Raw genomic sequence first — 56848 nt, forward strand, 5'->3', positions numbered from 1 at the left:
CTCTGTACTCCCGTGTTCCCCCCCCGCCCTCCGGCCCGGCGGGCTTGCGCCCGCGGGGGGCCGCCGCCCCGGCCCCCGCGCCTCCACCCGGCCCCCGGGGGGGGGGGGGGGCCCCTTCTCGCTGTTCGGCGGGCGGCGCGGTCTAGCCGTGCCAGCTGTGCGGGGCGCGGAAGCCGCCCTCGCGCTCCAGGCGGCGCCAGCCGGCCTTGGCACGGCCCCGGTGGGTCAGCGGCACGGGCGCGGGCCGGGCGGCCGCACGGGCCAGGAGGACGGCCGTGATGGCGGCGACTTCCTCGGGCTCGGCGTGGCCCTTCTCGACGCGGATGTCAGGAGTGCTCATGGGTGTCAGTCTCCGTGGATGAGGGGTCCGCGGGATTGCCGCGGCGGGTCCGCTCGGTTACTGCGGGGGGTTGCCGTGCTTGCGGGAGGGCAGGTCGGCGTGCTTGGAGTGGAGCATGGCCAGCGACTTGACCAGGACCTCGCGGGTCTCGGCGGGGTCGATGACGTCGTCCACCAGGCCGCGCTCGGCCGCGTAGTAGGGGTGCATCAACTCGGCCTTGTACTCCTTGACCATCTTCTGACGCATGGCCTCGGGGTCCTCGGCGTCGGCGATCTGCCGACGGAAGATGACGTTCGCGGCGCCTTCCGCGCCCATGACGGCGATCTCGTTCGTCGGCCAGGCGTAGGTGAGGTCGGCGCCGATCGACTGGGAGTCCATGACGATGTAGGCACCTCCGTACGCCTTGCGCAGGATCAGCGAGATCCTCGGCACGGTCGCGTTGCAGTAGGCGTACAGCAGCTTCGCGCCGTGACGGATGATTCCGCCGTGCTCCTGGTCGACACCGGGGAGGAACCCCGGCACGTCCAGGAGGGTGACGATCGGGATATTGAAAGCGTCACACATCTGGACAAAGCGCGCAGCTTTTTCGCTCGCCTCGATGTCCAGGACGCCCGCGAGGACCTGTGGCTGGTTGGCGATGATGCCCACGACCTGGCCGTCCAGGCGGCCGAGGGCGCAGATGATGTTGCGCGCCCAGCGCTCGTGGACCTCCAGGTAGTCGCCGTCGTCGACGATCTCCTCGATGACCTTGGTCATGTCGTACGGCCGGTTGCCGTCGGCCGGGACCAGGTCCAGCAGGACGTCGGAGCGGCGCTCCACCGGGTCCGTCGACTCCGCCCGGGGCGGGTTCTCGCGGTTGTTCTGCGGGAGCATCGACAGGAGGTAGCGCACCTCGGCGATGCACGTCTCCTCGTCGTCGTAGGCGAAGTGGCACACGCCGGAGGTCTCCGCGTGGACGTCGGCGCCGCCGAGGCCGTTCTGGGTGATCTCCTCGCCGGTCACCGCCTTGACCACGTCGGGTCCGGTGATGAACATCTGCGAGGTCTCGCGGACCATGAAGACGAAGTCGGTCAGGGCGGGGCTGTAGGCCGCGCCGCCCGCGCACGGGCCGAGCATCACCGAGATCTGCGGGATGACGCCCGAGGCCTTGGTGTTGCGCTGGAAGATGCCGCCGTAACCGGCGAGCGCCGAGACGCCCTCCTGGATGCGGGCGCCCGCGCCGTCGTTGAGGGAGACCAGCGGGGCACCGGCCGCGATGGCCATGTCCATGATCTTGTGGATCTTGGTGGCGTGGGCCTCGCCGAGCGCGCCGCCGAAGATCCGGAAGTCGTGGGCGTAGACGAAGACCGTACGGCCCTCCACCGTGCCCCAGCCGGTGATGACACCGTCGGTGTACGGCTTCTTCGCCTCCAGGCCGAACCCGGTCGCCCGGTGCCGGCGCAGCTGCTCGACCTCCTGGAAGGAACCGGGGTCCAGGAGCAGCTCGATCCGCTCCCGCGCCGTCAGCTTGCCCTTGGCGTGCTGCGCCTCGGTCGCCTTCTCGCTGGGGCCTGCCACGGCCCGGGCACGAATCTCGTGCAGCTCGGCGACCCGTCCGCGCGCGTCCGTCGGCTCACCGGTCGGCTCACCCGTCGTCTCTTCCAAAACGGTCATGTAGCGACCTTACGAAGGACACCAAGGAAAGCGAGCCGTCGACTCCGTACAGTCTCCGGCCCGTTTTCCTGGTGCCAGTGAACAGAACCGGAGCGGTGTGCAGCCGTTCCGACTGCTCAGAAGGCCCCGGCGTTGTAGATGTGCCACAAAGTCATCACCTGAGAGCCACCTCACATTCGTGGGTGGCACATGCCATCCCCGGAGTGACACGGACCCTCAGACGGCGGCCGGAGGACAGGATCTGCACGCTGTCGTCGGCCCGGTTCACCGCGCGCACGGGGTGGTCCCAGACGATCTCCAGCGGTTCCCCCGTTCGGGGTGGTTCGCTGACGTGGAGGGTGGCCGTCGGGCCCCGGCGTACGACGAGGACGGCGGCCCCCGCGGAGACGGTCAGCTCCCCCACCGTACCGGCCCGCCAGAAGGTGGCCGCGATCAGGTCCGGGCGCGCCACGGCGACGGCCTGGCAGGCGCTGTCGTTGGCCAGGACGGTCAGCCGGCGGCGGTCCGCGGCCAGGGCGGCGGTCTCGGCCCGGGAGGCGCCGGGCAGCAGGACGTAGGCGTAGCGCGCGGCCACCGGGTCGATGCCGTGGTCGAGCCACAGGGTCTGCCGGCGCCGGGTGCGCCGCTGCGCCGTGCCGCCGGTGTTGATGTCGCTCCAGGCACCGGTGCGGTCCTCGCGCAGGGTGCGCAGGGCGCCGCCGTGGGGCAGCACCCAGCCGCCGTGACCCTCCAGATGCGCCCAGCGTCCGGCGTGGACGAACGCCTGTGTGCCGCCCTCGCCGAGGTTGCGGCTGTCCACGATCGTCTCGACCGGGACGCCGTCGGCGCAGCTGATGCCGGCGCCGAGGCAGATCACGGCGTCCGGCAGGAAGACCCAGGACTTGCGGGCCTCCAGCGTGGAGCCGAGGCCCTTGAGGTGCTGGCCGACGACCGCGCTGGTGCCGTCTGTCGTGCCGCCGACCCAGCGGACGTCCGGGCGGGGCGCGCCCCACTCCCCGCCGGCCCGGTCCGCCAGGCGCCGGGTGGACACCGTGGTGCCGGGCAGCCGGTACCAGTCGACGGTCGGCCAGTACCAGTCGGTGTACTGCTCGCCCTGCCCGCTCGGCCACCAGGAGAGCATGCCGGAGCCGGTGTGCCAGCCGCGCGGGTTCTCGCCGTTGCCGCACTCGTAGTGGGCGATGCGGTCGCTGGCCATGGAGAGGGCGGCCGTGAAGCGGGGCCCGCGGTGCACGGCCCGGTCCATGGCGGCGATGAGGGCGTGTCCGTGGAAGTGGTCGCCGCGCATCACCCGCTCGTCGTCTCCGCGCAGCCAACCACGGCTGATGGCACGGCCGTTGACGCAGTCCATCACCAGCCCGTCGTGGATCAGCGGGGCCCAGGCGTGCTCGACGGCGTCCAGGACGTGCTGCCGGGCCGGGTCGGTGACCTCCCACGGCGACCCGGCGAGCAGGGTGGTCAGCCGCCCGAGGCCGTCGAGCAGGACCTGGCCGTACGTCCCCGAGTAGGCGACCCGGGTGTGCTGGACGAAGGAGCCGTCGGCGTAGAGCCCGTCCCCCTCGGTGGCGTACGTGAAGACCGGTGAGAGCGCGTCCCGGGCGAGGGAGAGCCGGCCGGGGTCCCGCCCGAGGACGCCGCGCAGGGCGACGCAGCGGCACAGGTCGACGCGGTTGGCGCCGGTGGAGACGCCGGAGTAGTCGGTGAGCAGCGGGTCCGGGACGAAGTGGTCCACGGCGGCGCAGGCGGCGGCGATCCGGTCGTCGCCGATCCGCTCGTACAGGGCGGCCGTGATGTCCATGAGGAGCCGGGGGCTGCCGATCCGCCATTCCCACCAATTGCCGTAGGGAGTGGTGGCGGGGTGGTAGACGGTGGCGGAGAGGTGGTCCAGGCCGCGCAGGACGTCCGCGAGGAGCGCGGGGTCGCCGGTGGATCCGGTGCCGGGCTGGACGTAGGCCTGGGCCATGGTCCACAGCCGGTCGTAGCCGAAGGTGATGCCCGACGGCGGGTCGAAGGGGTGGCCGGGCCAGAGCGAGGTGGCGGTGGGAGCCATGGTCGCGGCGAAGTCGCGCGCGCGGGCGCCCAGTTCGGCGAGCCGGGAGGCGTACGGCTCCGCGCCCGGGTCGAAGCCGGATCCGAGGGCGAGGCCGAGCCAGCGGCGGCGCAGCGGGTCGTAGGGCTCCCCGGCCGCGCGGGCGCCGGGTGCCGGGGCGGTGAGGAGGGCGGCGGCCAGCAGCAGGGCGCGCCGGGTCATGCCCATGGGGCCGGTCACCCCCCTCCCCCGCCGGCTCAGCAGCCGCCGCAGTTGTAGTAGAGGACGTCCCAGTGGCTGCCCTCGTCGGCGTAGATGTTGCCGGAGCCGGACTGGTACTGCGGGGCTCCGTCACCGCGCAGCCCGATGTAGGTGAACGTGTTCTTGATGTACGAGGTCACGCACGTGTTCTTGCCGTAGTCGAGCTTGTAGCCGTTCCAGTGGGAGTAGGTGCCCGAGGCGTGGCCGGTCTCGGTGCCGCCGGTGATGTTCAGGGCGCAGCCGGTGGCCCGCTTGAGGGTCTGGGCGCCCTGCGCGGTGGGGAGGTTGAGCTGGTCGAAGGAGGTACAGGTGGCGTTGTTCCGGTCGGAGCAGCCGCCGGAGGACGACCAGGTGATGCCGACGTCCCGGAACATCCCGGTGGCGGTGGCGTGGCTGATCTTGGTGACGGCGAAGGCGTCGGTGGCGGTGCCGAGGACGGCGACGCCGGGGGCGACGACGAGAGCGAGCGCGGTCAGGAGGGGACGGAGCTTCATGACCTTTTCGGCCTTCATGGGGGACCTTCCTGCGGTCGGCCGTGCTGTCGACGGGGTCGGCTGTGCAGGTGGTGCACGCAGATGGTGCCCGAGTTCTACGCGCGTTCGCCAGAGGGCGTATAGCGTCACCTTTGGTGACGATGGCAACACGTTGCGGATGATGTTGAAAGTCGAACGGAATAGGTCTACGGTCGAACCCGTTAAGTTCGTTGAACGTTAAACAGACTCCCCAGGAGGACATCATGGGCATCTTCAGCCGCAAGGACAGCACCCCCGAGACCGCCGCCGCTCCCGCCGTTCCCGGCGCCGACCTCACCGCACTGAGCGGCGATTACACGATCGACCCCGCGCACAGCACCATCGGCTTCGTCGCCCGGCACGCCATGGTCACCAACGTCAAGGGCGGGTTCCACGACTTCACCGGCACGCTCCACCTCGACGGCGCGAACCCGGCCGCCTCCACGGCCACGCTCGACATCGAGATGGCGAGCATCGACACGGGCAACGCCGACCGGGACGGGCACCTGAAGTCGGCCGACTTCTTCAAGATCGACGAGTTTCCGAAGATGACGTTCCGCTCCACCAAGGTGGAGGCCCTCGGCGGCGACGACTACCGCGTCACCGGCGACCTCTCCCTCCTCGGCGTCACCAAGCCGATCAGCATCGACCTGGAGTTCAACGGCGCCGCGAAGGACCCGTTCGGCAACGAGCGCGTCGGCTTCGAGGGCAAGGCCGAGATCCTGCGCTCCGAGTGGGGTCTGACCTGGAACGCGGCGCTGGAGACCGGCGGCGTCCTCGTCTCCGACAAGATCAAGCTGAACTTCGACGTCTCGGCGATCCGGAACGCGTGAGCGGGGCTCACGTCAGGACCGGTGCGCGAACTCGCACCACACGATCTTGCCGGGCGAGCGCGGCTCCACGCCCCACTTGTCCGACAGGGCCGTGACCAGCAACAGCCCCCGGCCCCCCTCCGCGTCGACCGACGGCTCCGGCACCCGCACCTCGCCGGAGCCGCTGTCGTGTACCTCGACGCGCAGCACGCCTCCGCCGTGCCGCACCAGGCGCAGCAGATAGCCCCGCCCGCGCGGCACGCCGTGCAGCAGCGCGTTGGTGGCCAGTTCGCTCACGCACAGCAGCACGTCGTCGCGCCGTCCGGACAGTGACCAGCCGGCCAGCGTGGCACACGTGAAGGTGCGGGCCAGGTGCACCGACCGGCGTTCCCGCTCGTAGAACACCGCACGTGCCTCAGGGGGTTGGAGTTCCGCGTTCATGGTACGAGTGTCACCGTGCGTCACTAGGGTGGGCCAACGAGTGAAGTCGTAGTTCTCTTCACTACGACTCCGGTACGACCGTTCCGCCCGCGCACGGGGGTATGCAACGCCCATGAACTCGACACCCAGGAGCCGGAAGGTCGGCACATGGCAGGCGGTGGGATCGCTGGTCGCCCACTACCGCAGGCAGGCCCGCCTGACCCAGGAACAGCTCGCCGAACTGGCCCACATCCACGTCGACACCGTGGGCTCGATCGAACAGGGCCGCCTGGCCCTCCAGCCCGACCGGGCGGAGCAGTTCGACGAACTCCTCCACACGGGTGGGGCGTTGGCGGTCCTCGTCGCACGGTTACCGGTGCGGGAGCGCGTAGTGCAGTTCGCCCAGGGGCTGGTCGACCACGAGCAGGAGGCGGTCGCCATTTTGAACTACGAGACGCAGATGATCCCTGGCCTTCTCCAAACTCGGGAGTACTGCCTTGCCGCCTTCGACGCCCGCTATCCATCGCTCGGCAGCGAGACGGCCGAACAGTGGGTGGACGCCCGCATGGAGCGGCAGTTGATCTGGCAGCGTGAGCGGCCACCCGTCGGACACTTCATCATCGAGGAGAGCATCCTGCGGCGACAGGTGGGTGGGCCGCGCGTCATGCGGGAACAGCTTCGGCAGATCGTGGAGTACACCCAACCCGTCCACATGAGCTTCCAGATCATGCCCATGGATCGGATGCCACACGCTGGGCTTGCGGGGCCGATGACGCTGCTGGAAACACCCGAGCACGAGCGCCTCGTGTACTTGGAGGTGCAGACAGCGAGTTTCCTCGACGGTGATCCCGACGAGGTCTGCGACTACCACCACAAATATGGAATGCTGCGGTCTCAGGCACTCTCGCCCGACGAGAGCGTGCGCCTCTTGCACGGACTGCTAGGAGAGTCATGACGACCGCGTGGTTCAAGTCCAGCTACAGCAGCAGCGAGGGCGGCAACTGCCTCGAAGTCGCTTACGACTGGCACAAGTCCAGCTACAGCAGCAATGAAGGCGGTAACTGCGTCGAGGTCGCCGCGCACCCCGCCGCCGTCCACATCCGCGATTCCAAGGCCGCCCCCACCGGTCCGGTCCTCACCGTCTCCCCCGACGCCTGGAGCGAGTTCCTCGGCCGGGTCGGCCGCTGACGGAGGACGCCTCCGCTCAGAAGCCGCCGCCGAAGTCGCCGCCGCCTCCCCCGCCGCCGTCGAAGCCGCCTCCGTCGCCGAAGCCGCCCCCGAAGTCGCCGGGGTCGAAGTCCGTGCCGGAGACGTCGCCGCCCTGGTAGCCGCCGCTGCCGTAGTCGCCCCCGCCGAAGTCGCCGTACCCGGTGCCGTAGTCCGCTCCGTAGGCCGGGGTGGCCATGGCGCTGCCGAGCAGGGTGCCGACCAGCAGGCCGGGGAGGATGCCGCCGCCGAAGTAGCCGCCCGCCCAGGGGCCGTAGGCCGGGCCGGCGTCCCAGTAGGGGCGGCGGCCGTAGTCGGTGTCGACCTCGCGGACCGCCGGGTCGCGGCCGGCGGCCAGCCGGGTGGCGTCGGCCGCGCAGACCGGTACTCGGCGCGGGGCCCCGCCGGGCGGGATCCAGTCGGCGTCGGTGACCGAGGGGCCGTGCCGGGGGTCGAAGAAGCAGGGCGGCCGGCGCTCGGGGAGCGGTCGGCCCTCGCGACGGGCGGCCAGCCGGGCCAGGGAGAACCGGCCGTCCTCCAGGGCCTCGGTGACCGGGCGGACGTCCTCGGGCCGCCGCGCCTCGGCCATGCGCTGTTTCGCCGTCTCGTAGGCGTCCAGGGCCCGCGTGTAGTCGTCGCGCATGGCGTCGTCGGCGCCGGGTTCGGAGGGCTGGAAGTCCAGCCGGTCCAGTTCCTCGCCGAAGGCGGTGATGTCCTCGTCCACCACCACCCGCAGCCGGTCCAGGGCGGCCCGCTGCTCCTCCTCCCTGCGGCGGCGGTTGCGGCGGACGAGGGCGTACGCGCCCGCGCCGCCCGCCACCACGACCACGCCCGCCGTGATCAGCGCGGTGCTCGACGCGCCGCCGCCGTCGCCCGCGCCCCAGCTCTTCGGCGCGTGGCCGCCCATGTTGGCCAGGGCGCGGTCGGTGAAGTCGGTCAGCTGGGCCTTGGCGCTCTCGCCCTGGACGCTGGCCACCAGGTTCCGCCGGGCCGTGGCCGACATGACGGAGGAGTCGGCGCGGGCGTCGAAGCGGTCGCCGAGGCGGATGCCGTACAGACCGGTGACGCCGGTCGCCGCGCGGAGGCCGGAGAAGAGGTTCGCCGTCGGGTAGCCGGTCGGCAGGACGGTGATGAACAGCGGTTTGTTCGCGTGCTTGATCTTCTTGGCGAGCGCGTCGGCGTCCGCCTTCGACAGCTGGGCCGAGGCCGCCGGGTCGACGTAGACCGGGCTCCTGCGCAGCGCCTCGGCGATCGTGGAGACGCCGGTCTGCGCGCTCGCGCGGGGGGCGTACGTGGTCGCCAGCACCAGGGCGAGGACGGCCAGCACCAGTGCCGGGAGGCTTCGGATCCGCAGGACGGCCTTCATCCTTCGAAACTACCCGAAGCCTCCGGCGACCGGTCGAACGAGCGGACCGGGTGGGGGGTGGCTAGGCGGCCCGGTAGGCCTCCGTCAGCTTCTCCACCGCCTTCGCGTACCGCCCGGTGAGCGACAGGTGGTCGGCGTCGGCGAAGGGCTTCGCCACCGCCTGTGTGATGCGTTCGCCCACCTTGCGCTGGACGAGCAGGCGCGCCTTGGTGACCAGCTCGCGGCCGGTGCGGTCGGCGCCCGCCCGCTCGGCCGCCGCCGCGGCCACGGCCAGGGCGCGCAGGGTGGCCAGGCCGCCCTCGGGGGTGTGGGTGAGGGTGGTCAGGCCCCAGCCGTAGGGGAACTGCGGGTCGTAGGCCGTGTCGCCGACGTTGATCGGGAGCTGGGCCTCGGACCGGGGCCAGGTGACCGGGAGCTGTCCGGTGAAGGGTCGCTTGCCGTAGAGGACGTCGGCGACGCCCTCGCCCTCGGTGCCGGGCAGCCAGGAGGCCACCAGGGCGTCGATGCCGGCCAGCCGGTCGCCGACGAGCTGCGGACGGCCGGAGACGACGAGCACCGCGCACCTCATCGCCGCGCACACCTTGTCCACGGCGGCCTGGTCGGCGGCGGACAGCTTCAGGGAGTGGCCGTTGCCGACGTCGCCGACGCCCTCGGCGTACGGAGTCTCGCCGACGACGACCACCCCGACGTCGTAGCCGCCGGTCGGGGCGGAGGCGTCCTTGGAGTAGGTGACGTCGCCGCCCGCCTCGCGCATGCCCTCCAGGATGGTCGTGCCGGGCACGGTGTCGCCCGAGGCGCCCTGCCAGGTGAGGGTCCAGCCGCCGGTCTGGTCGCCGATGTCGTCGGCGTTGGACCCGGCGACGTACACCTTCTCGCTCTTCCTCAGGGGCAGGACGTCACCCTTGTTCTTCAGCAGCACCTGGGACTCGGCGGCCGCCTGGCGGGCGACGTCCCGGTGGGCCCGGGAGCCGATGGCGGCGGCGCCGCGGGTGTCGGCGTAGGGGTGTTCGAACAGCCCCAGCCGGAACTTCTGGGTGAGGATGCGGGAGACGGCGTCGTCGATCCGCCCCTCGCTGATCCGGCCCGCGTGTACCTCGTCCTCGAGGGTGCCGGTGAACTCCTTGTAGGAGTAGGGCACCATCATCATGTCCAGGCCGGCGTTGACCGACGTGCGGACGTGGGAGGCGTAGTCGCCGGGGAGCTGGTCGATGGCGTTCCAGTCGCTGATGACGAAGCCGTCGAAGCCCATGCGGTCCTTGAGGACGCCGTTGATCATGTCGGCGCGGGCGTGCATCTTCACCGCGCCCTTGCCGTCGCCGAGGATGTCCAGGGAGGAGTACGACGGCATGACCGTGCCGACGCCCCGGTCCACGGCCGTCTGGAAGGGGGCCAGGTGGACGGCCTCCAGCTGCTGCCGCGTGACCTTGGTGACGCCCTGGTCGACGGTGTAGGTGCCGGTGGTCGAGGTGCCGTAGCCGGTGCCGCCGTCGCCGACGAAGTGCTTGGCGGTGGCGAGCACCTTGTCGGCGCGGGCGAGGTCCGCGCCGTTCGCGCGGCCCTGGAGGCCCTGGATGACGGTCTCCATGGACTGCACGAGGGCGGGGTCCTCGCCGAAGGACTCGTAGGAGCGGCCCCAGCGTTCGTCGCGGCCGACGCACAGGCAGGGCGCGAAGTCCCAGGGGACGCCGGTGGCGCGGACCTCGGCGGCCGTCACCGCGCCGGTCCTCTCGGCCAGGGCGGGGTCGCGGGTGGCGCCGAGGCCGATGTTGTGCGGCATGACCGTGGCGCCGGACAGGTTGTTGTGGCCGTGGACCGCGTCGACGCCGTAGATCAGCGGGATCTGGAACCGGGTCGCCCGGGTGCGCAGCTGGAAGCCGTCGATCATCTTCGCCCAGGCCGCTGGGGTGTTGGGCGTGGGCGTGGAGCCGCCGCCCGACAGCAGTGAGCCGAGGTCGTAGGCGGCGATGTCCCCGGGGGCCGTCATGGCGCCGCGCTCGGCCTGGGTCATCTGGCCGGCCTTCTCCGCCAGGGACATGCGGCTCACGAGGTCGGCGACCCGCTTTCGCACCGGCAGCCGGGAGTCGAGATAGGGCAGTCCGTGGGCGTCGACGACGACCTGCGGGGTCTCGGCGGGGGCCTTGGCGCCGGTGACCGTCAGCTTGAGCGGGATGGTCTCGGCGGGTTCGGCCGCCCTGTCCGCGCGGGTGGGCACCTCGACGGTCCGCGTGGTGCCGGAGGCGGTGCCCGCCGGGAAGGTGAGGGTGCCGGAGACGGGGTCGTAGTCCTTGCCGGGTTCGGCGCTGCCGCCGCCCGTCTCGTAGTGGACGGTCACCGGCTGGTCGACCGGTGCGGAGCCGGTGGTGGCCAGGGTGACCCTCACCCTGGCCGTGCCGCCCTCGCGCACCGGGTAGACGGCCGCGTCGGTGGTGACGGAGGCGCGCAGCGACTGGTCGGCCCGGCCGTACAGCTCCACGTCGTCCATGGCGAAGTCGCCCTTGGCGCCGGCCGGGAGGGTCACGGCGTACCCCCACATCAACGTGAGCCCCAGGACGTGGTCGATGCCGCCGACGGGCTGGTAGTCGGTGCGGTAGGCGAAGTCGGTGAACGGGATCTCGATCTGTTTCCAGCCGGTGAAGTCGTCGGTGAAGGACGTCGTCCACAGCTCGGAGGCCTCGCCGTTCGCGCCGCCGTCCTTGATCTCGAAGGCGATCTTCCGGCCGTTGTCCCGGCCGTCCCACCAGAAGCGGATGCCCTGGTGGGCGGACCAGTCGCGGGCGGGTTCGGTGGCGGCGAAGTCGTGGGTGAAGCCGCCGTAACCGCTGATGTCGTAGGTGCCGGAGAGGACCTTGGCGCCCTCGGGGGCGTCGGTGCGGGCGGTCAGGGACAGGGTGGGCGGGTCGTCGGTGTCGCCGCCCCAGGTGAAGATGCCCTCGGCCGGCTGCGCGGCGAAGGGCACCTCGCCCTCGAAGCGGTCGACGGGGGCGGGCGCCGGGTCGTCCGCGGCTCGCGCGGTCGCCCAGGGGAGCAGACCGGCCAGCACTGCGGCGGAGGCGAGCAGGGCGGTTCTTCGCATGGACCTTCCCTTGACTCTCGTGGTTCACTCAGGACTTAGCTCACGCCATGAGTTAACTGGGGCCTCACAGAACCGTCAAGACGGCACGTCAGACAGTCCGGAGCGCAACCTCCCCCCACATAAGGCACGTTGGCTCTCCCCAGAAGGGCGACGCACCATGAGAAGACCACCCTCGCGCACGGCCCGGCTGCTCCTCGCCGGGCTGCTGACCACCGCCGGGCTCGCCACCGTCGGCCTCGGTGCGGGAGTCTCCCCCGCGCACGCGGCCGGTGAGCAGGTCACGGCCTGGCTCACCACCACCGACGACTCCGCCGGCCGGCACGTGGTCCGCGGACTCCAGCCGCAGACACCGTTCGCCTTCCAGTCCGGCACGGGCGGCGGCGGCGAGAACATCACCGTGGACGAGAACACCCGCTACCAGACCTTCACCGGCGGCGGCGCGTCCTTCACGGACACCGCGGCCTGGCTGATGAACAGCAGCGGGGCACTGTCGCAGAGCACGCGGGACGCGACCATGCGCAAGCTGTTCTCGCCGACGGACGGCATCGGGCTGTCCTTCCTGCGCAACCCGATGGGCGCCTCGGACCTGGCCCGGTACGGCTACACCTACGACGACGTGCCGGCCGGCCAGAGCGACCCGTCGCTGTCGAAATTCTCCATCGCGCACGACCTCGCCGACGTCGCCCCGCTGACCCGGCAGGCGCTCCAGCTGAACCCCTCGCTCACCGTGATGGCCACGCCGTGGACGGCGCCGGCCTGGATGAAGGACAGCGGCTCACTCAACGGAGGCTGGTTGAAGTCGGAGGACTACGGGGCGTACGCCGCGTACTTCGTGAAGTACCTCCAGGCGTACAAGGACCAGGGGATCAACGTCTCCTACGTCACCGCGCAGAACGAGCCGACCTGCTGTTCCGGCTACCCGTCGATGAGCTGGAACGCCGACGGGCTGGCCTACTTCACCAAGAGCGAGCTGCTGCCCAGGCTCCAGGCGGCGGGCCTCACGACGAAGGTGCTGGCGCACGACTGGAACTGGGACGTCTACGACTCCTACGCCGCGAAGACGGTCGACGACCCGGCGGTGCGCAACCATCCGAACTTCGGCGGCATCGCCTGGCACGGGTACGGCGGCGACATCGCCAAGCAGACGAGCGTGCACAACCAGTACCCGACGCTGGACGCCTTCGGCACCGAGCACTCCGGCGGCACCTGGATCGCCAACCAGCAGCGCGAGGACATGTCCAACATCATCGACTACACCCGCAACTGGGCGAAGTCGGTGACCAAGTGGTCGCTGGCCGTGGACCAGAACATGGGCCCGCACAACGGGGGTTGCGGCACCTGCACCGGGCTGGTCACCGTGCACGACGGGGACGGCGCGAGCGGGACGGTCGACTACACGGTCGAGTACTACACCATGGGCCATCTGACGAAGTTCGTCCGGCCCGGCGCCCAGCGGATCGCCTCCACGGCGTCCACCGCCGTACCGAACGTGGCGTGGCGCAACCCGGACGGCAGCAAGGCGCTGATCGCCTACAACGACTCCTCGTCGGCCCGCACGGTGACCATCGACTGGGGCTCGCAGCACGCCACCTACTCGCTGCCGGGCAAGACGTCGGCCACCTTCACCTGGACGGGCGCCCAGTCCGGCGGCGGCGGCCGCACCGGCGCCTTCACCGGGCTCGCCGGCAAGTGCCTGGACGTGGCGGGTGGTTCGAGCGCCAACGGCACGGCGGTGCAGCTCTACGACTGCAACGGCAGCACCGCCCAGCAGTGGACCGTCCAGAGCGACGGCTCGATCCGGGCACTCGGCAAGTGCCTGGACGTCACCTCGGCGTCGACGGCGGACGGGGCCAAGACGCAGTTGTACGACTGCAACGCGACCGGTGCCCAGCAGTGGTCGTACAACGCCGGCACCGGCGACGTGGTGAACACGGCCTCCGGCAAGTGCCTCGACGTCACGGACAACTCGTCGGCCAACGGGGCGCGGGCACAGATCTGGTCGTGCACGGGGGCCGCCAACCAGAAGTGGACCCTGCGGTAACGCGGGCACGGCCGGCCGCGGGCGGCAGGGGGACGCGCCCCGGCGGGTTCGCGCGGCTCGCCGACGGCTCCTGTTGAGCGGCGGGGGCGGGGTGGCTGGGGGACGATGGGAGAAAGCCGGCGCCGCGGCGCCGGGCCGGCCGCCTCGCCGAGGGAGCGGGACCATGCGCGAGTTCCTGGTCGAGATCACCACCTCGCCCCCCGAGGGCACCACCGAGGCGGAGGTGGCCGAACGCCGGGCCGCCGAGGCCGTACGCGCCCGGGAACTGGCCGCCACCGGCCGGCTGGCGCGGCTGTGGCGGCCGGTCGGCGAGTCGCGCAGCATCGGCCTCTGGCGGGCCGAGGACGAGGAGGAGCTGCACGACAACGTCCTCGGCACGCTTCCGCTGCGACCCTGGATGGATCTCACGGTCACCCCGCTGGAACCCCACCCGAACGACCCGGGCCCTTCCTAGAGGCCCGGCGACCTGGAGCCCCGTATGACCACACCGCAGGATCTGTTCCTCGTCAGCGTCGACGTCCCCGGCGAGCGTCCCGTCGAGCAGGGCGACCTGGCGCTGGCGCTCGCGGGCGCCGAGCTGATCGACCTGCTCGGCATCCGCGCCGTCACGCTGGACGGCGACCGCATCGTGCCCGGGCCGCCGCTGCCCACGGGCGACCGGTTGCTGGACGAGGCGGCCGCGGCCCTGGTGCGCACGGAGCCGTACGAGACGGTGGCGGACTGGCTGTGGCGGCGCGGCGAGGGGCTGGCCGTGACCTACTACGACGCCCTGGACGCCGACGGGCAGCTCACCGGGAAGCAGCACCGATGGCTGCCCCGCCGCAGCGGGAGCGGCGAGGCGGCCGACACCCCGGCCAGGCGGCACGCGGCCGACCGGTGGTGGTCCCACGAGCCCGTGCTGTGCGACCTCGCCTCCACCCTGGGCATCCAGGGCGACCGGCCGGCCGAGGCGGCGGAGCCCGGCGACGAGGCGGTCGGCTCGGTGCTGGTCGCGATCGGGGACGCGGTGACCGAGCTGGAGGCCGTGCGCGAGCGGCGGCGCATCGAGAGCGTGGCCTTCGACAACATCTGGCGGGCGCCCTGACCGGCCCTGCCTAGGTCCTGTCTGACAATTCGCGTCGTCGCCCGAAGGGCGGCCGCGCGGCGTCAGGTGCGTGCTCTCGGCGTGCCGGCCCCAGGCCCTCGTACTGGACGTACTCGGGTCTGGGGCCGGTGCGGCGAGAGTGCGTGCATGGCGTCGCGCGGCAGACGCGAATTGTCAGACAGGGCCTAGTACGTCGGCTGGCCGATGCCCAGCAGGTTGCCCTCGCTGTCCCGGAACCAGGCGGCGCGCTCACCGCGGGCGCCCTTGCCCGGGTAGTTGCCCTCGATCTCGGCGATGCCGTCCCGGGTGTGGAATCCCGGCGCGTCCACGTCCTCGAACTCCACTCCGCGCCGCTTCAGCTCCGCCACCACCGCCTCCAGGTCGTCCACCTCGAACCCCATCTGGGTGAAGGTGCCGGAGGAGACGCCGGTGGACCGGAACACCACGAAGTCGGTCCCGCCGCACCGGTACAGCAGCCCGCCGGGGCGTTCGTCGACGGGCCGCAGACCGAGCTTCTCGGCGTAGAAGCGCCGGGCCCGTTCCAGGTCCCCGGCGGGCAGCCGGGTCGCCACGCGGGCCCCGGCCAGCACGTCACTGCCTTGTGTGGTCATGCCCCCACTGTGAACTACTCCGCCGGCTCCACGCCCGCCCGCAGCAGCCCGTAGGCGTACGCGTCCTCCAGCGCCTGCCAGGACGCGGCGATGACGTTCTCGGCGACGCCCACCGTGGACCACTCGCCGGAGCCGTCGGAGGTGGAGATCAGCACCCGGGTGGTGGACTGGGTGCCGTGCACGCCCTCCAGGATGCGGACCTTGTAGTCGACCAGCTCCAGCTTGGCGAGCTGCGGGTAGATCTTCTCCAGGGCGACGCGCAGGGCGCGGTCGAGGGCGTTGACCGGACCGTTGCCCTCCGCGGTGGCGACGATCCGCTCGCTCTTGGCCCACAGCTTGACCGTGGCCTCGTTGGCGTGGGTGCCGTCGGGGCGGTCCTCGACGATGGCCCGCCAGGACTCGACGTCGAAGTACTTCAGCGGCCGGCCCTCCACCTCGGCGCGCAGCAGCAGTTCGAAGGAGGCGTCGGCGGCCTCGTACGTGTACCCCTTCAGCTCGCGTTCCTTGACCCGCTCGACGACCCGGCCGACCAGTTCGCGGTCGCCGCCCAGGTCGACGCCGAGTTCCTTGCCCTTCAGCTCGACCGAGGCGCGGCCGGCCATGTCGGAGACCAGCATGCGCATGGTGTTGCCGACCAGCTCGGGGGCGATGTGCTGGTACAGGTCCGGGTCGACCTTGATCGCCGAGGCGTGCAGGCCGGCCTTGTGCGCGAACGCGGAGACGCCGACGTAGGGCTGGTGGGTGGAGGGGGTGAGGTTGACGACCTCGGCGATGGCGTGCGAGATGCGGGTCATGTCGCGCAGCCGCCCCTCGGGCAGCACCTTCTTGCCGTACTTCAGCTCCAGGGCCGCGACGACCGGGAAGAGGTTGGCGTTGCCGACGCGCTCGCCGTAGCCGTTGGCCGTGCACTGCACATGGGTGGCGCCCGCGTCGACGGCGGCCAGGGTGTTGGCGACCGCGCAGCCGGTGTCGTCCTGGGCGTGGATGCCGAGCCGGGCCCCGGTGTCGGCGAGGACCGTGGCGACGACCGCCTGGACCTGGGCGGGGAGCATGCCGCCGTTGGTGTCGCAGAGGATGACGACGTCCGCGCCGGCCTCCGCCGCCGTACGGACGACCGCCTTGGCGTACTCGGGGTTGGCCCGGTAGCCGTCGAAGAAGTGCTCGCAGTCGACGAAGACCCGGCGGCCCTGGCCCGTCAGATAGGACACGGTGTCGCGGACCATCTCCAGGTTCTCGTCCAGGGTGGTGCGCAGCGCCAGTTCCACGTGCCGGTCGTGTGCCTTGGCGACCAGGGTGATCACCGGGGCGCCGGACTCCAGCAGCGCCCTGACCTGGTGGTCGTCGGCCGCTGTGGCGCCCGCGCGGCGGGTGGCGCCGAAGGCGACCAACCGGGCGTGGCGGAAGTCGATCTCGCTTCGCGCGCGGGCGAAGAACTCGGTGTCCCGGGGGTTCGCGCCGGGCCAGCCGCCCTCGATGAAGCCCACGCCGAAGTCGTCCAGGTGCCGTGCGATGGCGAGCTTGTCCGCGACGGTGAGGTTGATGCCCTCGCGCTGCGCGCCGTCGCGCAGCGTGGTGTCGAAGACGTGGAACGAGTCGTCTAGCTCGTTGGTTGCCGTCTCGGTCATGGTCTCAAGGCTCCTGTTGTGAATCTTCGGTCTTACCCGGAATGACCGGCTCCACCGTCCCCCCAATACTCCCGCGCGCCGCGCCGCCGGCTGAAGGTGGGCCGGAAAACGAAAAAACCCCTCGCGGGTGCGAGAGGTCTGCGCGCGGGTCGAGGACGACGGTGGCCACCCGCACCTGGTCGTACGAGGTGGTCACTGCGGACCGGCGCGCCTGCTGCCCATAATCATGGCGAACGAGAGCACGGGGGAAGTCTGGCACAGCCTCGTCCCCCCGCCCACGGTCGTCTCAGGATGCGGTCGTCAGACTGGACTCCCCCGACTCCTCGGCGGCCCGCGTCCGGGCCAGATCCAGGTCCTTCGTCTCCCGCATGGTGACGTAGACGACCAGGGAGACGGCGGCGCAACCCGCCACGTACCAGTAGAAGCCGGACTCGACGCCGGCCTTCTTGAACCACAGGGCCACGTACTCCGCGGTGCCGCCGAACAGGGCGTTGGCGAGGGCGTACGGCAGGGCGACGCCGAGGGCGCGCACACCGGTCGGGAACAGCTCGGCCTTCACGCAGGCGTTGATGGAGGTGTAGCCGGTGACCACGATCAGCGCGAGCAGGGCGAGGCCGAGGGCGGACCAGTAGCCGTCCGCGTGCCGGAGCAGGGTCATGATCGGCACCGTGAGGAAGGTGGAGCCGACCGCGAAGGTGATCAGCAGCGGGCGCCGGCCGATGCGGTCGGAGAGCCGGCCGGCGAGCGGCTGGAGGCAGGCGAAGACGATCAGCGCGGTGAAGGAGACGAGGGTCGCGGTCTGCTTGGACAGGCCCGCGGAGTTGGACAGGTACTTCGTCAGGTAGGTGGTGTACGTGTAGTAGGCGACCGTGCCGCCCATGGTGAGGGCGACGACCAGGAAGGCCTCCCGCCGGTATCGCCACAGGGCGCGCAGGGTGCCGCGTTCGTCGGCGTGCGAGGTGTCCTCCGCGTAGACCTCGGTCTCCAGCATGCTGCGGCGCAGGTAGAAGATCACGGCGGCGCCGAGCGCGCCGACGACGAAGGGGATGCGCCAGCCGTAGCTGTGCAGGGCGGCGTCGGACATGGTGCGCTGGAGGATGATCTGGAGGCCGAGGCCGACGATCTGACCGGCGGTCATGGAGACGTACTGGAAGCTGGAGGCGAAGCCGCGGCTGCGGGGGTCGGAGGCCTCGGTGAGGTAGGTGGCGCTGGCCGCGTACTCGCCGCCCACGGACAGTCCCTGCAGCAGCCGGGCGACGAGCAGGACGAGCGCGCCGCCGTAACCGGCGACGCCGTAGGTCGGGGCGACGGCGATGAGGACGGCCGACGCCGACATGAGCGTGACGGTGAGGGTCAGCGCCGCCTTGCGGCCCTTGCGGTCGCCGACCCGCCCCAGCAGCCAGCCGCCCACGGGCCGCATGAAGAATCCGACGGCGAAGATCCCCGCGGTGTTCATCAGCTGGGCGGTGGGATTGCCGCTCGGGAAGAACGCGCCGGCGAAGTAGGTGGCGAAGCTCGCGTACACGAACCAGTCGAACCACTCGACCATGTTGCCCGCCGAACCGACCCAGATCTTCTTCCAGTGTTGTCGTCCCATGCGCCGTTACCTGCCCGGCGGCGGAGCGGACGATTCCTTCGTCCGGTGGGGGTTCGGGGTGGAACCGGGTCAGACGAGGAGGGCGTCGGCGAGGAACTCCCGCACATGGGCGAGCACTTGGTCACGGTCCGTGCCGCGCAGCCCGATGGCGACGTGGATGGAGAAGCCGTCGAGCAGCGCGCGCAGCCTCGCGGCGAAGCGGTCGGCGTCGACCCGGCGGAACTCGCCGCGCGAGATGCCCTCGGCGATCAGGGCGACCAGGTCGCGGTGCCAGGCTCCCTCGATGGCGGCCTGCCGGATCCGGGCGTCGTCGTCGGCGTTCTGCGAGCGGTTCCAGACCTCCAGCCACAGCGTCCAGTGCGGGTCGCGGTGGCCGTGGGGCACGTACAGGTCCACGTAGGCGGCGAGCCGCTCGCGGGCCGGCCCGCCGCCGGCGAGCAACCGGCCGCGCTCGGCGCCGAGCCGCCCCTCGCTCCACTCCAGGGTCCGCAGCAGCAGTTCGTCCTTGGAGCGGAAGTAGTACAGCAGATGCCCGCTGCTCATCCCGACCTCACGGCCGAGCGCCGCCATGGTCAGCTTCTCCAGACCGCGCTCGGCGATCATGTCCATGGCGGCAGCGAGCACCTCCTCCCGGGGCGGGGCGGGGGTGCGGCGGCGAGGACCGGCGTTCTCGGTCATGCGGGGACCCTCCCTGCCGCCTCCGCGGGGCGTTCGGGCAGCTCGGGCAGCGGGCGCGGTCGCTCGCCAGGACGGCGGCCGCGGGCCGCGCACACCAGGACGTTCACCCGTATGTTCTACCTGACCGGTGCCGTCACCGGACCTTCGGCTGCTGCTGGGTGATGCAGTGGATGCCGCCGCCGCCCGCGAAGATCGGGCGCGCGTCCACCAGGGTGACCGTCCGCTCGGGGAAGAGGCGGCGGAAGATGCCGGCGGCGATCTCGTCCCGGGGGTCGTCGAAGCCGCACAGCACGACGCCGCCGTTGCACAGGTAGTGGTTGATGTAGGAGTAGTCGGCCCAGTGGCCGTCGGCCTCCAGGACGGTCGGGGCGGGCACCTCGACGACCTCCAGGGCGCGGCCGCGCGCGTCGGTCGCCGACTTCAGGATGCCGATGACCTCCTTGGTGACCTCGTGGTCGGGGTGGGCCGGGTCCGGCTGGTGGTGGGCGACGACGACACCGGGACGGGCGAAGGCGGCGACGATGTCGACGTGGCCGAGGGTGCCGAAGCCGTGGGGCGGATAGTCGCCGGTCAGGCCGCGCGGCAGCCAGATCGCCTTGCCGGTGCCGAGGTGGGCGTGGATCTCGGCCTCGACCTCCTGCTTCGACCAGTGCGGGTTGCGCTCGGGGCCGAGCTGCACGGTCTCGGTGAGCAGGACGGTGCCCTCGCCGTCGACGTGGATCGCGCCGCCCTCGTTGACCAGATTCGAGGCGTACGTCTTCGCGCCCGCGAGGTCGCCGACGTACGCGGCGATCTTCGAGTCGTGCTCCCAGCGGGCCCAGTCCTGGGCGCCCCAGCCGTTGAACGTCCAGTCCACCGCGGCCAGTTCACCCTTGCCGTCGGTGAGGAAGGTGGGGCCGATGTCCCGCATCCAGGCGTCGTCCAGCTCGCGCTCGACGGTGTCCACGCCCGGGCCGAGCAGCGCCCGCGCGTCCGCCGACTGGCCGGGGCCGCACACGACCGTCACCGGCTCGAAGCGCAGCACGGCACGGGCCACCGAGGCCCACGCGGCACGGGAGAGGGCGAGGTCCTCGGGGTCGTCGAAGGTGGGGTTGGGGCCCGGCCACGCCATCCAGGTGCGCTCGTGCGGGGTCCACTCGGCGGGCATGCGGAAGCCGTCGGCGGCGGGGGTGGTCATCTCGCGGGTCCTTAGAGGAAGTAGAGGCGGTTGAGGGAGACGGAGTCGGCGGGCGCCGAGCTGAGCGGATCGCCGTCGAGGGTGACCAGACCGGTGCGCTGGTCGACGTCGACCGCGCCGACGCGGGCGTTCAGCCGCAGGTCGGCGGGGCCGATGCCGCGGGTGCCGCGGACGGCGACCCGGCGCCGGCGGGTGGGCATCGAGTCGTTGCCCTGGTCGACGGCCGCCTGGGCGACGAAGGCCACCGAGATGTCCGCGGGCGTGGCGCCATGGGAGCCGAACTGCGGTCCCAGCACCAGGGGTTCACAGGTGTCGGTGGCCGCGTTGGGGTCGCCGACCACGCCGTACGCCGGGAAGCCGGACTTCAGCACGAGCTGCGGCTTGGCCCCGAAGTACTCCGGGCGCCACAGCACGATGTCGGCGAGCTTGCCGTTCTCCAGGGAGCCGACCTCGTGGGAGAGGCCGTGCGCGATGGCCGGGTTGATGGTCAGCTTGGCCATGTAGCGCAGCACCCGGGCGTTGTCGTCGCCCTCGCCGTCGCCCTCCATGGGGCCCAGCTCGGCCTTCATCTTGCCGGCCATGGCGAACGTACGGCGGACCGTCTCACCGGCACGGCCCATGCCCTGGGCGTCGGAGGAGGTGATGCCGATCGCGCCCAGGTCGTGCAGCACGTCCTCGGCCCCCATGGTGCCGGCGCGGATGCGGTCGCGGGCCATGGCCGCGTCGCCGGGCAGGTCGGGTTTGAGGTCGTGGACGGAGACGATCATGCCGTAGTGCTCGGCGACCGCGTCCCGGCCGAAGGGCAGGGTGGGGTTGGTGGAGGAGCCGATGACGTTGGGGACGCCGGCCATCTTCAGCACGTTGGGCACGTGTCCGCCGCCGCAGCCCTCGATGTGGAAGGCGTGGATGGTGCGGCCCTCGAGGACGCGCAGGGTGTCCTCGACCGACAGGCACTCGTTCAGGCCGTCGCTGTGCAGGGCGACCTGGACGTCGTGTTCCTCGGCGACGCGCAGGGCGGTGTCCAGGGCGCGCGTGTGCGCGCCCATGTCCTCGTGCACCTTGAAGCCCGAGGCGCCGCCCTCGGCGAGCGCCTCGATCAGCGGCGCGTTCGAGGAGGACGAACCCCGGCCGAGGAAGCCGATGTTGACCGGCCAGGCGTCGAAGGCGCCGAAGGCGTGACGCAGTGCCCAGGGCGAGTTGACGCCGACGCCCCACACCGGGCCGAACTCCTGCCCGATGATCGTCGTCACGCCGGAGGCGAGGGAGGCCTCCATGATCCGCGGGGACAGCAGGTGCACATGGGTGTCGACGGCCCCGGCGGTGGCGATCAGGCCCTCGCCGGAGACGATGGAGGTGCCGGTGCCGACGACGACGTCCACGCCGTCGAGGGTGTCCGGGTTGCCCGCCCGGCCGATCCCGCAGATCCGGCCCTCGCGGATGCCGATGGAGACCTTCCTGATCCCCTGGACCGCGTCGATCACGACGACGTTGCTGATCACGACGTCACAGGTCTCGCGGACGGCGGCGGCCTTCAGATGCAGTCCGTCGCGGGCCGTCTTGCCGAACCCGGCCAGGAACTCGTCGCCGTAGCGCTGGGAGTCGGACTCGATCCGGATGGTGAGGCCCGAGTCGCCGAGCCGGACGCGGTCGCCGGCGCGGGGGCCGTGGGTGGCCGCGTAGGCGTGCGGGTCGACCTGGATCGCCCGGCTGATCTCGCGTCCCTTCGAGCGGCTCATCGCTGCCCGCCTCCTTCCGGCGCGCCCGTGGGCGCGGCTCCGAGATATCCGCAGGCCGCCGCCCTGCGCAGCGCCTCCGTCTTCGCTCCGGGCGCGTCCAGCGGCCCGTCGACCAGTCCGGCGAAACCGATCGCGACGCGCCCGCCGCCGATCGGGACGAGCCCGACCTCCTCGCTCTCGCCCGGCCCGAAGCGGACCGAGGACCCGGCGGGTACGGCCAGCCGCATGCCGTAGGCGGCCGGGCGGTCGAAGTCGAGGCGCGGGTTGGCCTCGAAGAAGTGGAAGTGGGAGGTGACGGAGACCGGGACGGTCGCGGTGTTGGTGACCCGGAGGCGGACGACCGGTGCGGGGTCGGCGTGCTCGGGGCCGGGCAGCAGTGCGCCCGGGGCGTCCTCGCCCAGGCCGCCGCCGATGGGGTCGGAGACCACCGCGAGCCGGGAGCCGTCGTCGAAGACGGCCTCCACCATCACCTCGGTGACGACGTCGGCGACCCCCGGCAGCACGTCCTCGGGACCGAGCACCGACCGGGCGGCCTCGATGGCCTCCGCCAGCCGCCGGCCGTCCCGGGCGGCCTCGCAGACGGTGTCCGCGATCAGCGCGGTCGCCTCCGGCACGTTCAGCCGCAGGCCGCGCGCCCGGCGGGCCCGGGCCAGCTCGGCCGCTCCGAAGAGCAGCAGCCGGTCACGTTCCGTGGGGGTCAGTCTCACGACGCGACACCTCCTTGTCCTCCGCAGATTAGAGCATCACTCTAAACAGAGAATTCATGAAACAGAAGCATTGACCGGCGACCACGGCCCAGGTCACATTGAACGTCGCTCTAACACCGCTCAGCGAGTGCGTGACCCTCAGGCGGCCGTCGAAGGAGACCCAGCCATGCCGATCGAACAGCGCGGAGTCGACACCATCCCGGACGAGGAGCGGACCAGCGGTCCGCGCGACCTCGTCTCGATCCTGCTCGGCTCCAACCTCTGCCTCGGAGTGATCATCTTCGGCTGGCTGCCGCCGTCCTTCGGGCTCGGCTGGTGGGCCTCGGTGAGCTCCGTCGTCGCGGGCACCGTGGTCGGCACGCTGTTCACGGCCCCGCTCGCGCTGGTCTCGCTACGCACGGCGACCAACCTGTCCACCTCCTCCGGCGCCCAGTTCGGGGTCCGGGGCCGGCTGGTCGGCTCGGTGGTCGGCCTGCTGCTGGCCCTCGGCTACACCGCCCTGACGGTGTGGATCGGCGGAGACGTGATGCTGGGCGTCCTCGGCCGGCTCTTCGGGGTGCCGGCCGACGGGGTGTCGTACGCCGTGGTCTACGGGGTGCTCGCCGCGGCCACCGTCGCGGGCGCCATCTACGGCTACCGGGTGCTGCTGGCCATGTCCCGGGTGCTGGCCGTCGGCATGACGGCCCTGCTGCTGCTCGGCGTCCTCGCCTACGCCCCGCACTTCACCACCGCGGCGCTGCCGGACGCGGGCGGCTATCTGCTGGGGTCCTTCTGGCCGACCTGGTTCCTGGCCGCGGTGGCGGCGGGCCTGTCCGGCCCCATCGCCTTCATCACGCTGCTCGGCGACTACACCCGCTACATCTCCCCCGCGCGCCACTCCAGCCGCAAGGTCCTGCACGCCACCTGGCTCGGCCTGATCCTGGGGCTGCTGGTGCCGCAGCTGTTCGGCACCTTCACCGCGTACGCGGCCGGCGCGGCCGGCGACTACGCGGGCCCGCTGGTCGCGGCCTCCCCCGTCTGGTACCTGGTGCCGCTGCTGCTGTCGGCCTCCGCCGGCTCGGTCGGCAACGCCGGACTGATGCTGTACTCCATGGGCCTGGACCTGGACGCGATCCTGCCCAGGGCGTCCCGGGCCCGCGCGACCCTCACGGTCGCCGTCGTCGCCACGGCCTGCGTCTTCGCAGGCCACTACGCCTGGAACGCGCAGTCGGCGATGACCTCCTTCGTCCTCCTGCTGACCGCCATCGGCACCCCGTGGGCGGTCATCACCCTCATCGGCTTCGTCCGCTGCCGCGGTGTGTACGACGCCGACGCCCTCCAGGTCTTCAACCGCCGGTCCCAGGGCGGGATCTACTGGTACCGGGCCGGCTGGAACCCGCGGGCCGCCGCCTCCTGGGCGGTCGGCGCCCTGGTCGGGCTGCTGGCGGTGTCCCTGCCGTCGTACGAGGGCCCGCTGCTGACCCTGACCGGCGGGGTGGACTGCAGCTTCCTGCTGTCGGGCGCGGTCGGCGGAGCGGTGTACCTGGCGCTCTCGGCCCGGCCGGTCCCGGCCCTGATCGAGGCACGGGACGAGGCGGCTCGCACCGGGAGCGGGGCCCGGCGCTGATCCGCGGCCGGATGACGGTGGCGCACCCGCCGGGGCGGGTGCGCCATGGCCGTCCGACGCGGGTGCGCCATGGCCGTCCGGCCGTCGGCCGTCGGCCGTCAGCCGTCAGCCGTCAGCCGTCAGCCGTCAGCCGTCAGCCGATCGTGTGCATCCAGCCGTGCTTGTCCTCGGTCATACCGCGCTGGAGGCCGAGCAGCGCCTCGCGCAGCCGGAGCGTGACCTCGCCGGGGTTGCCGTCGCCGTGGGTCCAGCCGTCCGTCTTGGTCTTGACGTGCCCGATCGGGGTGACCACGGCCGCGGTGCCGCAGGCGAAGACCTCGGTGAGGGCGCCCGAGGCGGCGTCCGCGCGCCACTGGTCGAGGGTGATCACGCCTTCCTCGGCGGTGTAACCGAGGTCGCGGGCGACCTGGAGCAGCGAGTCGCGGGTGATGCCCTCCAGGATCGAGCCGGTCAGGGCCGGGGTGACGATCCGGTCGCCGTAGACGAAGGCGACGTTCATGCTGCCGCTCTCCTCGATGTTGGTGCGGGTGACCGCGTCGAGGTAGACGACCTGGTCGCAGCCGTGCGCGGCGGCCTCGGCCTGCGGCAGCAGGGAGGCGGCGTAGTTGCCGCCGGTCTTGGCGGCGCCGGTGCCGCCCGGGACGGCGCGGACGTGGTCCTCGGCGACCCAGATGGTGACCGGGCGCACGCCCCCGGCGAAGTAGGCGCCGGACGGGGAGGCGATCAGCATGAAGAGGTACTCGTTGGCCGGGTGCACCCCGAGCGCGGCCTCCGTGGCGAACATGAAGGGACGCAGGTAGAGGGACTCCTCGCCACCGTGCGCCGGGACCCAGTCGGCGTCCTGGGCGAGCAGCGCGTCCAGCGCGCCGATGAACAGCTCGTCGGGCAGCTCGGCCATGGCCATGCGGCGGGCGGAGTCGCGGAAGCGGCGGGCGTTGGCCTCGGGCCGGAACACCGCGATCGAGCCGTCGGGCTGCCGGTACGCCTTCAGGCCCTCGAAGATCTCCTGGCCGTAGTGCAGGACGGCGGTGGAGGGGTCGAGGGAGATCGGGCCGTACGGGACGAGCTGCGCGTCGTGCCAGCCGCGGCCCTCGGTCCACCTGATCGTCACCATGTGGTCGGTGAAGTGGCGGCCGAATCCGGGATTGGCCAGGATCGCCTCGCGCTCCGCGGCGGCGAGCGGGTTGGCAGACGGCTTGAGCTCGATCGTGGGCGTCGTCATGAGTGGTTGTCCTTCACCGGTTGTAGTGACGGGCCGCGCTCACGCCCATATTGCCAGTCCTTCTAGGACGTCCGAGCTTTCCCTCATACCGCGGCTCCGCGTTCGATTATCGCGCGGAGCCCACGGCCGACGGAATCGGGGTGGCGGCGGTCCGGGGTCGATGGTGGCACCCGGCGGGGACACGAAGGAAGCCGCCGGGTGTGGTGACCCGGCGGCTTGTGCTGGTCGAGCGCCGGGTCAGCCGGCTACTCGGGCGGCGAGCGCGTCACCGATGCGCGAGGTGGAGCGCTCGCCGAGCGCGGCACGCTCGGTCAGGTCGGCGGCGACCGCCGCGTCGATGCGGTCGGCCTCGGAGTCGTAGCCGAGGTGGCGCAGCAGCAGGGCGACGGACAGGACCGTGGCGGTCGGGTCGGCCTTGCCCTGGCCGGCGATGTCCGGTGCCGAGCCGTGGACCGGCTCGAACATGGACGGGAACGTGCGGTCCGGGTTGATGTTGCCCGAGGCTGCCACACCGATACCGCCGGAGATGGCCGCGGCGAGGTCGGTGATGATGTCGCCGAAGAGGTTGTCGGTGACGATGACGTCGAACCGGCCCGGGTCGGTGACCAGGTAGATCGTCGCCGCGTCGACGTGGATGTAGTCAGTGGTGACGTCGGGGAACTCCACGGCCACCCGGTTGAAGACGTCCGCCCACAGATGCCCGGCGAAGGTCAGCACGTTGTTCTTGTGGACCAGCGTGAGCTTCTTGCGCGGGCGCGCCTGGGCCCGGGCGAAGGCGTCGCGGACCACCCGCTCGACACCGAAGGCCGTGTTGACGGAGACCTCGGTTGCGACCTCGTGCGCGGTGCCCTTGCGGATGGTGCCGCCGTTGCCGGTGTAGGGGCCCTCGGTGCCCTCGCGGACGACGACGAAGTCGATCTCCGGCTGGCCGGCCAGCGGGGTGGCGACACCCGGCAGCAGCTTCGACGGACGGAGGTTGACGTGGTGGTCGAAGGCGAAGCGGAGCTTGAGCAGGAAGCCGCGCTCCAGGACACCGGACGGCACCGACGGGTCGCCGAGGGCGCCGAGCAGGATGACGTCGTGCCGCTTGAGCGCGTCGAGGTCGGCGTCGGTGAGGGTCTCACCGGTGGCGTGGTAGCGCTTGGCGCCGAAGTCGTACTCCTTGGTCTCCAGCTTCACATCCTGCGGCAGGACGGCGGAGAGGACCTTCAGACCCTCGGCCACGACCTCCTGGCCGATGCCGTCACCGGGGATCACTGCGAGATTGATGCTGCGAGACATGCGGGAACCCTACTCTTCGTCCCAGGTGATGACACAGACCGTCCGCCATTCGGACGGCCCGTGTCGGCGACCGACCTCGCTCAGTGGCCGGTCTGGCCGCCGTTGTCGCGGCGGTCGAGGGCGCGCTGAAGAGCGGCGGCGGCGTTCTTGCGGTCGGAATCGCTCGTGCGGGACAGGTGGCGGACTCGGCGGACGGTCGTCTCGGCCATGGGAATCGACTCCTTCGGCATACGGGAGTACGGCAGTGAGGGGTTTCGAGACGCCGGAGGTGGCGGGGAGCGTCGGCCGCAGGGGTTGCCTGCACGGGGCCCGGCTCACGACCGCCATTCGCTGGATCGAGCGAGACGTTCGGCTCCTACAAAACTAAGCGAACCGGCCGCGTCTGTCTGCACAGTTACTCGGACTTCCTACTATCTGAGACGGCGCCCGGAAATGGCGACGGGCCGGGAAGCCTGCTCGGGGGTCAGGCTTCCCGGCCCGTGGGCGGAGGGGGCTGGTCAGCCCATGTGCGGGTACGCGTAGTCGGTCGGCGGGACCAGGGTCTCCTTGATGGCGCGGGTCAGCGTCCAGCGCAGGAGGTTCTGGGGGGCACCGGCCTTGTCGTTGGTGCCGGAGGCGCGGCCGCCGCCGAAGGGCTGCTGGCCGACGACGGCGCCGGTCGACTTGTCGTTGATGTAGAAGTTGCCCGCGGCGAAGCGGAGCTTGTCCATCGTGTACGCGGCCGCGGCGCGGTCGCCCGCGATGACCGAACCGGTGAGCGCGTAGTCGGAGACCGACTCCATCTGCTCCAGCATCTCGTCGTACTTGTCGTCCTCGTAGACGTAGACGCCGAGGATCGGACCGAAGTACTCGGTGCGGAAGACCTCGTTCTCCGGGTCGGTGGACTCGATGACGGTCGGACGGACGAAGTAGCCGACCGAGTCGTCGTAGCTGCCGCCCGCGACGATCGTGCAGGTCGGGTCCTGCTTGGCACGGTCGATGGCGGCCTTGTTCTTGGCGAAGGCGCGCTCGTCGATCACGGCGCCGATGAAGTTCGACAGGTCGGTGACGTCACCCATGGTCAGGTAGTCGACCTCGGCCGCGAACTCCTCCTTGAAACCGGAGTTCCAGATGGACGCCGGGATGTAGGCGCGGGAGGTGGCGCTGCACTTCTGGCCCTGGTACTCGAAGGCGCCGCGGGTCAGGGCGGTCTTGAGGATCGCGCGGTCGGCGCTCGGGTGGGCGACCAGGAAGTCCTTGCCGCCGGTCTCGCCGACCAGGCGCGGGTAGGCGCGGTACTTCTCGATGTTGTTGCCGACCGTCTTCCACAGGTACTGGAAGGTCTTGGTCGAGCCGGTGAAGTGGATGCCCGCGAGGTCGCGGTGGGCCAGGGCCACGTTGGAGACCTCGATGCCGTCGCCGGAGACGAGGTTGATGACGCCCTTGGGCAGACCGGCCTCCTCCAGCAGCTCCATCAGCAGCACGGCGGCGTGCGTCTGGGTCGGGGACGGCTTCCACACCACCACGTTGCCCATCAGGGCCGGGGCGGTCGGCAGGTTCGCGGCGATCGCGCTGAAGTTGAACGGCGTGATCGCGTAGACGAAGCCCTCCAGCGGGCGGTGGTCCAGGCGGTTCCACACGCCCGGGGAGTTCGCCGGGGGCTGCTCGGCGAGGATCTGGCGGGCGTAGTGCACGTTGAAGCGCCAGAAGTCGACCAGCTCACAGGGGCTGTCGATCTCCGCCTGCTGGGCGGTCTTGGACTGGCCGAGCATGGTGGAGGCGGCGATCGTCTCGCGCCACGGGCCGGCCAGCAGCTCGGCGGCGCGCAGGATGATCGCGGCGCGGTCGTCGAAGGCCATCGCGCGCCAGGCGGGCGCGGCGGCCAGGGCCGCGTCGACGGCGTCCTGGGCGTCCTGCGCGGTGGCGTTGCGAAGCGTGCCGATGACGGCCTTGTGGTTGTGCGGCTGGACCACCTGGAAGGTCTCGCCGCCGCCCATGCGCTTCTCGCCGCCGATGGTCATCGGCAGGTCGATGGGGTTCTCGGCCAGCTCCTTGAGCTTGGCCTCCAGGCGGGCGCGCTCGGGCGAGCCGGGGGCGTAGCCGTGCACCGGCTCGTTGACGGGGGTGGGGACCTGGGTCACAGCGTCCATGAGATCCGTAACTCCTTGTACGTGAGCGGGTGTGCGGGCTCAGCCCGTGCTGATCATGCTGCGAACGAAGAAGCGCAGGTTGGCCGGCTTCTCCGCGAGACGGCGCATACTGTGCCTTCCCGGGGGGCGACCCCCGGACCCCCGGCCGACGGCGCGGCACGGCCTCGTCGTGTCAGCCACGGCTGATCATGCTCCTCAGGAAGAACCGGAGGTTGGCCGGCTTCTCCGCCAGACGGCGCATGAAGTAGCCGTACCAGTCGGTGCCGTAGGCGGTGTAGACGCGCATGCGATGGCCCTCGGCGGCCAGACGCAGGTGCTCGTCGCCGCGGATGCCGTACAGCATCTGGAACTCGTACTCGTCGAGCTTACGGCCGGCCTGGTGGGCCAGCTCCTGTGCGATCGAGATCAGGCGCGGGTCGTGGGACCCGACCATCGGGTATCCGTCGCCCTCCATCAGTGTCCTGAGGACGCGGACGTACGCCTTGTCGATCTCGTGCTTCTGCTGGTAGGCGACCTCGGCGGGCTCCTTGTAGGCGCCCTTCACCAGGCGCACGCGGCTACCGGAGGCGGCCAGGCGGCGGGCGTCGGCCTCGGTGCGGAAGAGATAGGCCTGGATGACGCAGCCGGTCTGCGGGAAGTCCTCGCGCAGTTCCTCGTGGATGGCGAACATCGAGTCCAGGGTGGTGTGGTCCTCGGCGTCGAGCGTGACGGTCGTACCGATGGCCGCGGCCGCCTCGACGACCGGGCGGACGTTCGCGAGCGCCAGCTCGTGGCCGTTGTCCAGCGCCTGCCCGAACATGGACAGCTTCACGGACATCTCGACCTTCTCGCCCAGCTCGAGCTCCTTGAGGTGGTCGATCAGCCGCAGATAGGCGTCCCGGGCGGCGGTGGCCTGCTCGGGGGTGGTGATGTCCTCGCCGACGACGTCCATCGTCAGCTCCAGGCCCTTGGCCGTCAGCTCCTCGATGATCGGGACGACGTCGGTCACGCTCTCGCCGGGTATGAAGCGGTCGACGACCTGCTTGGTGACCGGGGCCGCCGAGATCAGGCGTCGCATCCGGTCGCTGCGCGACGCGGCGAGAATCACGGGACCCAGCACGGGGCACCTCCACAGACAAGCACCGAAACGGCCGTCACCCGACGTTTCGGGTACGGCACGGAGAACCACCGTGAAACCTAAGGATCTCTCCGATCCTGAGCCATCGACAGCTGTCACGCATCCGTGCACGGGATCTCGGACAGATGTATGACGGCGGCGGGAAATGCGGGAGAATGCCCGAGTGACGGCGGCGGACAAGGGTGAGTACCAGGAGCTCGTGGACGAGATCTCGGAGCTGCTGGGCGTTCCGGCGACCCTGGAGAACCGCGACTTCGAACTGATCGCCTTCGGCGCGTACGACAGTGAGGACGAGCTGGATCCCTCCGCGCTGGACCCGGTGCGCACCCGCTCGATCCTGACCCGGCGCTCGACGGCGACCGTGCGGTCCTGGTTCGAGGGCTTCGGCATCACCCGCGCCACCGACCCCGTGCGGATCCCGCCGACCCCGGAGGCGGGGGTCTACCGCGGGCGCATCTGCCTGCCCGTGCGCCATCGGGGGGTCGTCCTCGGCTATGTGTGGCTGCTCGACGGCGACCCGGGGCCGACGGACGCGCAGCTCGGCGCCGCCATGCGGGTGGCGGGCCGGATCGGCGCGCTGCTCGCGGACGAGGCGGAGGCCGGGGCCGGGCTGAGCCGGGAGCTGCGGGCGGTGCTCACCGCGGAACGCGGCTGGCAGCGGGAGATGGCGGTGGCCGAGCTGCGCACCGCCCTCGGCCCCCGCGCGGACGGCCCGCACACCCTGGTCTGTCTCGCCCCCTGGCCCTGCGCCGACCCGGACGAGGCCCCCTCCCCGCGCACGGTCCCGCACGCGACGGCGTTGTGCACACTGCCGTGGGGCGCGACGGGGCAGAGCCTCGCGGTGCTGGTGCGGCTGCGCACCACCGACACCCCGGCCCCGGCTCTGACGGCCGCGGCCCGGCTGCTGAAGGAGGCGGAGGGGGCGCGCGGCCGGCCCGCCGGGGTGGGGCCCGCCGCGGGGGTCGGCGAACCCCGCGGCGGTCTCGCCGAGTTGGGCACGGTCTGGCAGGAGGCCCTGGCGGCGGCGCGTGCCGCGCTGGCCGAGCCGCGCTTCGGGCCGGTCGCGCAGTGGACGCGCATCGGGCCGTACCGGATGCTGACCGCGCTGCCCGTGGAGTCCGTGCAGGACCCCGTGGTCGGCCCGCTGCTCTCCCCCGCCCACCGCGAGCTGGCCCGCACCGCCGAGGTCTACCTCGACTGCGCCGGCCAGGCCGGCCGTACCGCCGCCGAACTGGGCATCCACCGCCAGACCCTGTACTACCGCCTGTCCCGGGTGGAACGGCTGACGGGCCTGGACCTGGACGACGGGGAGGACCGGCTGCTGCTGCACATGACGCTGAAGCGGGCGCGGCTGTGAGGCCGTGCCGAACCGGGGTCAGGCGGTCGCGGTCTCGGCGGCGGCCGTGGCGCCCGCGGCCTCGATGATCTGCCGCAGGCCCTCGGTGAGGGCGTCGCCGTCGGGGGCGGTCTCGGGGTCGAAGGTCCACTGGGCGATGAGCCCGGTCATCAGCGTCAGATAGAACCGGCCCAGGGTGTCGGCCCGTTCGTCGGACACGTCCTCCTCCGGGACCCCCGTCATCAGGGCGACCAGGCCACGGCCGCCCTCCCGCTGGGCCCGGGACAAGTGGGCGCGGACCTCGGGCAGTTCGATGGTCATCACCTCCATGCTGAGCCGCCAGACCGAGCCCGGCTCCCGCATGGTGCCGACGATGTTCGTCCAGACGGAACGGAAGCGTTCGAGCGAGCCGGGCGCCCCCTCGGTCGCCGGGGCGCCGCCGTCGTCGAACCCGGAGGACGCGTTCTCCACCAGCGCCACGTAGGCCTGCGCGAGAAGCGCGTCCTTGGAGCCGTAGTGGTAGCCGATCGAGGCCAGGTTGGTGCCCGACTCCCGGACGATGTCGCGCGCCGTCGTACGCGCGAACCCCTTCTCCAGCAGGCAGCGCTTGGCGCCTTCGAGCAGATCCTCACGGTGTCCCATGCGTTTCACCCTACTCCGCAATCCATACAACCGTCCCGGACGCCCGTCTTATACAAGCGTCATAGACAAGCGTTTAGGACGCGCGTACAGTCACCGTCATGACGAACTCGACGAGCACCACCCCCGTCGGCGCCGCGAGCGGCCCGGTCCGCGCCGGGCGCCGTGAGTGGACCGCGTTCGGCGTGCTGATGCTGCCGCTGCTGCTGGTGTCCATGGACGTCTCGGTCCTGTACTTCGCGACCCCCGCGATCAGTGCCGATCTGCACCCGAGCGGCACCCAACAGCTGTGGATCTTCGACATCTACGGCTTCGTCCTGGCCGGACTGCTGATGACGATGGGTTCGCTGGGCGACCGCGTCGGCCGCCGCCGGCTTCTGCTCATGGGCGCCGCGGCCTTCGGTGGCGCCTCACTGCTCGCCGCCTACGCGGACAGCGCCGGGACCCTGATCGCGGCCCGCGCGGTCCTCGGCATCGGCGGCGCGACCCTGATGCCGTCCACGATGGCGCTGCTGCGCACGATGTTCACCGATCCCGGCCAGCGCGCGAAGGCCATCGGTGTGTGGTCCGGCGTGATGACCGGTGGTATCGCGCTCGGCTCGGTGATGAGCGGCATCCTGGTCGAGCACTTCTGGTGGGGCTCGGTCTTCCTGGTCAACCTGCCCGCGATGGCACTGCTGCTGCTCCTCGGTCCGGTGCTGCTGCCGGAGTCGAAGGATCCGCACCCGGGGGCTTTCGACTGGAGAAGCGTCCCGCTGTCGATGGCCGCCGTGCTACCCGTGATCTACGGCCTGAAGGAGATCCCCTCCGAGGGCTGGCACCCGCTGTACGTCGTCTCGATCGGCGCCGGTCTGCTCTTCGCGGCCCTGTTCGTCCGCCGGCAGCGCGCCGGCGCCTCGCCGCTGATCCCGCCGGCCCTGCTGAGGGGACACGGCTTCGCCCCGGCGCTGGTGCTGAACCTCGTCGCCGCCCTCGCCATGATGGGCTCGGCCATCTTCACCACCCAGTACCTCCAGTCCGTCCTCGGCGAGAGCCCGCTGGCGGCGGCCCTGTGGAGCCTGCTGCCGTCGGTGTTCATCGGCGTCGCCGGACCGCTCACCGCGCAGCTCGTCCAGCGGGGCGTCGACCGGGGGTCCGTCGTCGCCGGCGGCTTCGTGGCCATGGCGGCCGGGTTCTCGCTGCTCGCCCTGATCGGCACCGACTCGCTGTGGCTGGTGCTGACCGGGGCCGGCGTCCTCGCCTGCGGGATGGTCGCGATCTCGTCCCAGCTGGTCGACCTGGCCATGAGCAGCGCCCCCGTGGAGCGCGCGGGCACGGCCTCCTCCCTGCTGGAGGGCAGCACCGAGTTCGGCGGCGCGCTCGGCATGGCGGTCCTCGGCTCCATCGGCACGGCCGTCTACCGCCACGAGATGCCGGCCACCGCGCCGGCCCGGGCCCGCGAGACGCTGGGCGACGCCCTCGTCACCGCCGCGCACCTGCCCGGCGGGGCGGGCGCGTCCCTCCTGGCCACGGCCCGGGAGGCGTTCACCACCGGGATGCGGGGCGCCGCGATCGCGGGGGCGGTACTGGTGGCGCTGGCGGCGGTCGGTGCGGCGCTGTCCCTGCGCGGGCTCGGGGACGAGCGGAAGTAGACGTGCGAGAGCGCCGGGCGGGCCGAGAGATCTCGGCCCGCCCGGCGCTCTCGTACGTTCGCTCAGACCAGGTTCACGGAACGGGCGGAGGTCGCCCCGATCTCGTCCGCCAGCTCCGCCAGCACGCCGGGGGCGACGGTGTCGTCCACGGTCAGCACGGCCAGCGCCTCGCCGCCGACCGCCGCACGGGCGACCTGCATGCCGGCGATGTTGATGCCCGCCTCGCCGAGGATCCGGCCGACGGTACCGACGACACCGGGACGGTCCTCGTAGCGCAGGACGACCATGTGGTCGGCGAGCGCCAGGTCGACGTCGTAGTCCCCGACGGCGACGATCTTCTGGAGGTGCTTGGGGCCGGCCAGCGTGCCGGAGACCGACACCTCCTCGCCGGTGCCGAGGGTGCCGCGCACCGTCACCACGTTGCGGTGTTCGGCCGACTCCGAGCTGGTGGTCAGCCGGACCTCGACACCGCGCTCCTGCGCGAACAGGGGGGCGTTGACGTACGACACCGTCTCGTCGACGACGTCCTCGAAGACGCCCTTGAGCGCGGACAGCTCCAGCACCTTCACGTCGTGCTGGGTGATCTCGCCGTACACCTCGACGTCGAGACGGACCGCGACCTCGCCGGCGAGCGCGGTGAAGATGCGGCCGAGGCGCTCGGCGAGCGGCAGTCCGGGCTTGACGTCCTCGGCGATGACGCCGCCCTGGACGTTGACCGCGTCCGGCACCAGCTCGCCGGCGAGGGCGAGGCGGACGGACCTGGCGACGGCGATGCCCGCCTTCTCCTGGGCCTCGTCGGTGGAGGCGCCCAGGTGCGGGGTGCAGACCACCTGGTCCAGCTCGAACAGCGGGGAGTCCGTGCAGGGCTCCTTGGCGTACACGTCGAGACCGGCGCCGGCGACGCGGCCCTCCTTCAGCGCCGCGTACAGCGCCGCCTCGTCCACGATGCCGCCGCGGGCCGCGTTGACGACGCGCACGCTGGGCTTGACCTTGCGCAGCGCCTCGTCGCCGATCAGGCCGAGGGTCTCGGGGGTCTTGGGCAGATGGACGGTGATGAAGTCGGAGACCTCGAGCAGCTCGTCGAGGGACAGCACCTTCACGCCCATCTGCGCGGCCCGCGCGGGCTGCACATAAGGGTCGTAGGCGACGACCTTCATACCGAAGGCGGACATGCGCTGGGCGACCAAGGCTCCGATGCGGCCGAGGCCCACCACGCCGAGGGTCTTCTCGGCCAGCTCCACACCGGTGTACTTGCTGCGCTTCCACTCGCCGTTCTTCAGAGCGGTGTTGGCCTGCGGAATGTGGCGCGCGGTGGCCAGCAGCAGACCACAGGCCAGCTCGGCGGCGGTCACGATGTTGGAGGTCGGCGCGTTGACGACCATCACGCCGGCCTTGGTGGCGGCGGAGACGTCGACGTTGTCCAGGCCCACGCCGGCGCGCGCGACGACCTTGAGCTTCTTGGCGGCGGCGATGGCCTCCGCGTCGACCTTGGTGGCGGAGCGGATCAGGATCGCGTCGACGTCGGCGATGGCGGGGAGCAGTTCGGCTCGGTCCGCTCCGTTGGCGTGCCGGATCTCGAAGTCCGGGCCGAGCGCGTCGACAGTCGCGGGCGAAAGCTCTTCAGCGATGAGTACGACAGGTTTCGAGCTCACGTGAGTCCTCACAAGTCCAATGCGGACGGCCGTCCCGACGGCCGCAGGCGGTGGAGGGGCTAGCCGCGGAAGACGCACGACGCTGTGGGCCTGACGCGTGTTGTCCAGCAGTCTAGTGGCGTGGCGGGCGGCGCATTGCGCCTCCGCGTAAGGATCACCCGTCCGTGGCTGGACGGGGTGGACAACAGGGGCCGGCGCGATCCGCGCCGGCCCCTGCCACGAGGCCTACGCCTCCTCGTTCACCCAGCTCATCAGCTTGCGCAGCTGCTTGCCGGTGGTCTCCAGCAGGTGCTCGGAGTCCTGCTGCTTGTACTCCTCGTACTTCTTCAGACCGCCGTGGTACTCGTCCATCCAGTTGGTGGCGAACGTGCCGTCCTGGATCTCGGTGAGGACCTTCTTCATCTCGGCCTTGGTGGCGTCGGTGATGATGCGCGGGCCGGTGACGTAGTCGCCCCACTCGGCGGTCTCGGAGACGGACCAGCGCATCTTCTCCAGGCCGCCCTCGTACATGAGGTCCACGATCAGCTTCAGCTCGTGCAGGCACTCGAAGTAGGCGATCTCCGGCTGGTAGCCCGCCTCGACCAGGGTCTCGAAGCCGGCCTTGACCAGGGCGGAGGTGCCGCCGCACAGCACGGCCTGCTCACCGAACAGGTCGGTCTCGGTCTCCTCGGTGAAGGTCGTCTTGATGACACCGGCGCGGGTACCGCCGATGGCCTTGGCGTACGACAGGGCCAGCGGGAAGGCGTTGCCGGTGGCGTCCTGCTCGACGGCGGCGATCGCCGGCACGCCGCGGCCCTCCTCGTACTGACGGCGCACCAGGTGGCCCGGGCCCTTCGGGGCGACCAGGGCGACGTCGACGCCGGCCGGGGGCTCGATGAAGCCGAAGCGGATGTTGAAGCCGTGCGCGAAGAACAGCGCGTCGCCGTCCTTCAGGTTCGGGGCGATGGACTCCTTGTAGACCTGCGCCTGGATCGGGTCCGGGATCAGGATCATGATGACGTCGGCCTCGGCGGCGGCCTCGGCCGGGGTCACCACGCGCAGGCCCTGCTCCTCGGCCTTGGCCTTGGACTTGGAGCCCTCGTGCAGACCGACGCGGACGTCGACACCGGAGTCACGCAGCGACAGCGCGTGGGCGTGGCCCTGGCTGCCGTAGCCGATGACCGCGACCTTGCGGCCCTGGATGATGGACAGGTCGGCGTCAGCGTCGTAGAACAGCTCGGCCACTTTGGGTTCTCTCCTTGGTGTGCAGGTTGTGCGTCCCACCGTATGCCGGTGGGCGGAAGGGACGTTTCAGGGTCTCGGGATACGGGCGGTCGGCGCGCCGGCCGCTGCCGGCCTCAGGCCGACCGGTCCAGAGAGCGCAGCGAGCGGTCCGTGATGGAACGGGCGCCGCGGCCGATCGCGATGGTCCCGGACTGGACCAGCTCCTTGATGCCGTACGGCTCCAGCATCTTGAGCATGGCGGAGAGCTTCTCGCCGGATCCGGTGGCCTCGATGGTGACGGCCTCCGGGGAGACGTCGACCGTCTTGGCGCGGAACAGCTGGACGATCTCCACGATCTGGGAGCGCGTCTCGTTGTCGGCGCGCACCTTCACCAGGACGAGTTCGCGCTGCACCGCCTGGCCGGGTTCCAGTTCGACGATCTTCAGCACGTTGACGAGCTTGTTGAGCTGCTTGGTGACCTGCTCGAGCGGCAGGTCCTCGACGCCCACCACGATGGTGATGCGGGAGATGTCGGGGTGTTCGGTGACGCCGACCGCGAGCGAGTCGATGTTGAAGCCGCGGCGGGAGAACAGGGCGGCGATCCGGGCGAGGATGCCCGGGGTGTTCTCCACCAGGACGGAGAGCGTGTGCTTGGACATGGTCTTCGGGTCTTCCTCGCTCAGTCGTCGTCGTTGTCGCCGAAGTCGGGGCGGACGTCCCGGGCGGCGAGGATCTCGTCGTTGGAGGTGCCGGCGGCGACCATCGGCCACACCATCGCGTCCTCGTGGACGATGAAGTCGACGACGACGGGACGGTCGTTGATGGAGTTCGCCTCCGCGATGACCTTGTCGAGGTCCTCGGGGCGCTCGCAGCGCAGGCCCACACAGCCCATCGCCTCGGACAGCTTCACGAAGTCCGGCACGCGCGTGCCCTTGGCCCCCGGGTTGACGTCGTCCGGGCCGCTGTGCAGCACGGTGTTGGAGTAGCGCTGGTTGTAGAAGAGGGTCTGCCACTGGCGGACCATCCCCAGGGCGCCGTTGTTGATGATGGCGACCTTGATCGGGATGTTGTTCAGGGCGCAGGTGGTCAGTTCCTGATTGGTCATCTGGAAGCAGCCGTCGCCGTCGATCGCCCAGACCGTCCGCTCCGGCCGGCCGGCCTTGGCACCCATGGCGGCCGGGACCGCGTAGCCCATGGTTCCGGCGCCGCCGGAGTTCAGCCAGGTGGCAGGCGTGTCGTACTGGATGAAGTGCGCGGACCACATCTGGTGCTGGCCGACGCCCGCCGCGAAGATCGTGCCCTCGGGCGCGAGCTGCCCGATGCGCTCGATGACCGCCTGCGGGGAGAGCGAGCCGTCCTCCGGCTGGTCGTAGCCGAGCGGGTAGGTCTCGCGCCAGCGGCTGAGGTCGCTCCACCAGGCGGTGTAGTCGCCCTTGTGGCCCTCGCTGTGCTCCTTCTGCACGGCCTGGACCAGGTCGGCGAGGACCTCGCGGGCGTCCCCGACGATCGGCACGTCGGCGTCCCGGTTCTTGCCGATCTCGGCCGGGTCGATGTCGGCGTGGACGATCTTGGCGTACGGCGCGAAGCTGTCCAGCCTGCCGGTGACGCGGTCGTCGAAGCGGGCTCCGAGGGCGACGATCAGGTCGGCCTTCTGCAGCGCGGTGACGGCGGTGACCGCACCGTGCATGCCCGGCATCCCCACGTGCAGCGGGTGGCTGTCGGGGAACGCGCCGAGCGCCATCAGGGTGGTGGTGACGGGCGCTCCGGTGAGTTCGGCGAGCACCTTCAGCTCGGCGGTGGCCCCGGCCTTGAGGACGCCGCCGCCGACGTAGAGGACCGGCTTGCGGGCCGAGGTGATCAGCCTGGCCGCCTCGCGGATCTGCTTGGCGTGCGGCTTGGTCACCGGGCGGTAGCCGGGCAGGTCCATCACCGGCGGCCAGGAGAACGTGGTCCGCGCCTGGAGGGCGTCCTTGGAGATGTCGACCAGGACCGGGCCCGGACGGCCGGTGGAGGCGATGTGGAAGGCCTGCGCGATGACCCGCGGGATGTCCTCGGCCTTGGTGACGAGGAAGTTGTGCTTGGTGATCGGCATGGTGATGCCGACGATGTCCGCTTCCTGGAAGGCGTCCGTGCCGATGGCCTTCGAGGCGACCTGGCCGGTGATCGCGACCATCGGTACCGAGTCCATGTGCGCGTCGGCGATCGGCGTGACCAGGTTCGTCGCGCCGGGTCCCGAGGTGGCCATGCAGACGCCGACCTTGCCGGTGGCCTGCGCGTAACCGGTGGCCGCGTGGCCCGCGCCCTGCTCGTGGCGGACCAGGACGTGCCGCACCCGGGTGGAGTCCATCAGCGGGTCGTACGCCGGGAGGATCGCGCCGCCGGGAATGCCGAACACCGTGTCCGCGCCGACCTCCTCGAGGGAGCGGATGAGGGACTGCGCGCCCGTGACGTGCTCGACGGGGCCGGAGTGCTGTCCTCCGGAACGGGGCCGCGGCTGCGGATGGTGGGCCCCGGTGGCCTGCTCGGTCATCGGCATTCTCTTCTCGATGCTGAGGGTTTTTGCGAAGTTTGAGCGGAGTTCAGGTGCCGCACGAAGGGCACTCGTGCAACAAAAAACCCCTCGTGCCGCAAGGCAAGCGAGGGGAGCGCGCCGGTGAGGTCGCTGGGGATGCCGGATCGTCCTCCGGTGGGTCCCAGCTCAGCCGACGCGCTGTCCAAGTACGAGAATTCGGGTGCGCATGGAACTGACCCTCCCTCTGGCACGCACCACGTGTCAAGTGGGTGGGACGGGCGTCTCAGAATGTGAGCGAAGGGCACTGCCGCCTCCGAAGACAGCGGGAACACCCCCTGTGTACACCCCAGCGCCATTGCCCGCGAAGACGGGTTCGGCCGGTGTGCGGGGCAATGGGTAGTGGCCGGATCCGAGCGCCCGGCGGAGCCGGTACTCGTCCAGCGCACCGGCGAACGCCATGCCCTGCCCGTGCGTGCAGCCCATCGCGCGCAGGGCGATCACCTGCTCGGGCAGGTCCACGCCCTCGGCGACGGACCGCAGCCCGAGATCGCCGGCGATCCGCAGCAGCCCGCTGGTGATCTTGTGCAGCCGCGCGGACTCCACGACCCCCTCGACCAGCCCGCGGTCGATCTTGAGGATGTCCACGGGCAGCCGCCGGAGCGCGGTCACGGCCCCGTAGCCGGTGCCGAACCCGTCCAGCGCGATCCGTACCCCGAGCCTGCTGAGCGAGGTCAGCCGCCGCTCCAGCTCGTCCAGGGCGAGCCGTGGATCGAGGTCGGACAGCTCGACGACCAGCGCGCCGGGCGGCAGCCCGTACCGGGTCAGCACCGCCTCCACGGAGCCCAGCGGCGACGAGCGCTCCAGCAGCCGGCGCGCGCTCAGCCGGACCGCCACGGGCACGACGGCCCCGGTGGCGGCCCGTTCGGCGGCCCGCTCCACGGCCTCCTGGAGGACCCAGCGGTCCAGTTCGGCGGTCTTGTCGGCGTCCTCGGCCACCCGCAGGAATTCGGCCGGGGTGAACAGCACCCCCTGGGAGGAACGCCAGCGCGCCTGTGCGGAGACCGCCGTGATCCGGCCGTTCTCCAGGCACACCACCGGCTGGTGCAGCAGCGCGAACTCGCCGTCGTGCAGGGCGGCGCGCAGCCGGGTGGCCAGCTCCGCCTTGCGGACGACGTCCTGCTGCATCTGCGGTTTGTACAGTTCGACCCGGCCTTTTCCGGTCGATTTCGCGCGGTACATCGCGAGGTCGGCGTTGCGCAGCAGCTCGCCGGCCCCGAGACCCGGCTCGGCGAAGGCGACCCCGATGGAGGCGTTGACCCGGACATCGTTGCCGTCGATGGCGTACGGCTGGGAGAGGGTACCCCTGAGGCGGTCGGCGAGCTCCAGGATGTTCCGCTCCCGGGCGGCCCGCTCACGGGTGCCGTCCCCGGCGATCAGGGCCGCGAACTCGTCCCCGCCGAGCCGGGACGCGGTGTCCCCGTGTCGGACGGCGTCCTGGAGTCTGCGGGCGGCCTGGACGAGCAGCTCGTCCCCGGCCTGGTGCCCGATCGTGTCGTTGACGGCCTTGAAGCCGTCCAGATCGATGAAGAGCACCGCCGTACCCCGCAGGGCGGCGCCCCGGTCGGTGGCGCGGCGGCCGGACAGGGCCTGCTGGACGCGCTTGGTGAACAGGGCGCGGTTGGGCAGGTCGGTCAGCGGGTCGTGCTCGGCGTTGTGCTGCAACTGCGCCTGCAGCCGGACCCGTTCGGTCACGTCCCGGCTGTTGAAGATCAGGCCGCCGTGGTGCCGGTTGACGGTGGACTCGACGTTGAGCCAGCCGCCGTCGCCGGAGCGGAAGCGGCACTCGATGCGGGTGGTGGGTTCCTGCAACGGGCTGGCGGCGAGGAAGCGGCGCACCTCGTGCACCACGCAGCCCAGGTCCTCGGGGTGGATGAGGGCGGCCAGCTCCGAGCCCACGAGTTCCTCGGCGGGCCGGCCGTAGACCCCGGCGGCGGCCGGCGAGACGTACCGCAGGATGCCGTTGGGAGCCGCGATCATGATGACGTCGCTGGAGCCCTGCACCAGCGAGCGGAAGTGGTTCTCCTTCTGCGCCAGTTCCTGGGTGAGGGTGATGTTGTCCAGCAGCATGATGCCCTGGCGGATGACGAGCGCGAGCACGACGGCGCCCGCGGTGATCAGCACCACGTGATCGGGCCGACGGCCGTTGAGGACGTTGTACAGGATGCCCAGGGTGCACACGGCGGCGGCGAGGTACGGGGTGAGCGCCGCGAGGGAGCCGGCGATGGGCCGTCCGGCCGGGTACCGGCTGCGCTCGCCCGCCGGGACGGGCGCGGGCGCGAGGGTGGGCGTCGGGAGGGATGCGGAGGTGGGTGCGGGTGCCGGCGCCGGGGTGGGCGTCGGAACGGGTGTGGGCGGGTGGTGACCCGAGCCGCGCTGTCCGGGCATGTGCTCGTGGACCACGCGGGTGTGCCCGTCGGACCCGGCCCTCTCCCGCGGCGCGCTCCGGCGCGGGGACGCGGCCCAGGGGGCGTAGGCGAGCAGCAGTGAACCGGCGAACCAGCCCGCGTCCAGCAGTTGCCCCGAACGGTAGTTGCTGTGCAGCAGCGGCGAGGTGAACAGCGCGTCGCACATCACGGTCAGCGCGAGCGCGCCGATCGCCGTGTTCACTGCCGTGCGGTTGCCCGGGGCGCGGCGGAAGTGCAGCGCGAGGACCATGCTGACGAGCGCGATGTCGAGCAGCGGATAGGCGAGCGACAGCGCGGTGTGCGCCACGCTGGGCCCGTCGAAGCGGGCCGCCTGGGCGAGCGCGAGGCTCCACGACAGGGTGAGCAGCGAGCCGCCGATCAGCCAGGCGTCCAGCACCAGGCAGATCCAGCCCGCTCGTGTCACCGGCCGCTTGGCGAGGACCAGCAGGCCCACGATGGCGGGCGGGGCGAAGCACAGGAAGAACAGGTCCGCGCAGCTGGGACTGGGCACGGAGAGCCCGAGGACGACCTCGTACCAGCCCCAGATCGTGTTGCCCAGGGCCGCCATCGCCGAGGAGATGGCGAACAGCATCCAGGCGGGCCTGAAGCGCACCCGGGGGGTGCGCGCGTACAGGAAGCACGAGACGGCGGCGGTGCCCGCCGCGGCGGCCAGCCCGAAGTCGCCCATGATCAGCGCGACTTCCTCGTTCCCCCAGTCGAACGCGGCTCCGACGGCGTAGGCCGCGCAGACCGCGGCGAGGGCGAGCTGCTCCGTCAGACGCGACCACGCCCGGCCGGGCGGGCGGCAGGGCGGTGGCGCGTCGTGCGGGTGCGGTGCGCGCACCGCTTCGTCGAGGGTGCTCGTCACGGAGGGCGGCGCGCTCACCGGGGCCTCCCGGTGAGCGCCGCTCCCGGGTCCCGACGGTCCCGGTGCGCCGGACGCGCCTGCCTCCGGCGGCCGTTGTGCCTGCGCGCGTGGTGACTGTGAAGGCCGGCGTGGTGGCCGCGTCTGCGCGCGGCCGTGCGCCAGGGTCGCCGTCGGCGGCTCCGCCGCGTCGGATCGTTCGTCCATAGGCCGTGCATCGCCCGTCGCCCCCCTCACAAATCTGAAATGTCCATCCCCAGCGCCATATGGTCGGCGGCGCAACCCCTGTCGGGACGATACACCAGGATCGTCACGCAGGGACATAGCTTCTCTACGCTCCGTGACGAGCAGCGGCGATGCGGGGACGGGCCGCGTCCGGAAGGTGGCGGAGGGTGCCCAAGCGGACTACTGCCCGTTTGCTCCCGTAGTGAGGACCACGTTCCGCAGGGGCTCCTGGTTCACGAATCGGGTCAACTGGTCCACGAGCAACCGCTTGGCGCGCGGCAGGAAGGCCGAGGAGGGACCGCCCACGTGCGGGCTGATCAGTACGCCGGGCGCCTGCCACAACGGGTGCCCCGGCGGCAGCGGTTCGGGGTCCGTCACGTCCAGGGCGGCGCTGATCCGGCCGGTCCCCAGCGCCGCGACCAGCGCCTCGGTGTCCACGACGGGCCCGCGCGCGACGTTGACGAGCAGCGCCCCGTCCTTCATCCGCGCGAGGAACCGGGCGTCGACCAGGCCCCGGGTGGCCTCGGTCAGCGGGGTGGAGAGGATCACGACGTCCGCGTCGGGGAGCAGTGAGAGCACATCGGCGATCGGATGCACAGGACCGCGCTCCGTCGTGCGCCGGGAGCGTGCGACGCGTGCCACCCGCGCAACCTCGAAAGGCACGAGCCGGTCCTCGATGGCGGCGCCGATGGCGCCGTACCCGACGATCAGGACGTTCTTGTCGGCGAGCGACGGGTGGAACCCGCTCTCCCAGCGCTCCTGCCGCTGCGCGCGCACGAAGCCGGGGATGCCGCGCAGGGCGGACAGGGTCAGGGTGAGGGCGAGTTCGGCGGTGCTCGTCTCGTGCACCCCGCGGGCGTTGCACAGCCGTACGCCGGGCACGATCGACGACAGCGCCGCGGTGATGTCGTCGACACCCGCCGTGAGCGTCTGGACGAGCCGCACGTTGGTCAGCCGCTCCAGCGGCCGGACCCTGACCGACCACCGCGTCATGTACGGCACCACGTACACCGCGCAGTTCGCCGGGTCGCCGGGAAAGGGCTGGTCGCCGTCCTCGCCTCCGTCCCAGAACAGATACCTCAGGCCCTCGGGGAGCCCCTCGACGTCGTCCGGCGGAAGGGGAAGCCATACGTCTGCGCTCATGCCAGGAGGCTATGTCAGGTGCCCGAGTCGCAAAGGTTAGGTTGGGGGCCGGGCAACAGGAGGTTCACGAGCAGGTGGAGCGCAGGACGATCGGCGCGGGGGCGCTCGCGGTGGGGGCCGTCGGACTCGGGTGCATGCCGATGAGCTGGGCGTACGGCGGGGCGGGGCAGCGGGGCGAGGAGTCGCTGAGATGCGTGCACCGGGCGCTGGACGCGGGCTCGACCCTGCTGGACACCGCCGACATGTACGGCCCCTTCACCAACGAACTGCTGCTGGGCCGGGTGCTCAGGGAGCGGCGCGGGGACGCCTTCGTGTCCACCAAGGCCGGTCTGCTCGTGGGCGACCAGCACATCGTGGCCAACGGCCGCCCCGGCTATGTGAAGCGGGCCTGCGACGCCTCGCTGCGCCGTCTGCAGACGGACGTGATCGACCTCTACCAGCTGCACCGCGCCGATCCCGAGGTGCCGGTGGAGGAGACCTGGGGGGCGATGGCCGATCTGGTGCGGGCGGGGAAGGTACGGGCGCTCGGCCTGTGCGCCGTGGGGGCGCGCGCCGGGCGCCGGTCGGGCGCCGGACCGTATGACACCACCCTGCGGCAACTGCGGCGGATCCAGCAGGTGTTCCCGGTGAGCGCGGTGCAGGCGGAGTTGTCGGTGTGGTCGCCGGAGGCGCTGGACACGCTGTCGCCGTGGTGCGAGGCGCGGGGCGTGGGTCTCCTCGCGGCGATGCCGCTGGGCAACGGCTTCCTGACCGGCACGCTGCGGCCGGGCGCGGGCTTCGAGCCGCACGACGTCCGGGCCCGCCACCCCCGGTTCACGGCCGAGATGATGGCGGCCAACCAGCCGATCGTCGCGGGCCTGCGCCGGATCGCGCGCCGTCACGGCGAGGGCGTCACCCCGGCCCAGGTGGCGCTGGCCTGGGTGCTGGCGCAGGGCCGGCACGTGATCGCCCTGCCGGGTACCAGGCGGGAACACCGGGCCCGTGAGAACGCGGCCGCGGCCGGGCTCCGGCTGACCGCGGCGGACCTGGCCGAGGTGTCCGCGCTGCCGGCGGCTCTGGGATCGTGGGACTGAGGGTTTCTCCGCCATCGGCGGCCGCGGACCGGGAAGACGGTCGGGGTGAGCGGTGTGCGAGGGAGAGCCCGCGCCGGGACCACCGCCTCGAAGGGACCATGATCGTGCGACATCGAGCCGTGTCGGCCGTACTGGCCGCGGCCGCGCTTCTGCTGTCGGCCGGCTGCTCCTCCGACGGCGGAGGACCTCCGGACGCCGGCTGGACCGCGGCGCCGAGGGGTACGGCGAGCGGCGCCGCCCCCTCCGGCCGGGCCACCGACCCGACCCCCGCGGCCAAGGGTTCCGCGCGGGTGCTGCGCACGGTCGCCGACGGCCTGAAGTCACCGTGGGGACTGGCCCCGCTGCCCGGCGGCGGGCTGCTGGTCTCCTCCCGGGACGACGGGACGATCACCCGGATCGACGAGAAGACGGGCCGCAAGACCGAGCTGGGCACGGTCTCCGGGGTCTCCCCGGCCGGCGAGGGCGGTCTGCTGGGCATCGCTCTCTCCCCGGACTACGCCTCGGACCACATGGTCTACGCCTACTTCACCTCGGCCTCGGACAACCGGGTCGTCCGCATGATCTACGACGCCCACCGGCCGGCCGGTGAGCAACTGGGCGCCCCGGACACGGTGTTCAAGGGCATCCCCAAGGGGTTCGTCCACAATGGCGGCCGTATCGCGTTCGGCCCCGACGGAATGCTGTACGCGGGCACCGGTGAGAGCGGCCGCAAGGGGCTGGCGCCGGACCGGAAGTCGCTGGGCGGCAAGATCCTGCGGCTGACTCCGGAGGGCGAACCGGCGCCGGGCAACCCGTTCCCCGGCTCCCCGGTGTACTCCTACGGTCATCGCAACGTCCAGGGGCTGGCCTGGGACGACAGGCAGCGGCTGTTCGCCTCGGAGTTCGGGCAGGACACCTGGGACGAGCTGAACGCGATCAAGCCCGGGGGCGACTACGGCTGGCCGGCCGCGGAGGGCAGGTCCGGCAAGGCCGGCTACCAGGACCCGATCGCCCAGTGGCACACCGACGACGCCTCCCCCAGCGGCATCGCCTATGTCGACGGCGTGATCTGGATGGCCGCGCTCAAGGGGCAGCGCCTGTGGCGCGTCCCGCTGGACGGGACGAAGGCCTCGGCCGCCCCGCAGTCGTTCCTCACGGGCACGTACGGCCGACTGCGCACGGTGGTCCCGGCGGGTGACGGCAGGGTGTGGCTGGTGACGAGCAACACCGACGGCCGGGGGGCGCCCCGGAAGGGGGACGACCGGGTGCTGGAGGTACAGGTGAAGTAGCCCCGCTCCTTTTCCGGCTCGGTCACCGCGTTCCACCGGTCCCCGGCGCTCACTCCTCGGCCGGCCGGCGCGACGGCGACTCGCGGGCCGGTCCATGGGCCGGGTCCCGGATCGCCTGCGGTGACTCCGGCGGGTCCGGATGCCGTTCGGGCAGTCGTATGAGGGCCTTTCCGGAGGTCAGGTCGATGGGCCCGCGGCCCGGGTCGCTGTCCCCGACGTCCTCGCGGCTCAGTTCGAGACGGTTCTGCTCGTCCCGGGTGTGTGCGCGGCCGGGTGCGAACAGTTCCTCGAAGGCGTTGAACACGGCTGCTCCCCTTTGCCGGATCGCTCCAGCGTAGGCCTCACCCCGGCGTTCCGGCAGTGAGCGTCTGTGACGTGAAGAGTTCCAGCCGGTGGGCCACCGCCGCCGCCTCGCCCCGGCCCGAGACGCCGAGCTTGCCGAGGATGTTGGAGACGTGCACGCTCGCCGTCTTCGGGGAGATGAAGAGTTCCCCGGCTATCTGGCGGTTGGTGCGGCCCGCCGCGACCAGGCGCAGGACGTCACGCTCCCGGCTGGTCAGCCCGAGGGCCGCGGCCGGGTCCGCCGGGGCGAGGGCCTCGCGCGGGCCGCGGGACAGGGTGAGGCGGGCCCGCTGGGCCAGCCGGGTGACGGCGTCGGCGAGCGGGCGGGCGCCGAGGTGGGCGGCGACCGCGCCGGCCAGCCGGAGCAGCTCCACCGCGCGGTCGCGTTCGTCGTCGCCGCCCTCGGCCAGCAGCGCCTCGGCGAGGCGGTGACGGGTCCGGGCGAGGTCGTAGGGCCGGTCCAGGCACTCGAAGGCGGCGACCACCGGCGACCAGGTGCCGACGTCGTCCCGGCCCTCGGCGCGGCGCAGCTCGGCGCGGGTCCAGTGGTCGTAGGCCTGCCAGAGCGGGGCGCAGATGGTGAGCCCGCGTACCACCCCCGCCAGGCGGTCGAGGATCTCGGCGCGGCCGGCATCGGCGGCGGGCAGGGCGCGGGCGTCGGCCTCGGCGGTGGCGGCGCTCAGCAGCAGCGGCCAGCCGTGGGCGTGCGTGCCGGGCGGGAACCCGGTGTCCAGGGCCTGGAGCAGTTCGGCGCGGGCGTCGTCGATGCGGCCCTGCGCGGCGGCGATCCCGAGCGCGATGCGGGCCAGTGGCAGGGACTGCTGGGGCATGGGGTCGTGGGTGCCGTAGTGGGCGCGGGCGGCGGCGAGCCGGTGTCCGGCCTCGGCGAGTTCGCCGCGGGCCAGGGCGAGCCGGGCCAGCTTCAGGGCCCCGGCGCCGCGAGGCTTGGCGCTGTGGCCGACGCGGGTCGCGTGGGCGGCGGCCTCGGCGGCCTCGGGCCACTGGCCGAGCGAGTAGAGCGCGTCGGAGAGATTGCCCCAGGCCCAGGCCTCGGAGTCGAGCAGGCCGTGCTTGCGGGCGAAGGCGATCCCCTCGCGCAGCAGCGGTGCGGCCTCCCGGTCGCGGCCGACGGTCTGCATCCTGGAGGGCAGGTTCACATAGGCGCGGCCGGCGGTGTGGTGCACTCCTTCGGCCAGGGTGTCCCGCAGGACCTGGCGCATCTCCGCGAGGCCGGTCTCCGCGTCGCCGGAGTCCACCTTGAGACCGCTCAGGGTGAGACGGGCGTGCAGCTCGATGTCGCGGGCGCCCACCATGCGCGCGTACTGCACGGCCTGTTCGGCGGCGGCTACGGCCTCGGGGCCGGGCCGGTGCAGCATCGACCAGTTGGCGGCGTGCGCCAGTACCTCCGCGTGCACCTCGGAGGGCGGCAGGCCGCGCACGAGGTCCTGGGCGGTGGCCAGTTCCTGCCAGCCGTCACCGCGCGACTGGGCCTGGACCAGCCTGGAGCGCTGCACCCAGAACCAGGCGGCGCGCAGCGGATCCGGCTCGTCGTCCAGCAGGCGCAGCGCACGCTTGGTGATCTTCAGGGCGCGTTCGCGCTCACCGCCGAAACGGCCCGCGACGGCCGCCTCGGCCATCAGGTCGAGATAGCGCAGCGGGGTGGTCTCCGGGTCGCAGCCGCACGGGGGATAGACCTCGGTGTAGTCGACCGGGCGCAGCGCGCAGCGCACTTCCCTCGGGACGCTGTCCCACAGCTCCATCGCCCTCTCCAGCAGCCGGAGCTGCTCGGTGTAGGCGTGCCGGCGACGGGCCACGACGGAGGCGTCCAGGACGGCGGGCAGGGCCTTGGCCGCGTCGTGGGCGTGGTACCAGTAACTGGCCAGGCGGGTCACGCGTGCGTCGGGTGCGACGAGCGTGGGGTCGGCTTCCAGGGCCTCGGCGTAGCGGCGGTTGAGCCGGGAGCGTTCGCCCGGCAGCAGGTCGTCGGCGACGGCCTCGCGGACCAGGGAGTGCCGGAAGCGGTAGCCGGCACCGCTCGGGGTGACGGCCAGGATGTTGGCGCCGACCGCTGCCCGCAGCGCCTCGATCAGGTCGTCCTCGGTGAGCTGGGCGACGGCGGCGATCAGCGGGTACTCCACGGTGGAGCCGCCCTCGGCGACGACCCGGGCCACGCGCTGGGCGCTGTCGGGCAGCGTCTCGACGCGCACCAGCAGCAGATCGCGCAGGGAGTCGGTCAGACCGGAGCGGCTGCCGCCGCAGCAGCCGGCGACGGCGAGTTCCTCGACGAAGAAGGCGTTGCCGTCGGAGCGTTCGAAGATCTCGTCGACCTGCGCGGGGTCGGGTTCGGCGGCGAGGATGCCGGCGATCTGCCGGCCGACCTCCTCGCGGGTGAAACGGGCGAGTTCGAGACGGTGGACGGTGCGCAGCCGGTCGAGCTCGGCGAGCAGCGGGCGCAGCGGGTGGCGGCGGTGGATGTCGTCGGAGCGGTAGGTGGCCAGGACGAGGAGGCGTCCGGCGCGCAGCGTGCGGAAGAGGTAGGCGAGCAGGTGGCGGGTGGAGGCGTCGGCCCAGTGCAGGTCCTCCAGCACGAGCACGACCGGGTGGCCGGTGGCGACCTGCTCCAGCAGCCGCACCGTCAGCTCGAACAGGCGGGCCACGCCCTGCTCGTCGTGGCGGCCGGCGCGCGCCTCGCCGAGTTCGGGCAGCAGTCGCGCCAGCTCCTCCTCCTGGCCGAGGGCCGCGGCGGCGAACTCCTCGGGCAGGGCCTCGCGCAGGGCGCGCAGCGCGGTGGAGAACGGGGCGAAGGGCAGCCCGTCGGCGCCGATCTCCACACAGCCGCCGAGGGCGACGACCGCCGCGCGGCGGCCCGCGGCCAGGGCGAACTCCTCGACGAGGCGGGTCTTGCCGACGCCCGCCTCACCGCCGAGCAGCAGTGCCTGCGGCTCTCCGGCGGCGGCGCGGGCGAACGCGTCGTCGAGGGTTCTCAACTCGTCGCCGCGACCGACGAATACGGGGCTGACGGACTTGGTTTCCACGGGCCCGAGCATCGCACGAGGTCCCGGGGCCGTGGCACCGGTTTTCCACAGCCCCGGTGCGATGGTCGTACCGGCAGTCGGACGAGTCGTACCGGCAACCGGAATGGGCGCGCCCTCGGACGGCGGGACGGTACCCACCGACGCGAGGGGCGCGCCCACGGACGGAAGGGTCGTACGACCGCGCAGGGCGGTCGTACGACCCCGGGGCGGGAGAGGGCCGACCCCCGTGCGGCCCTCCGATCCGCCCCCGCCGGTGCCGGTGTTCACGCGGCGCGTGGCTGCCGGTGCCGGCGGGGGTGGGCCGTATGGGACTCGGCGGCCGGGGCGGCGTCGGCGGCGGACTCCGCCCGGCGGGCGGCGCGGCGCAGCCGGGCGGCCTCGCGGGCCAGGCGGTCCTCGGCGGCCTGCTGGATCAGCTGGGCGGAACGCATCCGGTGGTACTCGATCTCGAACACGGTGCTCCTCGGGGAGAGTCGGTGTGGTGCCTCGCCTTTCGCGATGCCTCCACTCTCGTCTCCCAGGGGGGTCCGTCACATCGGGAGAGTTCCGCATCTTCGAAACCGCCGGCGGTCCACGCCCGCGTATAAGGACGCCTTAGGCGTGGTCCCGGTGGCCTCGTCCTTAAGGACGTGCGCGCCCCGCGACGGGACAAGACGGAGCCCCGGGGCGCCCGTGAAGGGTCAAGGGCGCCCCGAGGCTCGTGGGTCCGTCGGTCCTCAGCCGGCCGAGGGCAGGGCGAGCAGTGCGTCGGAGTACTTGAGGACGGCCAGCAGCAGGCCGATGACGCCGAGCGAGACACCCGCCCAGGCGACCGACTTGATCCAGGGGACCTGTGGGCGGCCGGGTGCGCCGAACGCGGGCCGGACGAGCACGACCACGCCGGTGACCAGCGCGGCGAGCGCGAACAGGCCGGCCCACAGGGCGGTGGTGTGCCAGGAGTCGCCGTAGACCGCCTTGATCTGGGTCGCCACGCCCGCCGTGGAGGACGTCCGCAGCTGGCCGACAAGCTGCTGCCGGGCACCGGCGACGGTGCCGATCCAGCCGCCGCTGAGCGAGACCAGGCCGAGTGCGGCGGACACCACTGCACCGGCGCCCAGTCCTACCCCGGAGGGCGCCTTGCCCTCCGTCGCCCGGGTGTCGAGGGCGTGATCCTCGGCATCGTCTTCGTCCTCGGCATCGGCGTCCCCGATGCCGGTGTCACCGGCGGCGGTGGAGGCCTCGGCCCTCTCCACGTCCCCGGCGGGGGCCCCGCGTTCACCGGCCTGTGTGGTGCCGGGTGCCCGTCCCTCTTCGACGGTGTCCGTCCGTGCCGTCGTCTCGTCGCCGCGCGCCTGGGTGCCGACCTCGGCTCCCGCGCCTTCCTCTGTCTTCGTTGCCATGCCCGGCACCGTACGGACGCTGTCTGAGAGGTCCCTTAACGAGCGCCGAGCCGACGGCGGGGACGAGGGCGGGGGCGGGGGCTTCGACCGGAGCGCCTCAGTCGAACTGGTCGCCCAGTGCCATGACCATCGTCCCCACCACGAGCAGCCACAGGGCACGGCGGGTACGGCCCCGGGCGCCGAGGACCGCGGCGAGGGCGCACACGCCGGCGCCGAGCGCGTAGGCGGCGGCGACGAACAGCGGCGCGGACCCGGTGAGCCGCAGGATCGCGGCGGCCAGCCCGGCGAGGCTCAGCAGGCCGCCCGCCCCGGCGGCGGCCCAGCGGGCCCGCCGGGCGTCACCGGACCACTCCTCCGGCTCCCCGGCCCTGTCCTCCGTGTCGTCGGCCTCCGTCGTCCCACGTATCTCGGGCTCGGTGTCGGCAGTGGTGCGTCCGCTCATGGCGGTCGAGCGTAGTACCCGCCGCCGCGGGCGAAGCCATGGGGGAATCCGGCTGCGGCACCCACGGGCGTCCGCCGAATTCCCGGCGTCCGCTCCCGGCACCTCGCCACCGACCGAAGCAGGTGCGTTTTCCGACGGTCCGACCGAGTTCCCACGCATCCCTCTCCCGTACGGGGCGACCAAGGAGCCCGTTCAGCGAGGTCCGACATCACACCGAAGAGCCCGCTGACCGGGCCGGCTGACCCCGAAGCCCGACGGCGACGCCGTACGCATCGCGCGGGCCGGGCCAGGCCAGGCCGGGCCGGGCCGGGCCGGGGAAGCCGTACGGCCCCGGAGGGTGAGCCTCCGGGGCCGTACGGTGTGTGCGGTGCGTGTGGGCGGGTGCCCGTGGTGCGGGGCCGTGTGGGGTCAGGCTTCGCTGACGCCCAGCTGTGCCAGGATCAGCTCCTTGACCCGGGCCGCGTCGGCCTGGCCACGGGTGGCCTTCATGACCGCGCCGACCAGGGCGCCGGCCGCGGCCACCTTGCCACCGCGGATCTTGTCCGCGATGCCCGGGTTGCCGGCGATGGCCTCCTCGACGGCGGCGGTCAGCGCGCCCTCGTCCGAGACGACCTTCAGACCGCGCTTGTCGACGACCTCGTCCGGCGTGCCCTCACCGGCGAGGACGCCTTCGATGACCTGCCGGGCCAGCTTGTCGTTCAGGTCACCCTTGGCGACCAGCTCGGTGACCCGGGCCACCTGCTGCGGGGTGATCGCCAGCTCGTCCAGGGCCTTGCCGGACTCGTTGGCACTGCGCGCCAGTTCACCCATCCACCACTTGCGGGCGGATGCCGCGTCGGCACCGGCGTCGATCGTGGCGACGATCGCGTCCAGCGCACCGGCGTTGAGAATCGCCTGCATGTCGGTGGCCGTGATGCCCCACTCGGCCAGCAGCCGGGTGCGGCGGGCCAGCGGCGGCTCGGGCAGGGCCGCGCGGATCTCCTCGACCCACTCACGCGAGGGCGCCACCGGGACGAGGTCGGGCTCCGGGAAGTACCGGTAGTCCTCGGCCTCCTCCTTCACGCGGCCCGAGGTCGTGGACCCCGTGTCCTCGTGGAAGTGGCGGGTCTCCTGGATGATCGTGCCGCCCGAGGACAGCACGGCCGCGTGCCGCTGGATCTCGAAGCGGGCCGCGCGCTCCACGGACCGCAGCGAGTTGACGTTCTTCGTCTCGGAACGGGTGCCGAACTTCTCGGTGCCGTTCGGGCGCAGCGACAGGTTCACGTCGCAGCGCATCTGGCCCATCTCCATGCGGGCCTCGGACACGCCGAGGGCACGGATGACCTCGCGCAGCTCACGGACGTACGCCTTCGCCACCTCGGGAGCGCGCTCGCCGGCGCCCTCGATCGGCTTGGTGACGATCTCGATCAGCGGGATGCCGGCGCGGTTGTAGTCCAGCAGGGAGTGGGACGCGCCGTGGATACGGCCGGTGGCGCCGCCGACGTGGGTCGACTTGCCGGTGTCCTCCTCCATGTGGGCGCGCTCGATCTCCACGCGGAAGGTCTCGCCGTCCTCCAGCTGCACGTCGAGGTAGCCGTTGAAGGCGATCGGCTCGTCGTACTGGGAGGTCTGGAAGTTCTTCGGCATGTCCGGATAGAAGTAGTTCTTCCGGGCGAAGCGGCACCACTCGGCGATCTCGCAGTTGAGCGCGAGACCGATCTTGATCGCCGACTCGACGCCGGTCGCGTTGACGGCCGGGAGCGCGCCGGGCATACCGAGGCAGACCGGGCAGGTCTGCGAGTTGGGCTCGGCGCCCAGCTCGGTGGAGCACCCGCAGAACATCTTGGTCTTGGTGCCGAGTTCGACATGGACCTCAAGGCCCATGACGGGGTCGTACGACGCCAGAGCGTCCTCGTACGACACCAGGTCGGTCGTGGTGGTCACGGTGAAAACTTCCCTCTCAGCCCAGCAGGACGTCGTCGTCGCCCAGCCGCTTCAGCTCGCGGTAGAGGATGGCGAGGCCGGTGACGATCGCGACGGCGGACACGGTGGCGTCGATCAGCCGCAGCGTGTCCTGCTCGGCGCGCGCCTTCTTGATCTGCTTGGCCACGCCGAACGCGCCGAACGCGGTTCCGGCCATCGACAGGTACGTGCCGGACTTCGACTTCTTGAAGCCCTTGGCCTTGTTCAGTGCGCTCACAGTGACGGAGCCTCCTCGATCAGCGGGTGCCCCCACTTTTCCACGAAGGCGGCCTCGACGGCGGCGCCGACCCTGTACAGACGGTCGTCCTTGAGCGCCGGAGCGATGATCTGCAGGCCCACCGGGAGGTTGTCCTCCGGGGCGAGACCGCAGGGCAGGGACATGGCCGCGTTGCCCGCCAGGTTGGTCGGGATGGTGCACAGGTCCGCGAGGTACATCGCCATCGGGTCGTCGGCGCGCTCGCCGATCGCGAAGGCGGTGGTCGGAGTCGTCGGGGAGACGATCACGTCGACCTGCTCGAACGCCTTCTCGAAGTCGCGCGTGATGAGCGTGCGGACCTTCTGGGCGCTGCCGTAGTAGGCGTCGTAGTAGCCGCTCGACAGGGCGTAGGTGCCGAGCATGATACGGCGCTTGACCTCGGGCCCGAAGCCGGCCTCGCGGGTGAGGGCGGTGACCTCCTCCGCCGAGTGGGTGCCGTCGTCGCCGACCCGCAGGCCGTAGCGCAGGCCGTCGAAGCGGGCGAGATTGGACGAGCACTCGGACGGCGCGATCAGGTAGTACGCCGACAGCGCGAGGTCGAAGGACGGGCAGTCCAGCTCGACGATCTCGGCGCCCAGCTCCTTGAGCAGCTCGACGGACTCGTCGAAGCGCTGGATGACGCCGGCCTGGTAGCCCTCGCCACGGAACTGCTTGACCACGCCGACGCGCATGCCCGCGACGCTGCCGTTGCGGGCGGCCTCGACGACCGGCGGGACCGGGGCGTCGATGGAGGTGGAGTCGAGCGGGTCGTGCCCGGCGATGACCTCGTGCAGCAGGGCGGCGTCCAGGACCGTGCGGGCGCAGGGGCCGCCCTGGTCCAGGGAGGAGGAGAAGGCGACCATGCCGTAGCGGGAGACCGCGCCGTACGTCGGCTTCACGCCGACCGTGCCGGTGACGGCGGCCGGCTGGCGGATGGAGCCGCCGGTGTCGGTGCCGATGGCCAGCGGGGCCTGGAAGGACGCGAGCGCGGCGGAGGAGCCGCCGCCGGAGCCGCCGGGGATCTTGGTGAGGTCCCAGGGGTTGCCGGTCGGCCCGTAGGCGCTGTTCTCGGTGGAGGACCCCATGGCGAACTCGTCCATGTTGGTCTTGCCGAGGATGACGACGTCGGCGTCCTTCAGACGCTTGGTGAGCGTCGCGTCGTACGGCGGGATCCAGCCCTCGAGCATCTTGGAGCCGACGGTCGTGGGCACGCCCTCGGTGGTGAAGATGTCCTTGAGCGCGAGCGGGACGCCGGCCAGCGGGCCGAGCTTCTCGCCGCGGGCGCGCTTCTCGTCCACGGCGCGGGCCTGGGCGAGGGCGCCCTCGCGGTCGACGTGCAGGAAGGCGTGCACCTTCTCGTCGACGGCCTCGATGCGGGCGAGGTGGGCCTCGGTGACCTGGACGGCCGTGAGCTCACCGGAGGCGATCTTCGCGGCGGTGTCGGCCGCCGTGAGCTTGATGATGTTGCTGTCCGTCATGACGGTTTAGTCCTCCCCCAGGATCTGCGGCACCTTGAAACGCTGCTGCTCCTGGGCCGGGGCGCCGGAGAGCGCCTGGGCGGGGGTGAGCGAGGGACGGACCTCGTCCGCCCGCATGACGTTGGTCAGCGGGAGCGGGTGTGAGGTCGGCGGTACGTCTTGGTCGGCGACCTCGCTGACGCGGGCGACCGCGCCGATGATGTCGTCCAGCTGGCCTGCGAAGTGGTCGAGTTCTTCGGGCTTCAGCTCCAGACGCGCCAGCCGGGCGAGGTGGGCGACCTCCTCGCGCGTGATGCCAGGCATGCAGCGTTCCTCTGGGGTGAGTGCGTGTGGTTTGGGGCCAATCCTATGGGGCGCCGCCCCATGCCGGTGAAACGGTTTCACGTCCCCCACCCCACACGGCACCACACCGGGCACCGACCAGGCCCCCGAGCCCACCACCCACCGGCCGAAGGGCGACCCTCCGGGGCGGGCGGGCCTGGGGTTGACGGAGGAACCGGCGGGGCCGGCGAGGCCGGGCAGCGGGACCGCCGGGGGTGGCGGACCGGCCGCCGGAACGGCTCGCGCGGGGCAGGCCGTCCGGGCGGCTCGGGGCAGCGGGTGGAGGGACACGGGGGGGGGCTGTGCGAAGGGCGAGGCGGCGGGCCGTCGGAGCTGGCGCGGGGGCGGGTGCGAAAGCCGACCGATGGACACCGTGGAGAGTGGGCCGGGGGTTGGCGGAACGCCCCCCATGAAGGAGGCGGGAGGGCGCCGGAACGGCCACGGGCAGCGCGCCGGACGGTCGGTGGACCAGACCTCGCGAGGCAGGCGGGTAGCTCCCGGGGACGGCCCGGAGCAGCGGGTGGAGAGGCCCGGACCCACCTCGAGGACCGGGCAGGTGGGCCGCCGCAAAGGCCCCGGGGAGAAGACAGGCGGGCCGCCGGAGGAAGCCTGGGGGCGGGTGCGAGGGCCGTCCGGAGATCACCGTGGACTGGGCAGAAGGATTGCCGGAACGCCCCCCTGGGATGACGCCGGACGGACCCGGGGGCCGGGCCGGAGGGTCGGCTGGCGCGGGCCCCCGTGTGCGGGCAGGCGCGGCAGCGCAAGGGACCGGGAAGCTGGCGGGCTGCCGGAGGGGCCCGCCTTCGGCGGGGGCGAGGGCCGGCCCAGAGGGCAGCGGGGAGCAGACCGAGGGGCGGGGGCGGAGCCGGAGGACCGTCGGCGGGAGGTGTTGGGGTGGGGCCGGAACGGCCCCGGGAGCAGGCCGGAGAGCGGGGCCGGAGCCGGAGGACCGTCGGCGGGAGGCGCTGGGGTGGGGCTGGGGAGGGGCCGGAGCGGGCCCCCGTGATGCGGGCAGGCGGCGGTGGGACGGCCCCGGGAGCAGGCCGGAGGGAGCAGCGTAGGCGGGCGGGGCCGAACCCGGAGGACCGTCGGCGGGAGGCGTCGGGGTGGGGCTAGGGGGCCGGAGCGGGTCCCGTGGCGCGGGCAGGTGGCGGTGGGACGGGGTAGGCGGGCGGTGCTGGGACGGGGTGCCGGGGGGCGGGGTTATTCCGCGGCTGGGAGGGCTGCGCGGGGGCGTTGCCAGCCTCGGGAGCCTCGGGCCAGCAGCCACGCCGTCGCCTCCTCCGGGGGCATCGCCGCCGCGACCAGCCAGCCCTGTACCGCGTCGCAGCCGAGGTCCCGCAGGCGCTCCCAGGTCTCGTC

47 protein-coding genes (1 of these 47 cut by a window edge) are annotated in these 56848 nt (G+C 72.0%); 11 read left to right on the top strand and 36 right to left on the bottom strand.

Annotated elements, in window-relative coordinates; translation table 11 throughout:
• Window positions 1–142 precede the first annotated feature (142 nt).
• The 4 genes from ACIBA9_RS35210 to ACIBA9_RS35225 all read right to left on the bottom strand — a co-directional run bounded on the left by ACIBA9_RS35210 (window position 143) and on the right by ACIBA9_RS35225 (window position 4792).
• Window positions 143–340 carry an acyl-CoA carboxylase subunit epsilon gene (locus ACIBA9_RS35210; RefSeq protein ID WP_362161693.1) on the bottom strand — a complete coding sequence of 66 codons (198 nt, stop codon included), beginning with the start codon at window positions 338–340 and terminating at the stop codon, window positions 143–145.
• A 57-nt stretch (window positions 341–397) separates the two neighbouring features.
• Complete coding sequence (locus tag ACIBA9_RS35215) at window positions 398–1993, bottom strand: acyl-CoA carboxylase subunit beta (RefSeq protein ID WP_362161696.1); 1596 nt, start codon at window positions 1991–1993, stop codon at window positions 398–400.
• A 154-nt stretch (window positions 1994–2147) separates the two neighbouring features.
• Window positions 2148–4247, bottom strand: coding sequence for a polysaccharide lyase 8 family protein (locus ACIBA9_RS35220; protein ID WP_399369611.1), 2100 nt, complete (start codon window positions 4245–4247; stop codon window positions 2148–2150).
• 29 nt (window positions 4248–4276) lie between these two features.
• Window positions 4277–4792 carry a hypothetical protein gene (locus ACIBA9_RS35225; protein WP_399369458.1) on the bottom strand — a complete coding sequence of 172 codons (516 nt, stop codon included), beginning with the start codon at window positions 4790–4792 and terminating at the stop codon, window positions 4277–4279.
• A gap of 224 nt (window positions 4793–5016) precedes the next feature.
• Here ACIBA9_RS35225 and ACIBA9_RS35230 point away from each other — a divergent pair, with 224 nt between their 5' ends.
• Entirely contained in the window at window positions 5017–5625 is a 609-nt protein-coding gene (locus tag ACIBA9_RS35230; RefSeq protein WP_399369460.1) for a YceI family protein, read from the top strand.
• A 12-nt stretch (window positions 5626–5637) separates the two neighbouring features.
• Here ACIBA9_RS35230 and ACIBA9_RS35235 read toward each other — a convergent pair whose 3' ends face one another.
• The gene (locus ACIBA9_RS35235; protein ID WP_399369462.1) at window positions 5638–6045 is read right to left on the bottom strand and encodes an ATP-binding protein; all 408 of its coding nucleotides are present in this window, start codon (window positions 6043–6045) and stop codon (window positions 5638–5640) included.
• Between the two features lie 112 nt (window positions 6046–6157).
• On the opposite strand from ACIBA9_RS35235, the gene ACIBA9_RS35240 reads away from it, so the two are divergent.
• The gene (locus ACIBA9_RS35240) at window positions 6158–6979 is read left to right on the top strand and encodes a Scr1 family TA system antitoxin-like transcriptional regulator (RefSeq protein ID WP_399369464.1); all 822 of its coding nucleotides are present in this window, start codon (window positions 6158–6160) and stop codon (window positions 6977–6979) included.
• Window positions 6976–7212, top strand: coding sequence for a DUF397 domain-containing protein (locus tag ACIBA9_RS35245; protein WP_399369466.1), 237 nt, complete (start codon window positions 6976–6978; stop codon window positions 7210–7212). Before ACIBA9_RS35240 ends, ACIBA9_RS35245 begins: the two co-directional genes overlap by 4 nt.
• Window positions 7213–7228: 16 nt before the next feature.
• Here ACIBA9_RS35245 and ACIBA9_RS35250 read toward each other — a convergent pair whose 3' ends face one another.
• Both ACIBA9_RS35250 and ACIBA9_RS35255 read right to left on the bottom strand, forming a co-directional pair.
• Window positions 7229–8596, bottom strand: coding sequence for a hypothetical protein (locus tag ACIBA9_RS35250; protein ID WP_399369468.1), 1368 nt, complete (start codon window positions 8594–8596; stop codon window positions 7229–7231).
• Window positions 8597–8657: 61 nt separating this feature from the next.
• Window positions 8658–11669: a carbohydrate binding domain-containing protein gene (locus tag ACIBA9_RS35255; protein WP_399369470.1), complete on the bottom strand. Its 3012-nt coding sequence runs from the start codon at window positions 11667–11669 to the stop codon at window positions 8658–8660.
• A 157-nt stretch (window positions 11670–11826) separates the two neighbouring features.
• Here ACIBA9_RS35255 and ACIBA9_RS35260 point away from each other — a divergent pair, with 157 nt between their 5' ends.
• The 3 genes from ACIBA9_RS35260 (at window position 11827) to ACIBA9_RS35270 (ending at window position 14794) form a co-directional block, all read left to right on the top strand.
• Window positions 11827–13710, top strand: coding sequence for a ricin-type beta-trefoil lectin domain protein (locus tag ACIBA9_RS35260; RefSeq protein ID WP_399369472.1), 1884 nt, complete (start codon window positions 11827–11829; stop codon window positions 13708–13710).
• Window positions 13711–13873: 163 nt separating this feature from the next.
• Window positions 13874–14164, top strand: coding sequence for a muconolactone Delta-isomerase family protein (locus ACIBA9_RS35265; RefSeq protein WP_399369474.1), 291 nt, complete (start codon window positions 13874–13876; stop codon window positions 14162–14164).
• Between the two features lie 24 nt (window positions 14165–14188).
• Window positions 14189–14794, top strand: a complete 606-nt coding sequence (locus tag ACIBA9_RS35270) for a GPP34 family phosphoprotein (RefSeq protein WP_399369476.1) — start codon at window positions 14189–14191, stop codon at window positions 14792–14794.
• Between the two features lie 185 nt (window positions 14795–14979).
• On the opposite strand, the gene ACIBA9_RS35275 is transcribed toward ACIBA9_RS35270, so the two are convergent.
• The 7 genes from ACIBA9_RS35275 to ureA all read right to left on the bottom strand — a co-directional run bounded on the left by ACIBA9_RS35275 (window position 14980) and on the right by ureA (window position 22925).
• Window positions 14980–15405 (bottom strand): VOC family protein, encoded by a 426-nt coding sequence (locus ACIBA9_RS35275; protein WP_399369478.1) that lies wholly within the window; start codon window positions 15403–15405, stop codon window positions 14980–14982.
• A gap of 14 nt (window positions 15406–15419) precedes the next feature.
• Window positions 15420–17030: a citramalate synthase gene (gene cimA / locus ACIBA9_RS35280; RefSeq protein ID WP_399369480.1), complete on the bottom strand. Its 1611-nt coding sequence runs from the start codon at window positions 17028–17030 to the stop codon at window positions 15420–15422.
• 286 nt (window positions 17031–17316) lie between these two features.
• Entirely contained in the window at window positions 17317–18627 is a 1311-nt protein-coding gene (locus tag ACIBA9_RS35285; protein ID WP_399369482.1) for an MFS transporter, read from the bottom strand.
• Window positions 18628–18696: 69 nt separating this feature from the next.
• Window positions 18697–19305 carry a TetR/AcrR family transcriptional regulator gene (locus ACIBA9_RS35290; RefSeq protein ID WP_399369484.1) on the bottom strand — a complete coding sequence of 203 codons (609 nt, stop codon included), beginning with the start codon at window positions 19303–19305 and terminating at the stop codon, window positions 18697–18699.
• Between the two features lie 133 nt (window positions 19306–19438).
• Window positions 19439–20482: an agmatine/peptidylarginine deiminase gene (locus ACIBA9_RS35295; protein WP_399369486.1), complete on the bottom strand. Its 1044-nt coding sequence runs from the start codon at window positions 20480–20482 to the stop codon at window positions 19439–19441.
• A gap of 11 nt (window positions 20483–20493) precedes the next feature.
• Window positions 20494–22218, bottom strand: a complete 1725-nt coding sequence (locus tag ACIBA9_RS35300; RefSeq protein ID WP_399369488.1) for an urease subunit alpha — start codon at window positions 22216–22218, stop codon at window positions 20494–20496.
• Window positions 22215–22925: an urease subunit gamma gene (gene ureA, locus ACIBA9_RS35305; RefSeq protein WP_399369490.1), complete on the bottom strand. Its 711-nt coding sequence runs from the start codon at window positions 22923–22925 to the stop codon at window positions 22215–22217. The genes ACIBA9_RS35300 and ureA overlap by 4 nt, the downstream gene beginning before the upstream one ends.
• Window positions 22926–23091: 166 nt before the next feature.
• Here ureA and ACIBA9_RS35310 point away from each other — a divergent pair, with 166 nt between their 5' ends.
• The gene (locus ACIBA9_RS35310; RefSeq protein ID WP_399369492.1) at window positions 23092–24531 is read left to right on the top strand and encodes a cytosine permease; all 1440 of its coding nucleotides are present in this window, start codon (window positions 23092–23094) and stop codon (window positions 24529–24531) included.
• 133 nt (window positions 24532–24664) lie between these two features.
• Here the strand turns inward: ACIBA9_RS35310 and ACIBA9_RS35315 are convergent, their stop codons facing one another.
• The 5 genes from ACIBA9_RS35315 to ACIBA9_RS35335 form a co-directional block, all read right to left on the bottom strand.
• Window positions 24665–25753 carry a branched-chain amino acid aminotransferase gene (locus ACIBA9_RS35315; RefSeq protein WP_362161743.1) on the bottom strand — a complete coding sequence of 363 codons (1089 nt, stop codon included), beginning with the start codon at window positions 25751–25753 and terminating at the stop codon, window positions 24665–24667.
• Window positions 25754–25990: 237 nt separating this feature from the next.
• Window positions 25991–27034, bottom strand: a complete 1044-nt coding sequence (locus ACIBA9_RS35320; RefSeq protein WP_399369495.1) for a 3-isopropylmalate dehydrogenase — start codon at window positions 27032–27034, stop codon at window positions 25991–25993.
• Between the two features lie 80 nt (window positions 27035–27114).
• Complete coding sequence (locus tag ACIBA9_RS35325) at window positions 27115–27243, bottom strand: hypothetical protein (protein ID WP_362161747.1); 129 nt, start codon at window positions 27241–27243, stop codon at window positions 27115–27117.
• Window positions 27244–27531: 288 nt separating this feature from the next.
• Complete coding sequence (gene pruA / locus ACIBA9_RS35330; protein WP_399369497.1) at window positions 27532–29163, bottom strand: L-glutamate gamma-semialdehyde dehydrogenase; 1632 nt, start codon at window positions 29161–29163, stop codon at window positions 27532–27534.
• Window positions 29164–29335: 172 nt separating this feature from the next.
• Entirely contained in the window at window positions 29336–30262 is a 927-nt protein-coding gene (locus ACIBA9_RS35335) for a proline dehydrogenase family protein (protein ID WP_399369499.1), read from the bottom strand.
• 163 nt (window positions 30263–30425) lie between these two features.
• Between ACIBA9_RS35335 and ACIBA9_RS35340 the strand changes: the two genes are divergently transcribed.
• Window positions 30426–31637 carry a PucR family transcriptional regulator gene (locus ACIBA9_RS35340; RefSeq protein ID WP_399369501.1) on the top strand — a complete coding sequence of 404 codons (1212 nt, stop codon included), beginning with the start codon at window positions 30426–30428 and terminating at the stop codon, window positions 31635–31637.
• Window positions 31638–31655: 18 nt separating this feature from the next.
• Here ACIBA9_RS35340 and ACIBA9_RS35345 read toward each other — a convergent pair whose 3' ends face one another.
• On the bottom strand, window positions 31656–32258 hold the full coding sequence (locus tag ACIBA9_RS35345; RefSeq protein WP_399369503.1) for a TetR/AcrR family transcriptional regulator: 603 nt from the start codon (window positions 32256–32258) through the stop codon (window positions 31656–31658).
• 98 nt (window positions 32259–32356) lie between these two features.
• On the opposite strand from ACIBA9_RS35345, the gene ACIBA9_RS35350 reads away from it, so the two are divergent.
• Entirely contained in the window at window positions 32357–33886 is a 1530-nt protein-coding gene (locus ACIBA9_RS35350) for an MFS transporter (protein WP_399369505.1), read from the top strand.
• A gap of 62 nt (window positions 33887–33948) precedes the next feature.
• On the opposite strand, the gene serA is transcribed toward ACIBA9_RS35350, so the two are convergent.
• From serA to ACIBA9_RS35380, 6 genes are all read right to left on the bottom strand, one after another.
• The gene (gene serA / locus ACIBA9_RS35355) at window positions 33949–35538 is read right to left on the bottom strand and encodes a phosphoglycerate dehydrogenase (protein ID WP_399369507.1); all 1590 of its coding nucleotides are present in this window, start codon (window positions 35536–35538) and stop codon (window positions 33949–33951) included.
• A gap of 225 nt (window positions 35539–35763) precedes the next feature.
• Window positions 35764–36762 carry a ketol-acid reductoisomerase gene (ilvC, locus tag ACIBA9_RS35360; RefSeq protein ID WP_362161770.1) on the bottom strand — a complete coding sequence of 333 codons (999 nt, stop codon included), beginning with the start codon at window positions 36760–36762 and terminating at the stop codon, window positions 35764–35766.
• Window positions 36763–36875: 113 nt separating this feature from the next.
• Window positions 36876–37400 carry an acetolactate synthase small subunit gene (gene ilvN / locus ACIBA9_RS35365; protein WP_362161772.1) on the bottom strand — a complete coding sequence of 175 codons (525 nt, stop codon included), beginning with the start codon at window positions 37398–37400 and terminating at the stop codon, window positions 36876–36878.
• A gap of 20 nt (window positions 37401–37420) precedes the next feature.
• Complete coding sequence (locus ACIBA9_RS35370) at window positions 37421–39271, bottom strand: acetolactate synthase large subunit (protein ID WP_399369510.1); 1851 nt, start codon at window positions 39269–39271, stop codon at window positions 37421–37423.
• A gap of 243 nt (window positions 39272–39514) precedes the next feature.
• Complete coding sequence (locus tag ACIBA9_RS35375) at window positions 39515–42604, bottom strand: putative bifunctional diguanylate cyclase/phosphodiesterase (RefSeq protein WP_399369512.1); 3090 nt, start codon at window positions 42602–42604, stop codon at window positions 39515–39517.
• A 384-nt stretch (window positions 42605–42988) separates the two neighbouring features.
• Window positions 42989–43951 carry a 2-hydroxyacid dehydrogenase gene (locus tag ACIBA9_RS35380; RefSeq protein WP_399369514.1) on the bottom strand — a complete coding sequence of 321 codons (963 nt, stop codon included), beginning with the start codon at window positions 43949–43951 and terminating at the stop codon, window positions 42989–42991.
• 74 nt (window positions 43952–44025) lie between these two features.
• Between ACIBA9_RS35380 and ACIBA9_RS35385 the strand changes: the two genes are divergently transcribed.
• Window positions 44026–45024 (top strand): aldo/keto reductase, encoded by a 999-nt coding sequence (locus ACIBA9_RS35385; protein WP_399369516.1) that lies wholly within the window; start codon window positions 44026–44028, stop codon window positions 45022–45024.
• A 98-nt stretch (window positions 45025–45122) separates the two neighbouring features.
• Window positions 45123–46292, top strand: coding sequence for a PQQ-dependent sugar dehydrogenase (locus ACIBA9_RS35390; RefSeq protein WP_399369518.1), 1170 nt, complete (start codon window positions 45123–45125; stop codon window positions 46290–46292).
• 49 nt (window positions 46293–46341) lie between these two features.
• Here ACIBA9_RS35390 and ACIBA9_RS35395 read toward each other — a convergent pair whose 3' ends face one another.
• From ACIBA9_RS35395 to ACIBA9_RS35440, 10 genes are all read right to left on the bottom strand, one after another.
• Window positions 46342–46596: a DUF6191 domain-containing protein gene (locus ACIBA9_RS35395; protein ID WP_399369520.1), complete on the bottom strand. Its 255-nt coding sequence runs from the start codon at window positions 46594–46596 to the stop codon at window positions 46342–46344.
• A 37-nt stretch (window positions 46597–46633) separates the two neighbouring features.
• A complete protein-coding gene (locus ACIBA9_RS35400; RefSeq protein WP_399369522.1) occupies window positions 46634–49681 on the bottom strand; it encodes an AAA family ATPase in 3048 nt (1015 codons plus the stop codon).
• Window positions 49682–49932: 251 nt separating this feature from the next.
• Window positions 49933–50124, bottom strand: a complete 192-nt coding sequence (locus tag ACIBA9_RS35405; RefSeq protein WP_362161789.1) for a hypothetical protein — start codon at window positions 50122–50124, stop codon at window positions 49933–49935.
• A gap of 261 nt (window positions 50125–50385) precedes the next feature.
• Window positions 50386–51048, bottom strand: a complete 663-nt coding sequence (locus ACIBA9_RS35410; protein ID WP_399369525.1) for a hypothetical protein — start codon at window positions 51046–51048, stop codon at window positions 50386–50388.
• A gap of 97 nt (window positions 51049–51145) precedes the next feature.
• Complete coding sequence (locus ACIBA9_RS35415) at window positions 51146–51490, bottom strand: hypothetical protein (protein WP_399369527.1); 345 nt, start codon at window positions 51488–51490, stop codon at window positions 51146–51148.
• A gap of 408 nt (window positions 51491–51898) precedes the next feature.
• Window positions 51899–53413, bottom strand: a complete 1515-nt coding sequence (gene gatB / locus ACIBA9_RS35420) for an Asp-tRNA(Asn)/Glu-tRNA(Gln) amidotransferase subunit GatB (protein WP_399369529.1) — start codon at window positions 53411–53413, stop codon at window positions 51899–51901.
• 16 nt (window positions 53414–53429) lie between these two features.
• A complete protein-coding gene (locus tag ACIBA9_RS35425) occupies window positions 53430–53669 on the bottom strand; it encodes a hypothetical protein (RefSeq protein ID WP_190018530.1) in 240 nt (79 codons plus the stop codon).
• Complete coding sequence (gene gatA, locus ACIBA9_RS35430) at window positions 53666–55165, bottom strand: Asp-tRNA(Asn)/Glu-tRNA(Gln) amidotransferase subunit GatA (RefSeq protein ID WP_399369531.1); 1500 nt, start codon at window positions 55163–55165, stop codon at window positions 53666–53668. The genes ACIBA9_RS35425 and gatA overlap by 4 nt, the downstream gene beginning before the upstream one ends.
• A gap of 6 nt (window positions 55166–55171) precedes the next feature.
• Window positions 55172–55468: an Asp-tRNA(Asn)/Glu-tRNA(Gln) amidotransferase subunit GatC gene (gatC, locus tag ACIBA9_RS35435; protein WP_018544665.1), complete on the bottom strand. Its 297-nt coding sequence runs from the start codon at window positions 55466–55468 to the stop codon at window positions 55172–55174.
• A 1221-nt stretch (window positions 55469–56689) separates the two neighbouring features.
• Window positions 56690–56848 carry the 3' portion of a putative bifunctional diguanylate cyclase/phosphodiesterase gene (locus ACIBA9_RS35440; protein WP_399369534.1) on the bottom strand. The gene runs 2082 nt beyond the window's last position, so the window shows 159 of its 2241 coding nt (coding positions 2083–2241); its start codon lies beyond the right edge, outside the window; its stop codon occupies window positions 56690–56692.

Origin of the sequence: Streptomyces sp. NPDC051452 (genome assembly GCF_044454765.1) — a bacterium.
GTDB lineage: Bacteria > Actinomycetota > Actinomycetes > Streptomycetales > Streptomycetaceae > Streptomyces.

What these genes read in the sequence shown, in the direction of transcription:
- ACIBA9_RS35315 (WP_362161743.1), bottom strand. Translation starts at nt 25,753, where the DNA reads ATGACGACGCCCACGATCGAGCTCAAGCCGTCTGCCAACCCGCTCGCC.
- ACIBA9_RS35285 (WP_399369482.1), bottom strand. Translation starts at nt 18,627, where the DNA reads ATGGGACGACAACACTGGAAGAAGATCTGGGTCGGTTCGGCGGGCAAC.
- ACIBA9_RS35215 (WP_362161696.1), bottom strand. Translation starts at nt 1,993, where the DNA reads ATGACCGTTTTGGAAGAGACGACGGGTGAGCCGACCGGTGAGCCGACG.
- ACIBA9_RS35220 (WP_399369611.1), bottom strand. Translation starts at nt 4,247, where the DNA reads ATGGGCATGACCCGGCGCGCCCTGCTGCTGGCCGCCGCCCTCCTCACC.
- ACIBA9_RS35400 (WP_399369522.1), bottom strand. Translation starts at nt 49,681, where the DNA reads ATGCTCGGGCCCGTGGAAACCAAGTCCGTCAGCCCCGTATTCGTCGGT.
- cimA (WP_399369480.1), bottom strand. Translation starts at nt 17,030, where the DNA reads ATGACCGAGACGGCAACCAACGAGCTAGACGACTCGTTCCACGTCTTC.
- ACIBA9_RS35380 (WP_399369514.1), bottom strand. Translation starts at nt 43,951, where the DNA reads ATGAGCGCAGACGTATGGCTTCCCCTTCCGCCGGACGACGTCGAGGGG.
- ACIBA9_RS35340 (WP_399369501.1), top strand. Translation starts at nt 30,426, where the DNA reads ATGCGGGAGAATGCCCGAGTGACGGCGGCGGACAAGGGTGAGTACCAG.
- ACIBA9_RS35235 (WP_399369462.1), bottom strand. Translation starts at nt 6,045, where the DNA reads ATGAACGCGGAACTCCAACCCCCTGAGGCACGTGCGGTGTTCTACGAG.
- ACIBA9_RS35370 (WP_399369510.1), bottom strand. Translation starts at nt 39,271, where the DNA reads ATGACCGAGCAGGCCACCGGGGCCCACCATCCGCAGCCGCGGCCCCGT.
- ACIBA9_RS35410 (WP_399369525.1), bottom strand. Translation starts at nt 51,048, where the DNA reads ATGGCAACGAAGACAGAGGAAGGCGCGGGAGCCGAGGTCGGCACCCAG.
- ACIBA9_RS35250 (WP_399369468.1), bottom strand. Translation starts at nt 8,596, where the DNA reads ATGAAGGCCGTCCTGCGGATCCGAAGCCTCCCGGCACTGGTGCTGGCC.
- ACIBA9_RS35320 (WP_399369495.1), bottom strand. Translation starts at nt 27,034, where the DNA reads ATGTCTCGCAGCATCAATCTCGCAGTGATCCCCGGTGACGGCATCGGC.
- ACIBA9_RS35230 (WP_399369460.1), top strand. Translation starts at nt 5,017, where the DNA reads ATGGGCATCTTCAGCCGCAAGGACAGCACCCCCGAGACCGCCGCCGCT.
- ACIBA9_RS35240 (WP_399369464.1), top strand. Translation starts at nt 6,158, where the DNA reads ATGAACTCGACACCCAGGAGCCGGAAGGTCGGCACATGGCAGGCGGTG.
- ACIBA9_RS35310 (WP_399369492.1), top strand. Translation starts at nt 23,092, where the DNA reads ATGCCGATCGAACAGCGCGGAGTCGACACCATCCCGGACGAGGAGCGG.
- gatA (WP_399369531.1), bottom strand. Translation starts at nt 55,165, where the DNA reads ATGACGGACAGCAACATCATCAAGCTCACGGCGGCCGACACCGCCGCG.
- ACIBA9_RS35260 (WP_399369472.1), top strand. Translation starts at nt 11,827, where the DNA reads ATGAGAAGACCACCCTCGCGCACGGCCCGGCTGCTCCTCGCCGGGCTG.
- ACIBA9_RS35210 (WP_362161693.1), bottom strand. Translation starts at nt 340, where the DNA reads ATGAGCACTCCTGACATCCGCGTCGAGAAGGGCCACGCCGAGCCCGAG.
- ACIBA9_RS35295 (WP_399369486.1), bottom strand. Translation starts at nt 20,482, where the DNA reads ATGACCACCCCCGCCGCCGACGGCTTCCGCATGCCCGCCGAGTGGACC.
- ilvN (WP_362161772.1), bottom strand. Translation starts at nt 37,400, where the DNA reads ATGTCCAAGCACACGCTCTCCGTCCTGGTGGAGAACACCCCGGGCATC.
- ACIBA9_RS35265 (WP_399369474.1), top strand. Translation starts at nt 13,874, where the DNA reads ATGCGCGAGTTCCTGGTCGAGATCACCACCTCGCCCCCCGAGGGCACC.
- ACIBA9_RS35290 (WP_399369484.1), bottom strand. Translation starts at nt 19,305, where the DNA reads ATGACCGAGAACGCCGGTCCTCGCCGCCGCACCCCCGCCCCGCCCCGG.
- ACIBA9_RS35225 (WP_399369458.1), bottom strand. Translation starts at nt 4,792, where the DNA reads ATGAAGGCCGAAAAGGTCATGAAGCTCCGTCCCCTCCTGACCGCGCTC.
- ACIBA9_RS35245 (WP_399369466.1), top strand. Translation starts at nt 6,976, where the DNA reads ATGACGACCGCGTGGTTCAAGTCCAGCTACAGCAGCAGCGAGGGCGGC.
- ACIBA9_RS35270 (WP_399369476.1), top strand. Translation starts at nt 14,189, where the DNA reads ATGACCACACCGCAGGATCTGTTCCTCGTCAGCGTCGACGTCCCCGGC.
- gatC (WP_018544665.1), bottom strand. Translation starts at nt 55,468, where the DNA reads ATGCCTGGCATCACGCGCGAGGAGGTCGCCCACCTCGCCCGGCTGGCG.
- ACIBA9_RS35390 (WP_399369518.1), top strand. Translation starts at nt 45,123, where the DNA reads ATGATCGTGCGACATCGAGCCGTGTCGGCCGTACTGGCCGCGGCCGCG.
- ACIBA9_RS35300 (WP_399369488.1), bottom strand. Translation starts at nt 22,218, where the DNA reads ATGAGCCGCTCGAAGGGACGCGAGATCAGCCGGGCGATCCAGGTCGAC.
- ACIBA9_RS35415 (WP_399369527.1), bottom strand. Translation starts at nt 51,490, where the DNA reads ATGAGCGGACGCACCACTGCCGACACCGAGCCCGAGATACGTGGGACG.
- ACIBA9_RS35255 (WP_399369470.1), bottom strand. Translation starts at nt 11,669, where the DNA reads ATGCGAAGAACCGCCCTGCTCGCCTCCGCCGCAGTGCTGGCCGGTCTG.
- ACIBA9_RS35325 (WP_362161747.1), bottom strand. Translation starts at nt 27,243, where the DNA reads ATGGCCGAGACGACCGTCCGCCGAGTCCGCCACCTGTCCCGCACGAGC.
- pruA (WP_399369497.1), bottom strand. Translation starts at nt 29,163, where the DNA reads ATGGACGCTGTGACCCAGGTCCCCACCCCCGTCAACGAGCCGGTGCAC.
- ACIBA9_RS35345 (WP_399369503.1), bottom strand. Translation starts at nt 32,258, where the DNA reads ATGGGACACCGTGAGGATCTGCTCGAAGGCGCCAAGCGCTGCCTGCTG.
- ACIBA9_RS35350 (WP_399369505.1), top strand. Translation starts at nt 32,357, where the DNA reads ATGACGAACTCGACGAGCACCACCCCCGTCGGCGCCGCGAGCGGCCCG.
- ACIBA9_RS35275 (WP_399369478.1), bottom strand. Translation starts at nt 15,405, where the DNA reads ATGACCACACAAGGCAGTGACGTGCTGGCCGGGGCCCGCGTGGCGACC.